Source organism: Erythrobacter sp. A6_0 (genome assembly GCF_017744235.1).
Classification (GTDB): Bacteria; Pseudomonadota; Alphaproteobacteria; order Sphingomonadales; family Sphingomonadaceae; genus Qipengyuania.
In genome coordinates, this window is the sequence record NZ_JAGHQR010000002.1 from 1 (window position 1) to 55,740 (window position 55,740).

55 protein-coding genes and 2 tRNA genes (1 of these 57 only partly in view) are annotated in these 55,740 nt (G+C 64.6%); 37 read left to right on the plus strand and 20 right to left on the minus strand.

Features of this window, described 5'->3' with window-relative positions:
- The coding region (locus tag J7347_RS05675; protein ID WP_245173880.1) for an ABC transporter C-terminal domain-containing protein at nt 1-260 on the plus strand (260 nt) is incomplete at its 5' end.
- Complete coding sequence (locus tag J7347_RS05680; protein ID WP_209161280.1) at nt 257-844, plus strand: uracil-DNA glycosylase family protein; 588 nt, start codon at nt 257-259, stop codon at nt 842-844. The genes J7347_RS05675 and J7347_RS05680, both read left to right, overlap by 4 nt.
- 9 nt (nt 845-853) lie before the next feature.
- On the opposite strand, the gene J7347_RS05685 is transcribed toward J7347_RS05680, so the two are convergent.
- Nucleotides 854-1,327: a DUF6456 domain-containing protein gene (locus J7347_RS05685; RefSeq protein WP_209161281.1), complete on the minus strand. Its 474-nt coding sequence runs from the start codon at nt 1,325-1,327 to the stop codon at nt 854-856.
- Nucleotides 1,328-1,421: 94 nt separating this feature from the next.
- Between J7347_RS05685 and J7347_RS05690 the strand changes: the two genes are divergently transcribed.
- Nucleotides 1,422-1,994 carry a helix-turn-helix transcriptional regulator gene (locus J7347_RS05690; RefSeq protein WP_067680998.1) on the plus strand — a complete coding sequence of 191 codons (573 nt, stop codon included), beginning with the start codon at nt 1,422-1,424 and terminating at the stop codon, nt 1,992-1,994.
- Between the two features lie 2 nt (nt 1,995-1,996).
- On the plus strand, nt 1,997-3,190 hold the full coding sequence (locus J7347_RS05695; RefSeq protein ID WP_209161282.1) for a glycosyltransferase: 1,194 nt from the start codon (nt 1,997-1,999) through the stop codon (nt 3,188-3,190).
- A 21-nt stretch (nt 3,191-3,211) separates the two neighbouring features.
- Here the strand turns inward: J7347_RS05695 and secF are convergent, their stop codons facing one another.
- The 3 genes from secF to yajC are packed head-to-tail and all read right to left on the minus strand — an operon-like array spanning nt 3,212 to nt 6,144.
- Nucleotides 3,212-4,192 carry a protein translocase subunit SecF gene (gene secF, locus J7347_RS05700; RefSeq protein ID WP_209161283.1) on the minus strand — a complete coding sequence of 327 codons (981 nt, stop codon included), beginning with the start codon at nt 4,190-4,192 and terminating at the stop codon, nt 3,212-3,214.
- Nucleotides 4,193-4,205: 13 nt separating this feature from the next.
- Nucleotides 4,206-5,804, minus strand: coding sequence for a protein translocase subunit SecD (secD, locus tag J7347_RS05705; protein WP_209161284.1), 1,599 nt, complete (start codon nt 5,802-5,804; stop codon nt 4,206-4,208).
- A gap of 16 nt (nt 5,805-5,820) precedes the next feature.
- Complete coding sequence (gene yajC, locus J7347_RS05710; protein ID WP_197465559.1) at nt 5,821-6,144, minus strand: preprotein translocase subunit YajC; 324 nt, start codon at nt 6,142-6,144, stop codon at nt 5,821-5,823.
- Between the two features lie 219 nt (nt 6,145-6,363).
- Between yajC and J7347_RS05715 the strand changes: the two genes are divergently transcribed.
- The 9 genes from J7347_RS05715 (at nt 6,364) to gloB (ending at nt 14,907) form a co-directional block, all read left to right on the plus strand.
- Nucleotides 6,364-6,440: transfer RNA gene (locus J7347_RS05715), tRNA-Pro, on the plus strand.
- A 169-nt stretch (nt 6,441-6,609) separates the two neighbouring features.
- Nucleotides 6,610-8,463 (plus strand): diguanylate cyclase, encoded by a 1,854-nt coding sequence (locus tag J7347_RS05720; RefSeq protein ID WP_209161285.1) that lies wholly within the window; start codon nt 6,610-6,612, stop codon nt 8,461-8,463.
- 80 nt (nt 8,464-8,543) lie between these two features.
- Nucleotides 8,544-8,957, plus strand: coding sequence for a holin family protein (locus J7347_RS05725; RefSeq protein WP_067681688.1), 414 nt, complete (start codon nt 8,544-8,546; stop codon nt 8,955-8,957).
- A gap of 44 nt (nt 8,958-9,001) precedes the next feature.
- The gene (locus tag J7347_RS05730; RefSeq protein WP_067681691.1) at nt 9,002-9,436 is read left to right on the plus strand and encodes a type II 3-dehydroquinate dehydratase; all 435 of its coding nucleotides are present in this window, start codon (nt 9,002-9,004) and stop codon (nt 9,434-9,436) included.
- A gap of 94 nt (nt 9,437-9,530) precedes the next feature.
- The gene (accB, locus tag J7347_RS05735; protein WP_067681694.1) at nt 9,531-10,028 is read left to right on the plus strand and encodes an acetyl-CoA carboxylase biotin carboxyl carrier protein; all 498 of its coding nucleotides are present in this window, start codon (nt 9,531-9,533) and stop codon (nt 10,026-10,028) included.
- 9 nt (nt 10,029-10,037) lie between these two features.
- Nucleotides 10,038-11,387: an acetyl-CoA carboxylase biotin carboxylase subunit gene (accC, locus tag J7347_RS05740; RefSeq protein ID WP_209161286.1), complete on the plus strand. Its 1,350-nt coding sequence runs from the start codon at nt 10,038-10,040 to the stop codon at nt 11,385-11,387.
- Nucleotides 11,363-12,073, plus strand: a complete 711-nt coding sequence (locus J7347_RS05745; RefSeq protein ID WP_067681704.1) for a phytanoyl-CoA dioxygenase family protein — start codon at nt 11,363-11,365, stop codon at nt 12,071-12,073. Before accC ends, J7347_RS05745 begins: the two co-directional genes overlap by 25 nt.
- Before the next feature lie 278 nt (nt 12,074-12,351).
- A complete protein-coding gene (gene rpsA, locus J7347_RS05750) occupies nt 12,352-14,058 on the plus strand; it encodes a 30S ribosomal protein S1 (protein ID WP_209161287.1) in 1,707 nt (568 codons plus the stop codon).
- A gap of 93 nt (nt 14,059-14,151) precedes the next feature.
- The gene (gloB, locus tag J7347_RS05755; RefSeq protein ID WP_209161288.1) at nt 14,152-14,907 is read left to right on the plus strand and encodes a hydroxyacylglutathione hydrolase; all 756 of its coding nucleotides are present in this window, start codon (nt 14,152-14,154) and stop codon (nt 14,905-14,907) included.
- Between the two features lie 96 nt (nt 14,908-15,003).
- Here gloB and J7347_RS05760 read toward each other — a convergent pair whose 3' ends face one another.
- The 8 genes from J7347_RS05760 to J7347_RS05795 all read right to left on the minus strand — a co-directional run bounded on the left by J7347_RS05760 (nt 15,004) and on the right by J7347_RS05795 (nt 21,679).
- Nucleotides 15,004-15,573: a hypothetical protein gene (locus tag J7347_RS05760; protein WP_067681709.1), complete on the minus strand. Its 570-nt coding sequence runs from the start codon at nt 15,571-15,573 to the stop codon at nt 15,004-15,006.
- Nucleotides 15,566-16,060, minus strand: coding sequence for an ATPase (locus tag J7347_RS05765; RefSeq protein WP_209161289.1), 495 nt, complete (start codon nt 16,058-16,060; stop codon nt 15,566-15,568). Before J7347_RS05765 ends, J7347_RS05760 begins: the two co-directional genes overlap by 8 nt.
- A 111-nt stretch (nt 16,061-16,171) precedes the next feature.
- Complete coding sequence (locus J7347_RS05770) at nt 16,172-16,396, minus strand: F0F1 ATP synthase subunit C (protein WP_067681716.1); 225 nt, start codon at nt 16,394-16,396, stop codon at nt 16,172-16,174.
- Between the two features lie 32 nt (nt 16,397-16,428).
- Complete coding sequence (locus tag J7347_RS05775; RefSeq protein WP_209161290.1) at nt 16,429-17,214, minus strand: F0F1 ATP synthase subunit A; 786 nt, start codon at nt 17,212-17,214, stop codon at nt 16,429-16,431.
- Between the two features lie 54 nt (nt 17,215-17,268).
- Nucleotides 17,269-17,589, minus strand: a complete 321-nt coding sequence (locus tag J7347_RS05780) for an AtpZ/AtpI family protein (protein ID WP_067681723.1) — start codon at nt 17,587-17,589, stop codon at nt 17,269-17,271.
- Between the two features lie 181 nt (nt 17,590-17,770).
- Nucleotides 17,771-18,187 (minus strand): YdbL family protein, encoded by a 417-nt coding sequence (locus J7347_RS05785; RefSeq protein ID WP_067681727.1) that lies wholly within the window; start codon nt 18,185-18,187, stop codon nt 17,771-17,773.
- A gap of 10 nt (nt 18,188-18,197) precedes the next feature.
- Entirely contained in the window at nt 18,198-18,380 is a 183-nt protein-coding gene (locus J7347_RS05790; protein WP_348521578.1) for a YnbE family lipoprotein, read from the minus strand.
- Between the two features lie 62 nt (nt 18,381-18,442).
- Nucleotides 18,443-21,679, minus strand: a complete 3,237-nt coding sequence (locus J7347_RS05795) for a YdbH domain-containing protein (RefSeq protein ID WP_245173881.1) — start codon at nt 21,677-21,679, stop codon at nt 18,443-18,445.
- Nucleotides 21,680-21,774: 95 nt separating this feature from the next.
- Here J7347_RS05795 and radC point away from each other — a divergent pair, with 95 nt between their 5' ends.
- Complete coding sequence (gene radC, locus J7347_RS05800; RefSeq protein ID WP_067681730.1) at nt 21,775-22,467, plus strand: DNA repair protein RadC; 693 nt, start codon at nt 21,775-21,777, stop codon at nt 22,465-22,467.
- 12 nt (nt 22,468-22,479) lie between these two features.
- On the opposite strand, the gene J7347_RS05805 is transcribed toward radC, so the two are convergent.
- On the minus strand, nt 22,480-25,284 hold the full coding sequence (locus J7347_RS05805; protein WP_209161292.1) for a DUF3857 domain-containing protein: 2,805 nt from the start codon (nt 25,282-25,284) through the stop codon (nt 22,480-22,482).
- A 234-nt stretch (nt 25,285-25,518) separates the two neighbouring features.
- Here J7347_RS05805 and purB point away from each other — a divergent pair, with 234 nt between their 5' ends.
- Genes purB through J7347_RS05825 form a run of 4 tightly spaced genes read left to right on the plus strand, consistent with a single transcriptional unit; the run spans nt 25,519 to nt 28,671 of the window.
- Complete coding sequence (gene purB, locus J7347_RS05810; protein WP_067681736.1) at nt 25,519-26,880, plus strand: adenylosuccinate lyase; 1,362 nt, start codon at nt 25,519-25,521, stop codon at nt 26,878-26,880.
- 50 nt (nt 26,881-26,930) lie between these two features.
- Nucleotides 26,931-27,332 carry a hypothetical protein gene (locus J7347_RS05815; RefSeq protein ID WP_209161293.1) on the plus strand — a complete coding sequence of 134 codons (402 nt, stop codon included), beginning with the start codon at nt 26,931-26,933 and terminating at the stop codon, nt 27,330-27,332.
- A complete protein-coding gene (pyrF, locus tag J7347_RS05820) occupies nt 27,329-28,006 on the plus strand; it encodes an orotidine-5'-phosphate decarboxylase (RefSeq protein ID WP_209161294.1) in 678 nt (225 codons plus the stop codon). Before J7347_RS05815 ends, pyrF begins: the two co-directional genes overlap by 4 nt.
- A 35-nt stretch (nt 28,007-28,041) precedes the next feature.
- Entirely contained in the window at nt 28,042-28,671 is a 630-nt protein-coding gene (locus J7347_RS05825) for a phosphoribosylanthranilate isomerase (RefSeq protein WP_209161295.1), read from the plus strand.
- Between the two features lie 53 nt (nt 28,672-28,724).
- On the opposite strand, the gene J7347_RS05830 is transcribed toward J7347_RS05825, so the two are convergent.
- The gene (locus tag J7347_RS05830; RefSeq protein ID WP_245173882.1) at nt 28,725-29,189 is read right to left on the minus strand and encodes a porin family protein; all 465 of its coding nucleotides are present in this window, start codon (nt 29,187-29,189) and stop codon (nt 28,725-28,727) included.
- 207 nt (nt 29,190-29,396) lie between these two features.
- Between J7347_RS05830 and trpB the strand changes: the two genes are divergently transcribed.
- The 5 genes from trpB to J7347_RS05855 all read left to right on the plus strand — a co-directional run bounded on the left by trpB (nt 29,397) and on the right by J7347_RS05855 (nt 33,870).
- Nucleotides 29,397-30,590 (plus strand): tryptophan synthase subunit beta, encoded by a 1,194-nt coding sequence (gene trpB / locus J7347_RS05835; protein WP_209161707.1) that lies wholly within the window; start codon nt 29,397-29,399, stop codon nt 30,588-30,590.
- An 86-nt stretch (nt 30,591-30,676) separates the two neighbouring features.
- Complete coding sequence (locus J7347_RS05840; protein WP_209161296.1) at nt 30,677-30,853, plus strand: hypothetical protein; 177 nt, start codon at nt 30,677-30,679, stop codon at nt 30,851-30,853.
- Nucleotides 30,850-31,629, plus strand: a complete 780-nt coding sequence (gene trpA / locus J7347_RS05845) for a tryptophan synthase subunit alpha (RefSeq protein ID WP_209161297.1) — start codon at nt 30,850-30,852, stop codon at nt 31,627-31,629. The genes J7347_RS05840 and trpA overlap by 4 nt, the downstream gene beginning before the upstream one ends.
- Before the next feature lie 77 nt (nt 31,630-31,706).
- Nucleotides 31,707-32,555, plus strand: a complete 849-nt coding sequence (accD, locus tag J7347_RS05850; protein ID WP_209161298.1) for an acetyl-CoA carboxylase, carboxyltransferase subunit beta — start codon at nt 31,707-31,709, stop codon at nt 32,553-32,555.
- Between the two features lie 25 nt (nt 32,556-32,580).
- Nucleotides 32,581-33,870: a folylpolyglutamate synthase/dihydrofolate synthase family protein gene (locus tag J7347_RS05855; RefSeq protein ID WP_209161299.1), complete on the plus strand. Its 1,290-nt coding sequence runs from the start codon at nt 32,581-32,583 to the stop codon at nt 33,868-33,870.
- Nucleotides 33,871-33,886: 16 nt separating this feature from the next.
- On the opposite strand, the gene J7347_RS05860 is transcribed toward J7347_RS05855, so the two are convergent.
- Nucleotides 33,887-35,683 carry an MFS transporter gene (locus tag J7347_RS05860; RefSeq protein WP_209161300.1) on the minus strand — a complete coding sequence of 599 codons (1,797 nt, stop codon included), beginning with the start codon at nt 35,681-35,683 and terminating at the stop codon, nt 33,887-33,889.
- Nucleotides 35,684-35,758: 75 nt separating this feature from the next.
- Between J7347_RS05860 and J7347_RS13415 the strand changes: the two genes are divergently transcribed.
- The 3 genes from J7347_RS13415 to rsmD are packed head-to-tail and all read left to right on the plus strand — an operon-like array spanning nt 35,759 to nt 37,198.
- Nucleotides 35,759-35,887, plus strand: a complete 129-nt coding sequence (locus J7347_RS13415) for a hypothetical protein (RefSeq protein ID WP_280635680.1) — start codon at nt 35,759-35,761, stop codon at nt 35,885-35,887.
- Nucleotides 35,888-35,897: 10 nt separating this feature from the next.
- The gene (locus tag J7347_RS05865) at nt 35,898-36,653 is read left to right on the plus strand and encodes a pseudouridine synthase (protein WP_245173883.1); all 756 of its coding nucleotides are present in this window, start codon (nt 35,898-35,900) and stop codon (nt 36,651-36,653) included.
- A complete protein-coding gene (rsmD, locus tag J7347_RS05870) occupies nt 36,653-37,198 on the plus strand; it encodes a 16S rRNA (guanine(966)-N(2))-methyltransferase RsmD (RefSeq protein ID WP_209161302.1) in 546 nt (181 codons plus the stop codon). The genes J7347_RS05865 and rsmD overlap by 1 nt, the downstream gene beginning before the upstream one ends.
- 102 nt (nt 37,199-37,300) lie before the next feature.
- On the opposite strand, the gene J7347_RS05875 is transcribed toward rsmD, so the two are convergent.
- Entirely contained in the window at nt 37,301-37,822 is a 522-nt protein-coding gene (locus J7347_RS05875; protein ID WP_245173884.1) for a hypothetical protein, read from the minus strand.
- 146 nt (nt 37,823-37,968) lie between these two features.
- On the opposite strand from J7347_RS05875, the gene J7347_RS05880 reads away from it, so the two are divergent.
- Nucleotides 37,969-40,269 carry a UvrD-helicase domain-containing protein gene (locus tag J7347_RS05880; RefSeq protein ID WP_209161303.1) on the plus strand — a complete coding sequence of 767 codons (2,301 nt, stop codon included), beginning with the start codon at nt 37,969-37,971 and terminating at the stop codon, nt 40,267-40,269.
- Nucleotides 40,270-40,316: 47 nt separating this feature from the next.
- On the opposite strand, the gene J7347_RS05885 is transcribed toward J7347_RS05880, so the two are convergent.
- Together J7347_RS05885 and J7347_RS05890 are read right to left on the minus strand one after the other, a co-directional pair.
- Nucleotides 40,317-41,762 carry a DEAD/DEAH box helicase gene (locus J7347_RS05885; protein ID WP_209161304.1) on the minus strand — a complete coding sequence of 482 codons (1,446 nt, stop codon included), beginning with the start codon at nt 41,760-41,762 and terminating at the stop codon, nt 40,317-40,319.
- Between the two features lie 127 nt (nt 41,763-41,889).
- A complete protein-coding gene (locus J7347_RS05890; RefSeq protein ID WP_067681776.1) occupies nt 41,890-42,498 on the minus strand; it encodes a hypothetical protein in 609 nt (202 codons plus the stop codon).
- A 185-nt stretch (nt 42,499-42,683) separates the two neighbouring features.
- On the opposite strand from J7347_RS05890, the gene J7347_RS05895 reads away from it, so the two are divergent.
- Together J7347_RS05895 and J7347_RS05900 are read left to right on the plus strand one after the other, a co-directional pair.
- On the plus strand, nt 42,684-44,123 hold the full coding sequence (locus J7347_RS05895; RefSeq protein ID WP_245173885.1) for an FAD-binding oxidoreductase: 1,440 nt from the start codon (nt 42,684-42,686) through the stop codon (nt 44,121-44,123).
- Between the two features lie 85 nt (nt 44,124-44,208).
- The gene (locus tag J7347_RS05900; RefSeq protein ID WP_209161306.1) at nt 44,209-45,000 is read left to right on the plus strand and encodes a SapC family protein; all 792 of its coding nucleotides are present in this window, start codon (nt 44,209-44,211) and stop codon (nt 44,998-45,000) included.
- 231 nt (nt 45,001-45,231) lie between these two features.
- Here the strand turns inward: J7347_RS05900 and J7347_RS05905 are convergent, their stop codons facing one another.
- The gene (locus J7347_RS05905; protein WP_209161307.1) at nt 45,232-46,179 is read right to left on the minus strand and encodes an N-formylglutamate amidohydrolase; all 948 of its coding nucleotides are present in this window, start codon (nt 46,177-46,179) and stop codon (nt 45,232-45,234) included.
- Nucleotides 46,180-46,336: 157 nt separating this feature from the next.
- On the opposite strand from J7347_RS05905, the gene J7347_RS05910 reads away from it, so the two are divergent.
- The 8 genes from J7347_RS05910 (at nt 46,337) to J7347_RS05945 (ending at nt 53,447) form a co-directional block, all read left to right on the plus strand.
- Nucleotides 46,337-46,726, plus strand: a complete 390-nt coding sequence (locus J7347_RS05910) for a response regulator (protein ID WP_067681799.1) — start codon at nt 46,337-46,339, stop codon at nt 46,724-46,726.
- A 100-nt stretch (nt 46,727-46,826) separates the two neighbouring features.
- Nucleotides 46,827-46,901 (plus strand) — tRNA-Val (locus J7347_RS05915).
- Between the two features lie 104 nt (nt 46,902-47,005).
- Nucleotides 47,006-47,698, plus strand: a complete 693-nt coding sequence (locus J7347_RS05920) for an NAD(P)H-binding protein (RefSeq protein ID WP_209161308.1) — start codon at nt 47,006-47,008, stop codon at nt 47,696-47,698.
- A gap of 100 nt (nt 47,699-47,798) precedes the next feature.
- Nucleotides 47,799-49,019 carry an NADP-dependent isocitrate dehydrogenase gene (locus tag J7347_RS05925; protein WP_209161309.1) on the plus strand — a complete coding sequence of 407 codons (1,221 nt, stop codon included), beginning with the start codon at nt 47,799-47,801 and terminating at the stop codon, nt 49,017-49,019.
- Between the two features lie 227 nt (nt 49,020-49,246).
- Nucleotides 49,247-50,827, plus strand: coding sequence for a bifunctional GNAT family N-acetyltransferase/carbon-nitrogen hydrolase family protein (locus J7347_RS05930; protein WP_233999336.1), 1,581 nt, complete (start codon nt 49,247-49,249; stop codon nt 50,825-50,827).
- A gap of 94 nt (nt 50,828-50,921) precedes the next feature.
- The gene (locus J7347_RS05935) at nt 50,922-52,682 is read left to right on the plus strand and encodes a cation:proton antiporter (protein ID WP_067681814.1); all 1,761 of its coding nucleotides are present in this window, start codon (nt 50,922-50,924) and stop codon (nt 52,680-52,682) included.
- A 10-nt stretch (nt 52,683-52,692) separates the two neighbouring features.
- Nucleotides 52,693-53,220, plus strand: a complete 528-nt coding sequence (locus tag J7347_RS05940) for a hypothetical protein (RefSeq protein WP_209161310.1) — start codon at nt 52,693-52,695, stop codon at nt 53,218-53,220.
- Nucleotides 53,221-53,264: 44 nt separating this feature from the next.
- Nucleotides 53,265-53,447 carry a hypothetical protein gene (locus J7347_RS05945; RefSeq protein ID WP_209161311.1) on the plus strand — a complete coding sequence of 61 codons (183 nt, stop codon included), beginning with the start codon at nt 53,265-53,267 and terminating at the stop codon, nt 53,445-53,447.
- Nucleotides 53,448-53,507: 60 nt separating this feature from the next.
- Here the strand turns inward: J7347_RS05945 and alaS are convergent, their stop codons facing one another.
- Nucleotides 53,508-55,740 carry the 3' portion of an alanine--tRNA ligase gene (alaS, locus tag J7347_RS05950; RefSeq protein ID WP_209161312.1) on the minus strand. 428 nt of this gene lie beyond the right edge of the window, so only the last 2,233 of its 2,661 coding nucleotides appear in the window; its start codon lies beyond the right edge, outside the window; its stop codon occupies nt 53,508-53,510.

Sequence of the window (55,740 nt, forward strand, 5' to 3'; positions counted from 1 at the left end):
CGCCCGCCCCCGCCCCGCCCCCGCCGAAATCGACCAAGCTCTCCTACAAGGACCAGCGCGACTACGAGCTTCTTCCCGCCCGGATCGAGGAGCTGGAAGCCGCAATCGCGAAGGGGGAGACTATCCTCGCCGATCCGGAGCTCTACACCGCCGATCCACAGAAATTCGCCACCATCTCGCAAGGCATCGAAAACGCCCGCGCCGAAAAGGACGCGGCGGAGGAGCGTTGGCTGGAACTGGCGGAGCTGGTCGAAGGGTGAGCGAGGCGGACGCTGCGGATCTCGCCGCGCGGATCGCAGCCTGCCGTGTGTGCGCCGCGCATCTTCCGCACGGCGTGCGTCCGGTCGCCAGCTTCTCGCCCACGGCGCGGCTGCTGATCATCGGGCAGGCGCCGGGATCGAAAGTGCATCTCAGCGGCATTCCGTGGGATGACAAAAGCGGAGACCGGTTGCGCGGATGGACCGGGCTGGACCGCGAGACGATGTACGATGCCAGCCAGGTCGCGCTCGTGCCGATGGGTTTCTGCTATCCCGGCAAGGCGAGCGGCGGCGACAAACCGCCGCGCCGGGAATGCGCGCCCCTGTGGCATGAGGAAGTGCTGGCCACACTGCCTGAAGATCGCCTGACGCTGCTCGTCGGAACCTATGCGCAGGCCTATTACCTGCCGGACACCCGCAGGCTTTCGATGACCGAGAGAGTGCGGCGTTTCACCGAGTTCTCGCCGCGCGTCCTGCCGCTCCCCCACCCGGCGTGGCGATCGGCGATCTGGATGCGCCAGAACCCCTGGTTCGAAGCGGAAATCCTGCCGATCCTGCGAGCGAAAATCGCAGCGACGCTGGACTAGACCGGCTTCTCACAAGCGATAGAACCCGGCCACCCTGTCGAGCGCGATACCAAGCACCAGCTTGCCCGACCGCGCAGGCCATTTGAGCGTCTTTTCCGCATGGGGCAGGCTTTCGCAGGCACACACCACGCGCCACAGCACGTCCGAAAGCCCCCGCCCCGCCTCGCGCATCGCACCGTCGAACCGCTCCTTCGCCGCGATCTGGCGCTCGCTCGGCGTCAGCCCCGCACCGCCCGGGCCGCCATCCACGCGCACCGGATCCCAGCGCATCGTGATGGACGGCGCGAGCTGCGCGCGTTCGTAATCCATGCGCAGCCGCTCGCCCGCGTCGAACTGGCGGTCGTCGAGATGGCCGCGCGCATGGAGCCAGCCGAGCGGCGATTCGGCGAGATTGACCGTTACCGAGCGTTTGCGCTTCGCTGCGCCCGATCCGCGCCGGGGCCCTTCTTCCGTCAATTCCCGTTCGACCAATTCGCGCTTCATCACATTCTCCCGATTCGCTGCCGCGGGATCTCTTGCAAAATGGTGAGCCGTGTAGGAAAGAGAAAACCGATCTGGTTATTTTGAGGAGCTCCGGATGATCAATCGCATCCGTGACATTCGCAAGCAGAAGGGCATGACTCTGGCCGACCTGGCCGAAGCGTGCGACCCACCGACCACGCCGCAGACGGTCGGGCGGCTGGAAACGGGCATGCGCAACCTATCCATCAAATGGATGGATCGGATCGGAAAGGCGCTGGGCGTGGAGCCCGAACTGCTCGTGCGTTCGGAAAGCGCTGGGCACCCGCAGATGATCGCCATGCTGGCCGCCAGTGGCGCTGAAGCGCTTTCGTCCCCGCGCGACGCGATCCTCGCCACCGACCTGTCGGGCGACGGGGCACTGGTCGTGATGGCGGTCGAATACCCCCATGGCGAATACCGGCCCGGCGACCAGCTCTGGCTCCGCCAGCTCGCGCCCGAAGACGCATCCCGCGCCATCAATCGCGACGTGCTGGTTCCGCGCAAGGGCGGCCGTTTCGCATTCGGTCGGCTGATCGATCGGCAGGGCGATCTGGTGGGTGTGCTGCCCCCCGGTCATGGCCAGAAGCAGGACGTGGTGAAAGACCCGGCCTGGATCGCGGTCGCCGAAATGCTGGTGCGAAAGCTCTGACGATGCCGCGCGTCCTGTCGCTCTCGACACTCTTCCCGAATGCAGCGAATCCGCGCTTCGGGACGTTCGTGGCCCGCTCGCTGGAAGCCTTGCAGCGCGAGACCGATTGGGACGTAACCGTCGTAAATCCCATCGGCCTGCCGCCGCTTCCCAACGCGCTTCTGCCTGGCCGCTATCGAGTTCTGGCGGCTGCGGCGACCGGCGGGATCGAGAACGGAATTTCGGTCCACCGTCCGCGTTTCACTCTCCTCCCCAAGATCGGCGGGCGGCTGAACCCCGGCGCGATCGCGCGCGCGGCGCTGCCTCTGATCCGCCATCTGCACGCCAAGACACCATTCGACCTCGTGGATGCGCAATTCTTCTATCCGGACGGTTCCGCCGCCGTCCGCATCGCCCGCGCGCTCGATCTCCCGCTGTCGATCAAGGCACGCGGCGCGGACATCCATTACTGGGGATCGAGATCCTACGCCCGCGACGCGATGCTCGCCGCCGGGAGCGATGCAAAGGGATTGCTATCGGTCTGCGAGGCGCTTGCAGACGATATGACAGCGCTCGGTCTGCCGCGAGACAAGATCGCGATCCATTACACGGGGCTCGATCGCGACCGCTTCCGCCCCTTCGATCACACCCGCCTGCGCTCGCGAGTGGGCACGGAGTTCGATATCGCATTACCGGATGATGCCCCCCTGCTGGTGACCGTCGGTGCTTTGATCCCCCGCAAGGGGCAAAGGCTGGTCATCGAAGCGCTGACATCGCTTCCCGATGCGCGTGTGCTGCTGGTCGGCAAGGGTGAGGACGAAGCGGATTTGCGCGCGTTGGCGCAGACCTTGGGACTGGCCGATCGCACTCACTTCCTCGGCTCGATCGATCACGATCTCCTGCCGTTGGTCCTGTCCGCCGCCGATGCGATGGTGCTGCCCTCGTCCAGCGAAGGACTGGCCAATGCCTGGGTGGAGGCGCTGGCCTGCGGCACGCCGCTCGTCATCACGGATGCGGGCGGCGCGCGCGAGGTCGTGGATGGTCCGGATGCAGGACTGATCGTGGCGCGCGAGCCGCAAGCCATCGCGGAAGGGATCAAGCTCCTGCTCGCCCATCCGCGATCGCCGCACACCGTCGCCGCAAAGGCCGAGCGGTTCGACTGGCGTGTGAATGGACGCGCGCTCGGCGAATATTACGAGCGGCTCATCCGCGCGTAATATTCAGCCGATGCGCTGAAATCAGCGACCCTCGCGGGCGAGGCGCGCCTGGCGGTCCTCTTCGCTTTCTTCCGGCACGAAGCTGTTCGACGTGACGCCCATCCACACCAGCAGCGGCGCCGCCATGTAGATCGAGCTGTAGGTGCCGACGAAGATGCCCAGCGTGATCGCCGCGACGAGGCCGAACAGGCTTTCCGGGCCGAACAGCAGCAGCGGCACCAGAGCGACCAGCAGCGTGAGCGAGGTCATGACCGTACGGGCCAGTGTCTCGTTCACCGAAAGGTCGAGCAATTCGGGCAGCGGCATCTTGCGGTATTTCTTCAGGTTTTCGCGGATACGGTCGTAAACGACGATCGTGTCGTTCAGCGAATAACCGATGATCGCAAGAATGGCCGCGATGATCTGGAGGCTGAATTCGAGCTGGAACAGCGCGAACATACCCAGCGTCAACGACACGTCGTGGAACAGCGCGAACAGGCCGCCCACGCCGAACTGCCATTCGAAGCGGATCCAGATGTAGAGCGCCACGGCCAGCATGGCGGCGATCAGCGCCCAGACCGCATCGTCGCGAAATTCGCCGGAAACCTTGCCGCTGACCGAATCCACGCCGTCGATGCGGACATTGGGATGGTCCTGTTCGAGCGCGGTGGTGATTTCCTGCGACACGCGATCGGCGAATTCCTTGTCGCCCTCCGCCTCGGGCGGAAGCTTAACGCGGATCGAAATCTGGTTCGGCGCGCCGAAGCGTTGGATGACCGGATTCTCGACATCCTCGAGCGATCCGACCGTGTCGCGGATTTCGGCCACGGGCGCTTCTTCCTCGCCAACGAAGGTCGCGCGGATTTCCTGCCCACCGGCAAAGTCGACGCCGTAATTGAGGCCGTTGACGGCTACCATCGCCCAGCTCGCCGCGATCAGCACCAGGCTGACCACGAAGAACGGAATGCGCCATTTGAGAAAGGCGATATTAGTATCGTCGGGGACGAGCTTCAGAAGTTTCATGGGTCTCGCCTCCTCAAAGATTCAAGTCGCTGGGGCGCGCCTTGCGCAGCCATCCGGCGACCCACATGCGGGTCAGCGTCACCGCGGTGAAGACGCTGGTGAACAGGCCGATCACGAGCACCACGGCGAAACCGCGGATCGGGCCCGAACCGAACAGGAACAGCAACACACCTGCGATGAAATTGGTGACGTTCGCATCGTAGATCGCGCGGCTCGCCTCCTTGTACCCGGTCTCCACCGCGGCAACCACGCGTCGCCCGCGCTTTCGCTCTTCGCGAATGCGTTCGTTGATCAGCACGTTGGCGTCCACCGCCGCACCGATCGTGAGGACGAAACCGGCGATGCCCGGCAGCGTCAGCGTCGTGTTGAGCGCCGCCATGATGCCGAGGATCATCAGCACGTTGATGACCAGAGCCGCCGTCGCGTAGATTCCGAAGCGGCCATAGGTGACGATCATCAGCACGATCACCGCGACCGAACCGATCGTCATCGCGAGCAGGCCCGAACGGATCGAATCGGCGCCGAGGTCGGGGCCGACCGTGCGCTCCTCGATCACAGCCAGATCGACCGGCAGCGCGCCGGAGCGCAGCGAGATCGCGAGATTATTGGCCGTCTCGGTGGTAAAGCCGCCTGAAATCGAAGCGCTGCCGCCAAGGATCGGCTCGTTGATATTGGGTGCGGAGAGCACCTTGCCATCGAGAATGATCGCGAAGGGCTTGTTGACGTTTTCGCGCGTCAGATTGGCGAAGCGCGCGCCGCCCTGCTGGTCGAAGGTGATCGAGACGACCGGCTCGTTGGTCTGCGGATCGAAAGTCTGCTGCGCGCCGACGAGATTGTCGCCGCGAATGCCGCCCAACCGCCTGACGGCAAGCGACGTGCCCGCCTGCGCAGTGGTGTCGGCGAAGGGAACGATCTCGCTGCCCGGAGGCGCAACGCCCGCCGCGACATCGCTCGGCAGCGCGGTCTGATCCACCAGCTTGAATTCCAGCCGCGCCGTCTGGCCGAGCAATTCCTTGAGCGCGTCGGGATCCTGAAGCCCCGGCACCTGCACGACGATGCGGGTATCGCCCTGGCGAATGATCGTCGGCTCGCGCGTGCCCAGCGAATCGATGCGCTTGCGCACGACTTCGGTGGCGCTGTCCATCGAGTCGGTCACGGCCTGTTCCAGGCCCCGTTCGGTCGGCACGAGGACGAAACGCGTCTCGTCCACCATCGACAGATCCCACTCGCGGACCAGTCCGTTGCCGTTCACGAGCGGGAGGAGGATTTCGCGCGCGCGATCGACCTCGCCCATATCCTCGACCATGAAGGTCAGTCGCCCGTCGGCAGTCGAGACGTCACCGATGCGGATGCGCGGTTCGGCTTGACGCAGAGCGGTGCGGACCGCTTCTTCGAGATTTTCGAGCCGCTGCGCCGCGACCTGGCTCGGTTCGGCTTCCAGCAGGATATGGCTGCCGCCGGCAAGGTCCAGGCCGAGATTGACGGTCGGATCGGGCAGCGCCTCGGGCCATTTCGCGCTGGTCATGGAGACCAGCGAGGGCAAAGCGGCGAGAATGGCGACGGCCGTGATCAGCCACAGCCAGGTCTTTTTCCAGGTCGGAAAATCGAGCATTTTCAGGCGCGCCCGCTCAGTCGTTCGCGGGGGCGGCGGCGGTGGGCGAAATCACATCGCCGATCGTGCTCTTGACAGCGCGGACCTTCACGCCCTTGCTGATTTCGAGCTCGGCATAGTTTTCGTCGATCTTGGTAACCTTGCCGACCAGTCCGCCTGCGGTCACGACCTCGTCCCCACGCTTGAGGCCGGCGATCTTCTGCTGATGCGCCTTCTGCTGCTTCATCTGCGGACGGATGATCAGGAACCAGAAGATCAGGATCATGCCGACGATCGGCAGCCAGCTGATCCAGGCGGGCGGCGGCGCGGCGCCGGTGGCTGCGCCTAACATGTAAAGCATCGGTATACTGCCTGTAATGATACGATCCGTGGGGCCGCACTTGGGGTGGCGCGTGCCGGAATCAAGACATCCCGACGCCGCGCCCCGGCGGCAATGCGGCGGCGCGTAGCAGTATTGGGCAGGCTTGCAAAGCCGGAGCGAGCGCATCTGCAAGCGAACCGTGGATCGGCGCTTGCCTTCGCGCAAACCCCCACCTATAGGGCCGCCCTCCACTGGTTTCGGGACGTAGCGCAGCCTGGTAGCGCATCACACTGGGGGTGTGGGGGTCGCAGGTTCGAATCCTGTCGTCCCGACCAGTGGAAATTCTCTCCATTCGACGGCTCAGCGACCGGGAAGCACCGCGACTTCGGGATGCAGGTTAATTCCGTTCCGCGCACGCTCTCGCCTGGTCTCACGGGCCTTTGCTTGGTTAAAATTCTAGAAGGGTCACCTTTATTTAAGTCTGCGTCTTTAATCGCAGGGCCCATGTTCCGCGCCCGAAGAGCCAGCCCAGCCCCCGTATGGCTGATCCCTGTCGTGTTCGCAGGCCTCTATGCGGTTTTCGCCGCGTTCTCGCTGGCGACGACGCAGACCGAGCATGGTATCGCCCTCATCTGGCCGTCCAGCGGCGTTTTGTTCGCAGGCCTGTTGCTGTCGACGAGGCAGTCACGCCTGCTGCTGCTGGCGTTGATCGCGCCTGTGAGCATGGCCGTCAATATGGCCTTCGGAGCCACTTTCGCCATAGCTGCGGGATTGACGCTCGCGAATGTCTTGGAAGGTGCCATCGCGGTGGCGATGGCCTGCGGGCTGGATGGCAGATGCGGCCGCTTCGATGATCCGCGATGGATCGCCCGCTTCGTTATCGCTTCGGTATGTGCGTCCGCGGCGAGCGCACTCATCGCTTCGGTCGCGACAGGCGCGATCGACAGCCCGACCTTTCTCTATTCCTGGTTCAAGACCGTGTTTCTGGGCATGCTGATCGTTGCCCCGGTCATAGTGACCGGCGTCCACACCGTGTCGGATCGGACTAGGATTGCGTTCGACAGGCGAAAGATCCTGGCTGCAGGCCTGTTCGCGACCGTCTCCATCGTGGCGACTTTCGGACAAACCGACTATCCGCTTCTGTTCCTGCCGGTCGTGGCGATCGTCTTCGTGACCTTCATTGCCGGTGTGGCCGGAGCGCTCGTCATGATCTGCGCGATCACGATCGCGGCGACAATATCCCTGATCGTCGGAACCAGCCCGATCACCTTCGTGTCCGATCCACTCCAGAAGATCTACTTCACGCAATTCTATCTGCTGACGATCTTCGCATCGTCCCTGCCGCCGGCGGCCCTGCTCGCCAGATCCCGCGCGCAGATGGCGGAGATCGAACTGCGCAAGGCTCAGCACGACGCCGCGCAGGCCTTTGCCCATGTCGGCCATTGGCGATATTGCCTCAGGACCAATACGAGCCAATGGTCCGACGGCATGTTCGCCATTTACGGCCTCGATCCGAAAGTGGACCGCGCGCGTAATCTGGAGCACGGATCCATCGTCGAAGAGCTCGAAGGGCATGTCCGCGAGACCTTGAAAAAGGCTGTTCTGGACCGGCAGCCGTTCACTCTGGCCGCTCGCATTCTGAACGCGCAAGGCGAGAGCCGGTACATCGAATCCGCCGGGGACGTGGAAATCGAAAACGGGAAAGTCGTCGCGATCTTCGGCGTTCTCAAGGATGTGACGAACCATGTCACCGCGCTGCGGCAGCTCGCCGTCGAGAAGGAACGGGCCGAGGCACTGGCGCAGAAATCCCAACGGCTTTCCGAAACCGATCAGCTCACGGGGATCGCGAACCGGCGCAAATTGCTCGACACGCTGGGCCGCGAGATCGCGAGGTCCGAGCGGGAACACACCGATCTGTCGATCCTGATGATCGATGTCGATCATTTCAAATCGATCAACGACCGGTTCGGCCATGCGGTGGGTGACGAGGTGCTCAAGCGGCTGGCCAATCTGGGATCGACGACGCTCAGGAAAGGCGATCTTTTCGGCCGTTTGGGCGGCGAGGAGTTTCTCGCGATCCTCCCCTCCGCATCGGCCGAAACGGCGGCTCATATCGGCGAAAGACTGCGCCGGGAGTGCGAGGAACTGGATTGGCCCAAGATCGCGAAGCTCGATGGCGTCACCATCAGCCTCGGCGTTGCGATGTGCCAGTTCGGATACGATGAAACCAGCCTTCTCCATGCGGCCGATACGGCGCTTTACGAATCGAAGCGCTCGGGCCGCAATCGACTGACCATCGCCGATCGGGACGGTTCGATCGAAAAGGCGGCGAAACTGATCTCGGCTTCCCGGCGCTAAAGCTGATATCGACAGATTCCGCTGTCCTACACTAACCGATTTGGTTAGCCAGTGCGCTTTCTCGAACCGGAGTAAGCGCCATGCCCCTCGTCGAATCGCTGATCGGCCCCCTCGCCTCGCTGATCGACAAGCTCATTCCCGACAAGGAGGCGCGCGCCAGGGCGAAGCTCGAATTGCTCGCACTGGAAGGGACGCAGGAATTGCGCGTGATCGAGACGCGCCTTTCCGCCATCCTCGCCGAAGCGCAATCGCACGATCCGTGGACCAGCCGCGCGCGACCATCCTTTCTCTATGTCATTTACATCCTCATCCTGTGGGCGCTCCCCATGGGTGTGATCGCGGCCCTGTCGCCCGATACCGCACGGAATATCGCGGCGGGGATGAACGCCTATCTCGGCGGCCTGCCCGAACCGCTCTACGCGCTCTTCGGCACCGGCTATCTCGGTTACACCGCCGCGCGCCAGTGGGGAAAGGTCAGGGGCGTGGATCGCTGACGCCGCGCTTCCCGAAAGAACGACGCTGCGATAGGAACCGCCGCATGACTGCCACCGTCTTCATTCTCAACGGCCCCAATCTCAACCTTCTCGGCACGCGCGAGCCGGAAATCTACGGTTCGGACACCCTCGAAGATATCCGCACCATGGCACAGGCGCGCGCCGCCGAACTCGGCCTCGCAGTGGATTTCCGCCAGACCAACCACGAAGGCGTGCTGGTGGACTGGCTGCACGAGGCGCACGCGGCGGGCGCGAAGGCGGTCCTTCTGAATGCGGCGGCCTACACGCACACTTCCGTTGCTCTGCTCGATGCCATCAAAGCGATCAGCGTTCCGGTGATCGAAGTGCATCTGTCGGACCCCTCCACGCGCGAGGCGTTTCGCCACCATTCCTATGTCGAACCCGGCGCGGTGGATGTGGTCAAGGGATTGGGCGCCAAGGGCTATCTCGTCGCTCTGGACAAGGCCGCCGCGCTCTGAGGATCCCCATTCGTGGCGTTACGCGCAGCCCCGCCCCCTTGCCTTGCGGCGATCGGGGTAGCATAGGCGCCCGATCCACAGAACAAGGGTTCCCATGGCCGAACGCAAAGGCACCGCCGGTTCCAAATCCGGCATGAACGTCGATATCGATCTGGTTCGCGAGCTGGCAGAACTGCTCGCCGAGACCGGTCTGACCGAAATCGAAGTCGAGGACAACGACCGCAAGGTGCGTGTCGCGCGCGGCGGATACGCGCCCGCCGCCGCCCCGGTGGCGGCCGCTCCGGCTCCCGCACCGCAGGCCGCGCCCGCCCCGGCCGCCGCTCCGGCCCCCGCCGTCGAACCGGCGCTGCCCGACACGGCCGGCGCGCTCAAATCGCCGATGGTAGGCACCGCCTATCTCGCGCCCGAGCCCGGCGCGCCCGACTTCGTCAAGGTCGGCGACAGTGTGAAGGAAGGCGATACGCTGGTGATCGTCGAGGCGATGAAGGTGATGAACCCGATCGCCGCCGACAAGTCGGGAACGGTCAAGGCGATCCTGATCGAGAACGCCCAGCCGGTCGAATTCGACCAGCCGCTCGTCGTCATCGGGTAAGGCGCTGGCGTGACTATCAAACGCATCCTGATCGCTAATCGCGGCGAAATCGCGCTCCGCATCCATCGCGCCGCGCACGAAATGGGGATCGAGACGGTGGCGGTCCACTCCACCGCCGATGCCGACGCCATGCATGTGCGCCTGGCCGATCACGCGGTCTGCATCGGCCCGCCGAGCGCGACGGACAGCTATCTCAATATCGCGAACATCATCTCGGCGGCTGAAATCAGCCAGGCCGATGCGATCCATCCCGGCTACGGATTCCTCTCCGAAAACGCCAAATTCGCCGAAATCGTCGAAGCGCACGAAATCAAATGGATCGGCCCCAAGCCCGAACATATCCGCACCATGGGCGACAAGGTGGAGGCCAAGCGCACCGCAGGCGCCCTCGGTCTGCCGCTAGTGCCGGGATCGGACGGCGCGGTGTCCGATTATGACGAGGCGAAAAAGATCGCCGCCAAGATCGGATACCCCGTCATCATCAAGGCGGCGAGCGGCGGCGGCGGGCGCGGGATGAAGGTCTGCGCCGAGGAAGACCAGCTCGAAACCCTGATGAAGCAGGCGGGCAGCGAGGCGAAGGCCGCCTTCGGCGACGCGACCGTCTATATCGAGAAATATCTCGGCAATCCGCGCCACATCGAATTCCAGGTCTTCGGCGATGGCAATGGCGCCGCGATCCATTTGGGCGAGCGCGATTGTTCGCTCCAGCGCCGCCACCAGAAAGTGCTCGAGGAAGCGCCCTCCCCCGTTCTCTCGACCGAAGAGCGCGACCGGATGGGCGAAATCTGCGCGCAAGCCATGCGCGATATGGCCTATCGCGGCGCGGGCACGATCGAATTCCTGTGGGAAAACGGCGAGTTCTACTTCATCGAGATGAACACGCGCCTGCAGGTCGAACATCCGGTCACCGAAATGATCACCGGCATCGATCTGGTGCGCGAACAGATCCGTATCGCCGACGGCAAAGCGCTTTCCTGCACGCAGGACGAAATCCGCTTTTCGGGCCATGCCATCGAATGCCGCATCAACGCCGAAGACCCGTTCACTTTCGCGCCCAGCCCCGGCAAGATCGACTATTATCACGCGGCGGGCGGAATGCATGTGCGCGTCGATAGCGGCCTCTATGCGGGCTATCGCGTGCCGCCCTATTACGACAGCATGATCGCGAAGCTGATCGTCTATGGGCGGTCACGCGAGAAATGCATGATGCGCCTGCGCCGCGCGCTGGAGGAAATGGTGATCGAAGGGGTCAAGACCTCGATCCCGCTCCACCAGGAACTGATCCAGCAGCCCGACGTGCAGAGCGGCGACTATTCGATCAAGTGGCTCGAGGAATGGCTGCAAGAGCGGGAAGGCTGAGCAAGCTCGAGCTCGACCGTGATGGAGCGGCGCTCCATCACGGCGCGGCAGCTGGCTTTCTCGACACGCTCGCTTGCGCTTTCGCGCAGGGCCCATCGCCCGGACGGCGGATCAAATGCCTTACGGGGCTGGAAAGCGTTCTTGGTCGCTCCGGTCCGATAGGCAAGATCGCGTCGCGTCTTCTCGGGCCGACAAGCCGCCCCGTTCGCGTGATCGCTTTCGACAAGACCGACGGTGCGAACTGGTCCCTCGGCTGGCATCAGGATCGCACGATTTGTGTGGAACGGCGTGTCGATCTGACCGGCTTCGGCCCCTGGACGGTGAAGCAGGGCATGCCCCATGTTGAGCCGCCGTTCGATCTCCTCGCCCGGATGCTGACCGTGCGCATCCATATCGATGCCGTCGATGCCGAGAACGCGCCCTTGCGGATTGCGCTCGGAAGCCATGCCATCGGTTTGATTGCGGAAAGCGATATCCTGGCCCACGTGAAGCGGTCCGAAATACACGACTGTCTGGCCGATGCGGGCGACGTCTGGGTCTACCGCACGCCCATCCTCCACGCTTCCGACAGAGCCGCGAACGGAAGACGGAGGCGGGTTCTGCAGGTGGATTATTCGGGCGACGATCTGCCTGATGGGTTGAGTTGGTTCTACGACCAAGGCGAGGCTGAGGGTGGCCCGTCGTAGACGACATCACCGCCGACGCGTTCTTCTCCTAGGTGGAACAGATTCGCGTCGGCTGTCGCTCCCCCTCGCAAAAGCTTGCTTTCTTCGCCGTTTTCGCTTAGGCGCGCGCCCGTTCTCGTACTCCTTTGGATTCTCGCAGGACCTTCGCCCGGCATTCGGCCTGGCGGAGAATACGGCCCTCTTGCTCCGTATGGCCCGCAATGGTGCGCGGCTGGCGGGAAAGACCCCGGGAAAACCGGTGGCCGGTAGCAAAACGAACGATAGGAATATCCTACCCTATGGCAACTGCAGCCAATCCCACCCGTGACGATTTCGCCGCCATGCTCGACGAGCAGCTCGGCGCTGCCGATGAAGGCGGCTTCGAAGGCCGCGTCGTCAAGGGCACCGTCACCGCCATCGAAAATGGCATGGCGCTCATCGATGTCGGCCTCAAGAGCGAAGGCCGCGTCGATCTCAAGGAATTCATGCGCGGTGAAGACGCGCACGGCCTGACCGTCGGCAGCGAAGTCGAAGTCTTCGTCGACCGGGTCGAAAACGCCGACGGCGAAGCCATGCTGTCGCGCGACCGCGCCCGCCGCGAAGCCGCGTGGGACAAGCTGGAAAGCGAATTCGGCGAAGGCAAGCGCGTCGAAGGCCGCATCTTCGGCCGCGTCAAGGGCGGCTTCACCGTCGATCTCGACGGCGCCGTGGCCTTCCTGCCCGGATCGCAGGTCGACATCCGCCCCGTGCGCGACGTCACCCCGCTGATGGACATGGCCCAGCCCTTCCAGATCCTCAAGATGGACCGCCGCCGCGGTAACATCGTGGTCTCGCGCCGCGCCGTACTGGAAGAAACCCGCGCCGAACAGCGCAGCGAACTGATCAACGACCTGACCGAAGGCCAGGTGATCGACGGCGTCGTCAAGAACATCACCGATTACGGCGCATTCGTCGACCTCGGCGGTATCGACGGCCTGCTGCACGTCACCGACATGAGCTACAAGCGGGTCAACCACCCCAGCGAAATGATCGAGATCGGCCAGACCGTGACCGTCCAGATCATCCGCATCAACGAAGATACCCAGCGCATCAGCCTCGGCATGAAGCAGCTCGAAAGCGATCCGTGGGATGGCGTTGCGGCGAAGTATCCGGTCGGCATGAAGCTGACGGGCACCGTCACCAACATCACCGAATACGGCGCGTTCGTGGAAATCGAGCCGGGCATCGAAGGCCTGGTGCACGTGTCCGAAATGAGCTGGACCAAGAAGAACGTCCATCCGGGCAAGATCGTCTCGACCTCGCAGGAAGTCGAAGTGATGGTGCTGGAAGTGGACAGCGAAAAGCGCCGCATCTCGCTCGGCCTCAAGCAGGCTCAGCGCAATCCGTGGGAAGAATTCGCCGAAGCGCATCCCGTCGGCTCCAAGGTCGAAGGCGAAGTCAAGAACGCCACCGAATTCGGCCTGTTCGTCGGTCTTCCGGGCGACGTCGACGGCATGGTCCACATGTCCGACATCGCATGGGGCATTTCGGGCGAAGACGCGCTGGCGCTGCACCGCAAGGGTGAGCAGGTCGAAGCGGTCGTGCTCGATGTCGACATCGACAAGGAGCGCATCAGCCTCGGCATGAAGCAGCTCGAAAAGGGTGCTCCGTCGGCAGACGGCACCGATTCGGGTGCGCTGCGCAAGGGCCAGGTGGTCACCGTGACCGTGCTCGAAGTCCGCGATGGCGGCCTCGAAGTGCAGGTCGGCGACGACGGCGCGACCGGCTTCATCAAGCGTTCGGATCTCGGCCGCGACCGTGACGAGCAGCGTTCGGACCGTTTCCAGACGGGTGCCAAGGTCGATGCGATGGTCACCGGCTTCGATCGTTCGAAGAAGCCCACCTTCTCGATCAAGGCGCACCAGATCGCCGAAGAGAAGGAAGCGGTTGCGCAGTTCGGCTCGGCCGACAGCGGCGCCTCGCTGGGCGACATCCTCGGCGAAGCGCTGAAGAAGAAGGAAGACTAAGCGCTTCCATCTTCGGATGAACTAAGAAAGGCCCGCCTGCAGATCGCGCAGGCGGGCCTTTTCTTGTCCGGCGCGGCTCCCTAGGTTGGTGCCATGCTCCAGATCCACCAATTCCTCTGCCTGTCCGACAATTACGGATTTCTCCTCCACGATCCCGACAGCGGTGAAACGGTCGCGATCGATACGCCCGATGGCGATAGGTATCTCGAAGAGGCTGATGCCAAGGGATGGACGATCACGCAGATCTGGAACACCCACTGGCATCCCGACCATGCCGGCGGAAACGAGACGGTGGCGAAGGCGACCGGCGCCAAGATCGTCGCGCCCGCCGAGGTCGCGAAGCTGAGCGCGATCGACACGGAAATTAAGCACGGCGACACCGTCTCCATCGGATCGCACGAAGCGCGCGTGATCGACGTTTCCGGCCACACCAACGGCCACATCGCCTATCATCTGCCGCAGGACGATATCGCCTTCGTCGGCGACAGCGTGTTCGCCCTTGGCTGCGGGCGGATGTTCGAAGGCGAGGCCGGACAGTTCTGGCAGAGCCTCCAGCGGATTAAGGCGCTACCGCCCAAAACGACTCTCTATTGCGCGCACGAATATACGGCAGCCAACGCTAAATTCGCGCTTCACGCCGATCCCGACAATGCCGCACTGCAAGACTATGCCGCCGAGATCGCCGACAAACGCGAGCGGGGCGAACCGACCGTGCCGATGGGCCTGGCGCGGGAGCTGGAGACGAATCCTTTCCTACGCGCCGACGATGCCGACATGCAGGCTCGCTGGGGCGGCAACAGTGCCGCCGAGACCTTCGCCGCGCTGCGCAAGGCGAAGGACAACTTCTAGGGTCATAGCGGGCGACTTCCGCCTTTATACCCAAACGAAAAAGGGCGACCCGTGGGCCGCCCTCTTCCTTCAATTTCGAAGCGTATTCGCGTCGCGTCAGATCCCGGCGATCAGCTGGTCCGCCAGGGAGCGATCCGCTTCCGCATCGTGCTTTTCCGCGATCAGCTTCCGGCTGGCTGCCGTGGCCGCGATGGCGGCGCGGTTGCGCACGTCGGCGATCGCCTCACGCTCCGCAGCGGCGATCTTGTCTTCGGCCATGCGCTGGCGGCGTTCCACCATTGCCTGCCCATCGGCTTCCGCCTTGGCGACGATCGTGTCCGCTTCGTTCCGCGCCGTTTCGAGCATGGTTTCCGCGTCTTTTTCCGCAGACGCGATCCGCTTGGCGTACTCGTCGCGCAGCGTTTCCGCCTCGTGGCGAAGCGCCTTGGCCTCGTCGAGCTGTTCCTTGATCGCGGCGATGCGGCCATCGAGCCCGCCGGCGATAGTCTTGTGAACCTTGGCGCCGAAGAAGGCGATCAGGAACAGGATCAGCATTGCGATCGAGACCCACTGGAAAGGCGCAAGGCCCAGCAGTTCGGGTTCGACATGCGTCGGAGCGCCGCCATGACCTTCTTCGATGAAGGCTTCGGCGGATTCGGTGGCGAAGACCTGCGGTGCGTTAGCCATGGATCATGGCCTCCTTGACCGCCTTGTTCGCGGTGGGCTTGGTCACCTTGATCCCGGCGAGGCGCTGGACGATGTCCTGCGCCGCTTCGGCGGCGACGGTTTCAATCTCGCCCATCGCTTCTTCGCGCGAAGCGGCGATGCGCTGTTCGGCTTCCGAGAGACGCGCGTCCAGGCGAGCCTGCGCCTCGGCGAGCTTTTTCTCGTTGGCGAGAGCGGCATCGCTCTTCGCCTTGGCGATCAGCGCCTGGGCGGCGGCACGATTCTCGTTTTCGCGAGCCCGCCAGGCCTCTTCCCGCTCGTCGGCAGCGTCGCGCGCGGCCTGCGCCGCGGCGAGATCGTCACCGATCTGCTTGTCGCGCAGGGCGACGGTTTCCATCACGCGCGGCACCATCAGCCGCCCGATGAAGAAGAAGGTGATGCCGAAGAACACCAGCAGCCAGAAGATCTGGCTCGACCAGGTTTCGGCAAGTTGGGCTATCTGAGGCATTCACGCAACTCGCTGATAGAAGGCCGTTGGGGCAACTGCGAAAAATTCGAGCGGCGGGCCCTGGGGGAGCGGGATGACACCCGCCCTCCCCGAGGGCTCGACGCGTCCGCCTTACTGGAAGATCAGCAGGGCGGCGATGACGAAGGACAGCAGGCCCAGAAGCTCGGCACCGGCGAAACCGATGAAGAGACGGCCCTGCTGGCTGTCGGCGGCGCCGGGATTGCGCAGCGCACCTTCGAGGAACTTGGCGAACACGTTACCCACACCGATAGCGGCGAGGCCGCAACCGATCGCGGCGAGACCCGCACCCATGAGCTTGGCGGCTTCAGCTTCCATGATGTAAACTCCTTGACGTATGAAACAGGTGGTTAGTGAAGGTTTTCGGCGTCGTTGATGTAAAGCGACGTCAGAAGGGCGAAGACGTAGGCCTGGATACCGGCCACCAGCAGTTCGAGCGCGCAGATCGCGATCATCAGAACCATGCTGGGGATGCCGATGGCGACCCCGTAGAGCGGGCCGGCATTGCCACCCGAAATCACGAAGCTGGACAGCACTTCCAGAAGGACGTGCCCCGCCATCATCGCCACGAAGAGACGCAGCGCGAGGCTGAAGGGGCGGACCATGAAGCTGATCAGCTCGATCGGGGCGATGATCGGCACCATCGGCCACGGCGTGCCGTGGGGCACGAACAGGCTGAAGAAGTGGAAGCCGTGCTTGAAGAAGCCCACCAGCAACACGATCGAGAACGAGATCACGGCGAGAATGCCGGTCACGGTGAAGTGGCTGGTGAAGGTGAAGGGATGCAGACCGACGACGCCGAGCGGAAGCAGGCCGAGCAGGTTCGCGAACAGGATGAACATGAACAGGCTGAAGACGTAAGGCACGTATTTGCGCCCCGCCTTGCCGATATTGGCTTCCAGCATGTCGTCGATGAAGCCGGTGAAGCTTTCGACCATCATCTGCCAGCGGCCCGGCACCACTTGGCGGCGCATGCCGCCCGCGACGAAGATTCCGAGCACCACGACGGTGATCAGCATCCACAACGCGCTGTTGGTGAAGGCGATGTTGAAGCCTGCCAGCTCCCAGTTCTCCGTGCCGGCAAGCGGCTCGATCGTGAACTGGTGCATCGGGTCGACCTTGGCCGATTGTGCCACGTCTCTGTGTATCCCTAGTCCTGCGGTCTCGACGCCTGCCCCCGCGAAGCGAGATCAGACTTCCGGCGGCCGGTTCGCCGATCGGAAGATATTCCTGAAGGCCACGATTATTCCGAGGAACAATCCGACCAACAGACCCCATGGCGCAGTGCCCGCCAGCCAGTCCACCAGCCAACCGAGCACCAGGCCTCCGAGAACACCGCCGAGCAAATCGGCCAGGACGCGGTTGCCGCTGCGATAGCTCGCATCGGCCCCCTTCACCTGTGGCTTGTTGCGTTTGTCTTCACGCTCGCGTGCGACCTTGAGCCGCTCCTCGAGCGCGTCGATCCGCGCATCTTCGCCAATGGGTTCCCGTGCGGGTTTCTCGTCGCTCATGCCAGCCTCCATAACGGATCGCGCGGCACAGGCAATGAGGTGCCCGCCGAGGGCGCCGCCCCCTTAGGCGGGGGGTATCTGCGAGTCAACACGAAGGGGGAGGGAAATGGGAGCACCAAGCGGCTCGCGCCCGGTACAGTTAAGCACGGGACTGCATAAAATGCGGTCCCGTACGTGTCGGTTACGGACAGCGCGCGTCGCGCTGGGGCGCGCCGGAGCCGCGCGTCGCCCAGCTGCCGTCGGGCGCCTGGTATTTCTCGCCCGGAGATGTCTTGAGGATCGCCTGGCATCCGGCGGCAAAGGCGTATTCTTCCAGCGTGGCGCGGGCCGCCTGCGCTTTTTCCGAATAGACCGCGCGGCGCTTGATATTGATGTCGTTGACGATGCGCCGCAGCGCGGGCGTTTCCGCGCCGACGATGCCGATATAGCCGTCCATCTTCTCACCCACTTCGCCCGAGGCGCGGGCGGAGGCATAGGCCGGATCGCGCTGCGCGAAAGCGGGTGCCGCGATGCCGCCGAGCGCGGTGGCACCGGCGACGAGGGCGAAGGCGGCGTTACGGGCGAAGGTACGTGCGGATTGGTTCGGTCGAATGGTCATGGTGCTGATCCTAGAAGATATCGGCATTCTCGTCGATCGTGTTGCCCGCATCCTCCGCCAGGCGATAGATCACCTCCTGCCGGATATTGACGTTCAATTCGATCACGATCGGTTCCTCGGGCGCATTCACTGTTATGCAGCCGGGCAGTGCAGCCAGCGCCGCCAGTGCCCCGAGCACCAGAGGTGACGGCACTCCTTTGGTCCGAAGATATGGTCGGCTCATAGCGCTCCCTCGCTTTCTTGATCCTGAATGTCTCATGGTCGGGTTCCGGGGCCTTGGGGCACGATATCGTCCTCCTCAATGGGTTCCGCCGCCTCCTCGCCCGTCACTTCGCGGCGCAGCAAACGCGTCCCGTCGCTGGACAGCAGGCCCAGCTCGCGCGGATCGCGCACCGCTGCGGGGTCGTAGAGCGATTTGAGGGACGTAATCAGCTGATAGAACGGCGCGCGGATGTTGACGCGGAACTGAAGCGGCAGCGCCGCCAGCCTGCGGGTGATGAAATTGGACGAGGCGCCCTGCCCCTGGCTGACTCCATCGAAACGCACGCGCGTCACGATCTCGCCGGTCAGCGGCCCATCCATCGCCAGACGCATCTGCCGGAAATCGAGGCTGCGCAGCGCGTCGAAGGCGAAATTGGCGATGGGAGACAGGTCTTCATAAGTCAGCTCACCGACATAGGAGATATTGCCCCCCGGCGCGCGCGACAGCAGCAGCCCGTCCTCGATCCGGCCATTGCCTTGCGCATCGAAAACGATGGGAACGGTCCCATCGAACGTGCCGGTGGCACCGAGATTGCCGATATCCATCTGGTCGATGAAGGCGCCCGCATCCAGTCCGACGATCTCAAAGACGTAGCGCCGCTCCTCTTCCACGCCGAAATTCAGATCGACCTCGCGCAGGATTAGCTCGCCGCCCATGAACGGCCAGCGCCCCCCTTCGACCGACAGGAATTGCCAATCGCGCAGCGCGAATTCGACTTCGCCGTCGAGCACCTCGATCCCCGGATTGATCGAAGCGACGCGCAGTTTCTGGCCCGGTGCGGTGGTGAGGTTGAGGAGATCGGTGAAGCGGATCGTTCCGCTCGCCCCGCGCACCGGGCCGAAGGCGGCGGCGAGATCGAGATCGTCGGTGGTCAATTCGCCGGAACTGGTCACTCCGTTCGCGCCCCAGTCCAGCCGACCCGTCCCGCTGACAATTCCGCTAACATTTGCAACCACGCCCAAGGCCAGACGCGACAGATCGTCGGGCTGGAGCAGAGGATCGAATTGCAGGTCCGCGATGGCGAGATCGGCATGGCCGCGCCCGGTCGACAGATCGTGGCGGATATCGGCCCCGGTCACGGTCCGATCGCTCGCCGGATTGCGCAGATCGGCATAGGCGGTGATCAAATTATCTTCGAGCGCCAGCGTCGCGTCGCGCGCCACCAACGGCTCGAACCGGTCGGGATCGGCCCGGTCGGTCAGAATGAAGCTGCCTTCGGCGAGTTCGAGCCGCCCGTCGCGATAGCGCCAGTTTCCTGTCGCCTCGCCGATATCGAGCGGCACGGCGTCGAGCGTCACGTCGGCGTCGGAAAACGTGCCCGCGATATCCTCGCCGAACCGCGCGTCGAGCCCGCTGACTAAGAAGCGTGCCGCCGTGCCGACGGGGCCGAGCGATACGTCCAGTTCGCGCGCGGTCATCACACCGGGATAGGCGAAGCCGACCGGTCCGCTGACGAGCCGGATCGGCGTGCTGCCTAACCTGCCCGCAAGGTCCAGCGAAGGCGCGCCCGCAACGATCCTGAGGCCGTCCGGGCCGTTGCGAACGATGGCGCTTCCCGGCGGCGGGCACAGGGTCAGGCGGCGGCGTTCGAGCGTCAGATTGGCAAGCGTCAGGCTGTCGAAGCCCACATCGGTGCATCCCGGCCACAGCGCGAGCGCCCCGCCGGGCATCCAGCGCCCCTCGATGGGCAGGCGCAGATTGCGCGTCGATCCCCCCGGCAGCGGCCCGCTCGCAATCGCTTCGCCGGTAAAGCGCAAGACGCCGCTATCGGCTTGCGCCAGCGTCAGGCGTGGGATTTCTAGCGTCGAGCCGCCCGCTTCGTAGCGGCGCATGGCGAGCCGGAATTCGGTGTCGCCAGTCGCGCGCCGCTCCATCCTGCCGTTGACGAACGGAAGCCCGGCCCCGCCCATGGCGATATTGCCCGCCAGTAGCGGCGGAGCACCGTCGCGAAATTGTGCCTCCACGCGCGACAGCGACATAAGCCGCGTGCCCGATCCGCCCCGCAACGCGCCGCGCGGCATCACCAGCGTCGCGCCGGTCGGACCATAGCGCGCGGACAGGTCGGCGGCAAAGGCGCTGCCACGCGATTCGCGGCGCAGGATATCGGCGACACGCTTGGCGATCGGGGCGACCAGCGTGCCTGCACCGCTCCGCCCCAGCTCGGCGATCGCCGCATCGGATCGCGCGCCGAGCCGCAGGCCATTGCTTTCCACATCGCCGCGCCAATCCAGGCGATCGAGGCTCCGATCGGTGCGTAGCGCACCGTCCAGCGTGACCAGAGCCGCCGTCGCATAGGGTGAAGCGGCACCGCGCAGCGCCAGCGTGTGCTCCACGGCAAGCACGTCGCCGCGCAGGCTTGCTCTCACGCGCCCACCGATCCCGTTGGCAGCATAAGCGCCAGCGCTAGCCCGTCCGAGCCGCAGGCCCGCCGTGCCCGAGACATTCGCAAGCGCCGCATCACTGTGCGCTTCGACCTGCGCCGATCCGGCGGCGAGCAACACGTCGCCGCAATCGAGCGACCGGAAGCGCAGCGGCCCTTCGAACGAAGGCGCGCCATCCTTCGTCGCAAGAGCGCCATACAAAGTCGCGCCCGCAATCGCGCAGCCATCGGCCTCGATCTCGGGAGCACTGGCGGCGATCGTGCCGGAAAATCCGTCATCGATCCGCCCCTCACCATCGAGCTTGAGCCCGATCGCGCCGTATCGCGTCTCGATCAGCCCGCGCCCGTCGCGGATTGCAATGTCGATTTCGGGCAGGCCGGGCGGCGCATCGCTCTCGCGATAAATCACTTCGTCGAGACTGCCGAAGCTGACTCGCCCGCCGCGCAACACGCCGTAGAGCCGCGGACGGGTGAGGATTACGCGGCCGATTTCCGGCGTGCCCAGACGCTGCTCCAGGCGGACCACCACGCGCTCCGCCGTGAAGTCGGGCGCGCGCGGATCGCCCACGACCAGATCGGTCAGCACCGCGGCCTCGGGCCCGATGCTTTCGATCTCGTACGTCGCCGGAAGATCCAACGCGGCAAGCTGGTCTTCGATGACATTGCCCGCGATTCGCTCCCGCGCGAGCCACAGGGCAAGAATCGTTACCGTCAGGAGGACGAAAACCGCGAAAGGCACCATCCAGCGCTTCTTGCGCCATCTCGACCGGGTGCGACCGGTCGGCATGCCATCATCGGCAGAAACGGTGTCGGCCGGCTCGGCCTCGGCGTGGCTCTCGACCCCGGTCATAGATTGCGTCCCTTGCGCGAACGCCTCGCTAAAGGCAATGCGGCTTAACCGGCGATGACGCGGCCGGATGACGTCGGGGAAACGGGGAGGACAGCTTGCCGCAGGATGCGACCTCTCATTCCGGCACCGGTCACCGCGCCCGTTTGCGCGAACGCCTGCTGAAGGGCGGCGCCGAAGCGCTGGCCGATTACGAGCTGCTCGAATTTCTCCTTTTCGCCGGGATGCGACAGGGCGACACCAAACCGATCGCCAAGCGGCTGATCGCGCAGTTCGGATCGCTCAGCGCCGTCCTGAACGCCGATCCGGCTGCGCTAATGCAGGTCAAGGGCATGGGCGAAGCGAATGCGGCGTCCCTGCGCAGCGTGGCGCTGGCGGCGCGCAGGATGGCGCGTGGGGCGGTCGAGAACCGACCCGTTCTCGGAAGCTGGCAGGCGCTGATGGACTACCTCGCCATCGACATGGGGCAATTGGCGCATGAGCGCGTGCGCGTGCTCTATCTCAACACGCAGAACCGCCTGATCCTCGACCATCTCGCCAGCGAAGGCTCGATCGACGAGGCCGCGATCCATCCACGCGAGGTGATGCGCAAGGCCTTCGACATCGGGGCCACCGCGCTGATCCTGGTCCACAACCACCCCAGCGGCGATCCGCAACCCAGCCGCGCCGACATCGCCATCACCAACCAGATCGCCGAGGCCGGGCGCCATGTCGGCGTGACTGTCCACGACCATGTGATCGTGGGCGGCGGCGGGCGGCACGTCTCGCTGAGGGCGAAGGGCCTGATCTAGCCTACCCGGGCGCTATCTGGGGGCAAGCCCCCATTGCGCATATTCCGCCTCCACACCCGGACGCATCGCGACCGCTTCGGCGATCGATTTGCAGCCTTCCGCCCGATTGCCTTGCGCAATAAGGATGAGGCCGCGCAAATAGCGCGTCTCAGGCAATTCGCGGTGTTCGCGCAGGGCCGCATCGGCATCGTTGAGAGCCGCAGCGTAATCGCCCATGCGATAATGAGCGAGCGCGCGACTATCGAGCGAGCCGGGACTGTAGCTCGAACGCTGCACCGCCTCTTCGCAATGCGCCATCATCGCATCGTCCACCGCGTCGCGTGTGCCCGCCAGCCAGCACATCGCGTTGAGCGTGCCGCCATCGCCGGGTCGGGCCGCCAGCGTCTCCTCCAGCAGGGCGAGACCTTCCTCGGTCCGCCCGGCCCAGCCGAGCGCTTCGGCCATGACCTGATCGGCCCGATGCCGTTCTTCGACATAGTCGGCATATTCTTCGGCCAGCATCAGCGCTTCGTCCGCACGGCCGAGGCGCCCAAGCCACTGGACCCGCTGCGGATAGCTCCAGCCGGTGGGCGAGAGATCTTCCGCCGTCTCGATATCCGCCAGCGCGGCTTCCAGATCGCCCATCATTCCGTAGAGTTCCGCACGGGCCAAATAGGTGTTCTCATCCGCCTCGATGGCGAGCGCCGCATCGTAATCCGCCAGCGCGCCCTTGTAATCCAGCGTCCCCAGGCGGAACGAAGCGCGATTGAGATAGGCCGAAGGATCGTCCGCATCCGCCTCCTCGATCAGATCGGCGTAGATCTTTTCCATCGCCGCCAGACGGCTGCGATCCTTGCCGTATTCCCACGCGCGCATCGCGCTTTCGGGAGCGATCAGCAGCGGCAGGGCGCGCTCGTGCCGCGCCGCTTCGCGCCGGGCGGTCGCGATCTCCTCGGCAGGGATTTCGGGGCGGGTGCTGCGATTGGTCTGCGCGATGGTCAGTTTCCCGTCGTCCAACCGCGTGGTCGACGTCAGCTGGACGCCCGCGATGACGGTATCGATCGGATCGCCATTGCGCAGCGTGAAGGCATCCGCCTCTTCCGGCAGCAGCACTTCGACCTGCGAGCGGTAATAGAGCGGGTAATTGATCCGCATCGGAATGTCCCGCCACGCCGCGCGCGACCGGTTGGAATCGATCGAGAAATCCGCCGCGGCCTGCGCGGGCGCGGACAGGCGATAGACGCCGCGATCCTGGGTCCACGGCGTGGTGATCAGACCCTTCGCCCTGTAGGTGGCGACCCCCGTCTCCTCGTCGAATTCGACCGAATAATCGCTCATCCGGACTTCGCCGAGGACACCCGAAATTACGCTGGCGACGACGTCGCGGCGCGTATCGTCATCGGCGATCTGGTCGAGACTTTCCACGCCCACCGCCGCCGCGCCGGTGTTCGTTACCGTGATATCGAACAGGGCCGGCACTGCCACGCCCGCCCGGCTGTCCAGGACCAGGCGAACGTCCCCGTCAGGCACGCTCTGCCCGCGCTCGTCGAGAGCGACGAGATCGGTGCCGCCTTCGCGCAGGGGCAGCCCGAAATAGAAGGCGGGTACCTCGTCCATATTGGCGAGCCTGGTCCCGCGCGAAGTCCCGTCGAGCCAGTAATCCGTCCCGTCGATGGTCGCGCGCACGATCACGTGATCGAAGCTGGCGGGAGCGGGCAGCATTTCGGGTACTGCATCGCCAGCCTGGGTTCGCACGAGCACGCTCTCGGCCTCGATCCCCAGCTCTGTCAGCATCGCGGCGAGCAGGAGGGACTTGGCCTTGCAGTCTCCGAAGCGCAGCTTCCACGTATCGGCGGGCGATTGGGGCAGGTAATTCCCGCCATCCATCCCGTTCATCAGATAGCTGACCCGGTCCTGCACGAATTGAGTCGCCAGCGCGGCGCGCAGCTTGCGGTCGGAACCGGCCGTTTCGGCGATCGCCGCGACTTCTTTGGCGAGATCGCTGCCCGGAGCTATCGTGCCTTCGGTCGCGAAATAGGGTGCCATGACGCGCGATACCTGGGCGTAATCGCTGAAGCTGGTGGCCGCGATCATCGGCGGGATCAGATATCGCAGCGGCGCGTCCTGCGGCATTTCGGGCTGTTCGGGCAGCGGCAGATCGACTTCGAGGATTGTGTAGCCGTTCGCGGTCCTCACGGTCGGCTCCTCGGCCTCGCCGCGGATTTTCCACTTGATGTCGGCATCTTCGGGCCACGAGATTTCCATCCCGAAATCGCCGAACGGAATCGGCTCGGCGATGAGGCCGTCGATGAACTGCATCTCCCTGCCCAGAGCCTGATCGCTGACCGTCGTCGAGACTGCCATGCGTAGCACGTCGCCGACCTGCGCGCCGGAAAGCGGCATGGTCGCCGTCAGCCGCCCGTCGAGCACGCGCTTCTCCAGCTCCTGCTCGCGCCGCAGGACTTCGAAGCGATTGCCATCGGCCAACAGGTCGATGACCTTACCGTCGCGGATAAGCTGGACGCTGTGGAAGATGAGATCGCCCTTGTCGGGCATCCACACATGCGCCAGCTGATTCATCTGGGTCAGCATTTCCGGCGTGCCCAACCGGAGGGCCGCGTCCGAATAGGACCAGACCCGTCCATCCTCCAGCCGAACCCGCTTTTCCGCGCGAACCAGCGGCGATTCGACCGCCAGATCCTCTTGCGTCAGCGGTTCGAAGCCGACCCAATCGGGCGCCGGTTGATAAAGCGGTTCCTCCCCGGCCGAGGCCGGAACGGCGAACGCCGCGCAGGCGATCGCGATGGATGACACGGCGGCGACCCGAAAACTATGCATGAAATTCCCCCTGGAACGGCCAAACGGGGCCGCTTCCTGATACCGATCCTGCCTTGGGTTTACGTCGGACACAAGGGCACTTGGTTCCGCTTTGGACGAGACTTGGCTTGGCACCGGGAAATCCGCGCAATCGCCGGGGTATCCGGTCGGGGCCGGTCATGGCCTTGCCTTTATCCATGCCGCCCCCTAGCCGCTGCCGCGAAATCCCTCGCCCAGTCTGATCCGGAGTCTCCGATGGTCCCCCGTTATGCCCGCCCTGCCATGACCGCCCTGTGGGAGCCGGAGGCGAAATACCGCATCTGGTTCGAGATCGAGGCACATGCGACCAGCAAGCTCGCCGATCTGGGCGTGGTGCCGCAAAGCGCGGCGGAGGCGCTGTGGGACTGGTGGAAGACCGAGCCCGCGATCGACGTCGCGGCGATCGACGCCATCGAGGCGGTGACCAAGCACGACGTGATCGCCTTCCTCACCTGGGTGGCCGAACAGGTGGGCGATGAAGCGCGCTTCATGCATCAGGGCATGACCAGTTCCGACGTGCTCGACACGACGCTGAACGTCCAGCTCGCGCGGGCGACCGACATTCTCCTCGAAGACATGGACGGCCTGCTCGACGCGCTGAAGACCCGCGCCGAGGAACACAAATACACCCCCACCATCGGTCGCAGCCACGGCATCCATGCCGAACCGGTCACTTTCGGCCTGAAACTCGCGCAGGCCTATGCCGAGTTCGAGCGCTGCCGCGCCCGCTTGTGGGATGCGCGCGCCGAAATCGCGACTTGCGCCATTTCGGGCGCGGTCGGCACGTTCGCGAATGTGGACCCTCAGGTCGAGGCCTATGTCGCCGAACAGCTCGGCCTCGTTCCCGAGCCGGTCAGCACCCAGGTGATCCCGCGCGATCGCCACGCCATGTATTTCGCCACGCTGGCGGTAATCGCGGGCTCGATCGAGCGGCTGGCGGTCGAAATCCGCCATCTGCAGCGCACCGAAGTGCTGGAAGCGGAGGAATATTTCTCGCCCGGCCAGAAAGGGTCGAGCGCGATGCCGCACAAGCGCAATCCGATCCTGACCGAGAACCTGACCGGCCAGGCCCGCATGATCCGCGCCTATGCTCTCCCGGCGCTCGAAAACGTGGCCCTGTGGCACGAGCGCGATATCTCGCATTCCAGCGTCGAGCGTTTCATCGGGCCGGACGCGACGATCACGCTCGACTTCGCGCTGGCACGACTGACCGGCGTGGTCGAAAAGCTGCTGGTCTATCCCGAACGCATGCAGGCCAATATGGACCGCATGGGCGGCCTGGTGCACTCGCAGCGAGTCCTGCTGGCGCTCACCCAGGCGGGCGTCAGCCGCGAAGATGCGTATCGGCTGGTCCAGCGCAACGCCATGAAGGTGTGGGAATCGGACGGGCGGATGCAATTGCTCGATCTGCTGAAGCAGGACGAGGAAGTGACCGCCGCGCTCTCGCCCGAACAGCTCGAGGAAAAATTCGACCTCGGCTACCACTTCAAGCATGTCGATACGATCTTTCAGCGGGTATTCGACGCGGAAGCCGCTACCGATGGCGGGGAACTGGACGAAGCGCCGGGCGCTGCGTAGGCTCGGCTGCGTAGGCTCGATACCGATCTTTCGGGAAGGATAGACAGACCATGCAAATCGTCCGCACGATCGTCTGGGTGGTGATCCTCGCCGCGCTGCTGATCTTCACCGCCTTCAACTGGAATCCGGTCGAAGTGCAGATCTGGACGAATATCGTGCTGGAAACAAAGATTCCGGCGCTGGTGATCGTCGCCTTCCTGCTCGGCCTCGTGCCGATGTGGCTGATCCATCGCGGGACCAAATGGCGGCTGAAGCGGCGGATCGCTGGTCTGGAATCGGCTGCGCGCGCCAATGCCACCGCCGCGGCGGCCACGCCTGTCGTGACAGAGCCGGTCGCGCCGACCCGTCCCGGCGATGGTGTCGAAACCGAAGCGACCACCACTGACACCGATGACGAGCCTGCCATCGCAGTCGAATCGGACACTGCCCCGACCCGGCCGGACAACCCATGAGCAATCCCGTCTATCTCGCGCTCGATCTGCCGCAACTGGACGCGGCGCGCGACCTGGCGATGAAGGTCCGCGCGCATGTCGGCGGATTGAAGCTGGGGCTCGAATTCTTCTGCGCTCACGGGCATCACGGCGTGCTCGACATCGCGCATGCGGCGAAGCTGCCGATTTTTCTCGATCTAAAGCTGCACGATATTCCCAATACCGTTGCAAGCGCGATGCAGGCGATCAACACGCTCGAACCGGCCATCGTCACCGTCCACGCCAGCGGCGGACGCGCGATGATGGAGGATGCCAAGGCCGCTGCGGGCGAACACACGCGCGTCGTCGCAGTGACGATGCTCACCAGCCTGGACGAGCGCGATCTGGAACGCACCGGCATCGCGGTCTCGCCCCACGATCACGTGCTGCGCCTCGCCGAGCTGGCGCAGGATGCCGGATTGGACGGGATCGTGTGTTCGGGCCAGGAAGTCGGCGCAGTCCACAAACAATGGAAGGACGGCTTCCTCGTCGTTCCGGGTCTGCGACCGGCGGGCGCATCGGCGGGCGATCAGAAGCGCACCGTCACGCCCCGCTCGGCTCGTGACGCGGGGGCGAGCGTGCTCGTCATCGGTCGCCCGATCAGCCGCGCCGAAGACCCGCTCGCCGCAGCCCGCGCCATCGAAGCGACGCTCTGATACGAATTTCCGGCATGACAAGCCCAGGATCTAGAATGACCGATATAAAGATTTGCGGGCTCTCCACGCCCGAGACATTGGACGCCGCCGTCGATGCGGGCGCGACCCATGTGGGCTTCGTCCATTTCGAGAAGAGCCCGCGCCATGTCACTCTGGAACAGGCGTCGAAGCTGCGCCGCCGCGTGCCCGAATCGGTCAAGCTGGTGCTCGTCACCGTGGCGATGCAGCCCGAACCGCTCGCCCGCGCCTACGAGGCGATCCGGCCCGACGTGATCCAATTCCACGGATCCGAGACGCCCGAATGGATCAAGCTGGTGCGCGACACGATCAAGGTCGAATCCTGGCGCTCGATCGGCTTGCGCTCTGCGGAAACCCTCGAAAACGCGAAGAAGTACGAAGGCGCGGCGGATCGCCTCCTCTTCGATGCGCCCGCAAAAGCGCTGCCCGGCGGAAACGGCGTCAGCTTCCAGTGGGATCTGCTCGACGGGTGGGAGCCGTTCATGCCCTGGGCGCTGGCAGGCGGATTGACACCGGACAATGTCGGCGAAGCGATCGCGCGCACCGGCGCGCCGCTGGTCGATGCTTCCAGCGGGCTGGAGACCGAACCGGGCGTCAAGGATATCGGCCGCATCAAGGCATTCTGCGAGGCGGTGCGCGCCGCCTGATTCGTCGGGTTTCTACGCCACGCCTCGCCCGAACAGCCGGTCCGACCGGCTCCCTAGAAGAACGTGCCGATCCCAAGGGTGATCGCGTCGACTTCGTGGTAATCGCCGAATACGTGGCGATATTCCAAAGCGACATAGGCCTTGCCCGTGCCGATATGATGTTCGTACCCGCCGCCCTGGTGCGGCGCTTCCTCGTAATGGGTGAAGGTGTAACCTGCGTTGGCGAAAACCTTGCCGCGTTTGCTCACCGGCGTTCCCAACCGGCCCGTGAGCGCCCATTCCCAATGGGTGTCGTCGGCGAGCATTTTCTCAACCGAGACTTCGGCGCCTGCGAAACTGCCCTTACCGAGATCGAAATCGTAACCCGCCGCAGCGCCGATGACAGGATCTGTATGACCGTGCGACCAAGCCACACCGCCGCGCAGTTCCACGCGCGGCCCGCCGGTCGATTCGCCCGCAATCGCCGGCGCGGCGCATACCGAGAGTGCCAGAGCCGATCCCATTTTCATGAAACGCATATTTTTTCCCTGTTCCAAGAGGGCCGAAGCCCGATCCCCGAAGCGGAGAGCTACAATCGATACGTAAAATACGCGTTAGCGACGGCGCTGCTTTGGATGGCACCCGCAGGTGAAGCCAGTGGACATGGATCGGACCCTCTGCCAATCGCTGTGGCGATGACCGAACAAACCACGAAGCCTGACGAGACCGCCACTCTCGCCAACAGCATGCGTCACATGCCCGACGAACGCGGCCATTTCGGCGATTACGGCGGGCGCTACGTCGCCGAGACGCTGATGCCGCTGGTGCTCGATCTGGAGCGCGAATATCGCGCCGCGCAGGCCGATCCCGCCTTCCAGGCGCAATTCGACGACCTGCTCGAACATTATGTCGGCCGCCCCAGCCCGCTCTATTTCGCCGAGCGGCTGACCGAAGCGGTCGGCGGCGCGCAGATCTGGTTCAAGCGCGACGAGCTGAATCACACCGGCGCGCACAAGATCAACAATTGTATCGGGCAGATCCTGCTCGCGATCCGCATGGGCAAGACGCGCATCATCGCGGAAACCGGCGCGGGCCAGCACGGTGTCGCCACCGCCACAGTGTGCGCGCGGTTCGGCCTGCCCTGCACGGTGTTCATGGGCGCGGAGGACGTGCGCCGCCAGTCGCCCAATGTGTTCCGCATGAAATTGCTGGGTGCCGAAGTCCGCCCGGTGACGAGCGGGCGCGGCACGCTGAAGGATGCGATGAACGAAGCGCTGCGCGATTGGGTCGCGAATGTCGACGACACCTTCTACATCATCGGCACCGCCGCCGGACCGCATCCCTACCCGGAGCTGGTGCGCGATTTCCAGAGCGTGATCGGCAAGGAAGCGCGCCAACAGATGCAGGACCGCACCGGCCGCCTGCCCGACCTGCTGGTCGCCGCGATCGGCGGCGGATCGAACGCACTCGGCCTGTTCCACCCTTTCCTCGACGATGCGGACGTGAAGATGCTCGGTGTCGAGGCGGCGGGGCGTGGGCTCGACGGCAACGAACACGCGGCGTCCCTGCTCGGCGGATTTCCGGGCGTGCTGCACGGCAACCGCACCTATCTGTTGCAGGACGAGGACGGCCAGATCACCGAAGGCCACTCGATCAGCGCGGGGCTCGATTATCCAGGGATCGGCCCAGAACACGCCTGGCTGAAGGATTCGGGCCGCGTCGAATACACTGCCGTAACGGACGAAGAAGCGCTGGAGGCATTCCAGCTGCTCTGCCGGACCGAGGGCATTATCCCTGCGCTGGAGCCGAGCCACGCCATCGCGGCAGTCGCGAAGCGGGCGAAGGAAATGCCGAAGGACGCGGTGATCCTCGCCAATCTATGCGGGCGCGGGGACAAGGACATCTTCACCGTGGCCGAACGGTTGGGAGTGGAAATGTGAGAGCGATAGGCTGGACCGGCTTAGCGCTTATCGCGGTCGGAATACTTCTACGAGAAATCTACTACGGGCGAGCCGTCGCCGTATGGATGGGTGACGCCTACCAACAAGGTATCGCCGCGCAAGGTAACGGTGCACCGATGAATTATTTCCATCAGGACTGGCGGATTCCGCAAGAACTATCGACATTCGGATGGCTCGCCCTAGCTGTTTCAGGTTTAGGACTGTTCATGGTTGGCTTTGCGCAGGTGAAAGCACGGAAATGACCCGCCTCTCCTCAGCCTTCGCCAAGCCCCACCCCGCCCTCGTCTGCTTCCTTACCGCAGGCGATGGCGACACTGCCGCCAATCTGGACGCGCTCGTCGCGGGCGGCGCGGACGTGATCGAGCTCGGCATGCCCTTCACCGATCCGATGGCCGACGGCCCCGCGATTCAAAAGGCGAATATCCGCTCGCTCGGCGCTGGCACGACCACGGCTGACGTGCTCGGCATCGCCGCGATGTTCCGCGCGCGCCATCCCGACGTACCGCTGGTCCTGATGGGCTATGCCAATCCGATGGTCCGTCGCGGACCGGAATGGTTCGCCGAAGCCGCGTCCGAAGTGGGCATCGACGGCGTAATCTGCGTCGACATTCCACCCGAAGAGGACGACGCGCTTGGCCCGGCCCTTCGCCGCGAAGGGATCGCCCCCATCCGCCTCGCCACGCCGACCACCGACGACAGGCGCCTGCCGCAGGTCGTCGCGGGGAGCGAGGGCTTCCTCTATTACGTCGCGGTGGCGGGCATCACCGGGATGCAGCAGGCGGCGATCGAATCGATCGAGACGAATGTCGCGCGCATCAAGCAGGCGACCGACATTCCCGTGGCCGTGGGATTCGGTGTGAGGACGCCCGAGCAAGCCGCTGACATCGCACGCGTTGCCGATGGTGTGGTCGTCGGATCGGCGCTGGTCGATCTGGTGGCGGAACACGGTGCGGATGCGCCCGAGCATCTGCGCGCCCTGACCGCGTCTTTGGCCGAGGCGGTGCATTCGGCGCGCTGATCCCACTCGCGCGCGCCTGAGCACGCATGCGCGTGGGGGGCTGTCATGCGCCTGAAATACGCTTATAGGTCCGGCCCATGAACTGGTTCAATCGCGTCCGAAACTCGCTGACTTTCCTGCCCAAGAAGGAGACCGACAAGGATCTCTGGGTCAAATGCCCCGGATGCCAGCAAATGGTGTTCGCGCAGGAATACGAGGACAATCTCTATGTCTGCCCGCGCTGCGACCATCACGGGCGCATCGGCGCGGACGAGCGGCTGCGCCAGATACTCGATCCGGGCTACGGCGTCCTCTCGCAGCCCGACGTGCGCGAAGATCCGCTGAAGTTCCGCGACACGAAGAAATACACCGACCGCCTGAAACAGGCGCGCGCGAAGAATCCGCACAAGGACGCCTTCACCGTCGGATCGGGCGAGATCGACGGGACGCCCGCCGTGGTCGGCGTGCAGGATTTCGGCTTCATGGGCGGATCGATGGGCATGGCGGTGGGCACTGCCTTCTGCAAGGGCGCCGAGCGTGCGATCGAACGCAATTGCGCCTATGTCGTGGTGACCGCAGCGGGCGGCGCGCGCATGCAGGAAGGCATCCTCAGCCTGATGCAGATGCCCAAGGCGACCGTGATGACGCGCCGCCTGAAAGAGGCAGGTCTGCCCTATATCGTGGTGCTGAGCGATCCGACCACGGGCGGCGTCACGGCCAGCTATGCCATGTTGGGTGACATTCACATCGCGGAACCCGGCGCCCTGATCGGCTTTGCGGGCCAGCGCGTGATTCAGGACACGATCCGCGAACAATTGCCCGAAGGCTTCCAGCGCGCGGAATATCTCCACAAGCATGGCATGGTCGACATGGTCGTCCACCGCAGCGAGTTGAAGGACACGCTGGCGACGGTGCTGGACTACCTCTCGCCCAAGAAGGCGGCCTGACGGTTTCGATCGCTCCGGGGAGGCAATGATGGATTTCGCCACCTCCGCCGATCCCGCCGTCCAGCGCCAGCTCGATCGGCTGGCAGCGCTCAGCGTACCGCAGGGTCGTTTGGGGCTCGGCACGATCCGCGCGCTGCTCGATCGGCTGGGCAATCCGCATCTGCGCCTGCCGCCGGTCTTCCATGTCGCGGGCACGAACGGGAAAGGGTCCACCTGCGCCTTCCTGCGCGCGATGCTGGAAGCGGACGGCAAGAGAGTTCACGCCACCACCAGCCCGCACCTGGTGCGCTATAACGAACGTATCCGCGTGGCGGGCAGGCTGATCGAGGATGCACGGCTGGCGGAATTGCTGGCCGAAGTGCTGGATGCGGGCGAGGAGCTGGCTCCAAGCTTCTTCGAAGTCACCATCGCCGCCGCCTTCGTGGAATTTGCGCGCGTGCCCGCCGATGTCTGCGTGATCGAAGTGGGTCTCGGCGGACGTTTCGACGCGACCAATGTAATCGAGGACCCGGCGATCTGCGGCATCGCGGCGCTGGGTATCGATCACGAGCGCTTCCTGCTCGCGCCAGAGGACAGCACGCCGAGCGAACCGCTTGCCCGTATCGCGTTCGAGAAGGCGGGGATCGTCAAACCGGGCCGCCCGGTCGTCGCCCTGTCCTATCCCGAAGGCGCGTTTCTGGAAGTCGAGCGGGCGGCTATGGCGGCGGGTGCGCCGCTGGCCGTGAAGGGCCGCGACTGGGATGCCAGCGCCGAGCTGGCGGGCCTCCATTACCGTGACCGGCATGGCGAACTGGCCCTGCCCGCTCCCACCCTGCCCGGCCCGCATCAGATCGAGAACGCTGCGCTCGCGATCGCCATGCTGCGGCATCAGGACGTGGTCTCTGTCTCGCGCGAGGCGGTGGCCGAGGGTATCCGCGCCGCGCGCTGGCCCGCGAGGCTCCAGCGGCTCGCGCCGGGTCCGCTGACGGGCAATCGCGAAGTCTGGCTCGATGGCGGCCACAATCCCAGCGCGGGCGCGATGCTAGGAGCGCATTTTAAGGGCCAGCGACTGCACCTGATCGTCGGGATGCTTGAGGCGAAGGACCCGAAGGCGCTGACTGATCCGCTTGGCGATAATCTCGCCAGTCTTACCGTGGTTCCGGTGCCCGGCCACGATCACCACGCGCCCGAAGCGTTCGGCCCGGATGCGAAATCCGCGCCCGATGTCCCCGCCGCCCTCGCCGCGCTGCCGGAGGACGGCCTGCCGGTGCTGATTGCGGGCTCGCTTTATCTGGCGGGCACGGTCCTCCAGCTCGCTGGCGAACTGCCCGACTAGCCAGTCAGGCCGTCGTTCAAGCGGTTTGGGGCGTCTCCGCCGGCTCCGTCGCCAACTCGCTCGTATCCGGCGCCACCACGCCCGCATCCTTGCCCAAACGGACCACGCGCACCCATTCCGCGATGCAGAGAATGACGGCGATCACGCCGATCAGCGCGGTCAAAAAAAAGACGTAGGTATAGCCGCGCACTTCGATCATCTCGCCCAGCGCGCCGCGCCCCAGCGTGCCGATCAGCAGCGTCAGCGAAGCGAGCAGCGCGAACTGCACGGCGGCGTATTTCTTGGCCACGATGCTCGACAGCCAGGCGATATAGGCCGCACCCGCGATCCCGATGGCGAAGTTCTCCCAGAAAATCGTGAAGGAGAGCCGCGCCAGCCCTTCGGAAGGCGGGGCGGAGGTGAAGAACAGGAAGGACAGGCCGTTCGCCACCAAATTGACCAGCCAAGTAAAGCCGATCGCGTCGCTCGCCGCCTGCATCAGCGCCCCGCCTTCGGCCAGATCGGCGTAGAGCAGGTTCGTCGCGGCCGCGACGATCGCGCCCAGCGTCAGCATGAACATCCGGCCCAGCAGAGTGATCAGCCACCCGCCCAGCGCCAGCCCGATCAGAATGGCAAAGATGCCGAGGATTTTGGAAGCGAAGGCCACATCCTCGCCCGTATAGCCCAGCTCGCCCAGATAGAACGGGTAGGCGAACACGCCCCAGACCGAATCGGTGATCCGGTAAGTCAGCACCAGCGCCAGCACCAGCACCAGCGACCAGCCCATCCGGCTGACGAATTCGACCAGCGGCAGGACCAGCGCGCGATAGAGATGATCGGTGAACGTGACTGTCGGCGGCTCGATCGCGGCGCCCGCTTCGTGCGCGGCGATCACGTTCTTTCCGTCGCGCTTCTGCTTGACGACCCAGGCGGCGATGAAGGCGGGCAGCACGATGGTCGCCAGCACGATCAACGGCCCGTAAGTGGTCGTGAACAGCGTGACGTCGGGCCGCAGCTCTGGCGTCGAGGTCATGCTGCGGACCATGAAGACGACCACGGTCACGATCGCCCAGCCCCACAGGATACCCACCGCCAGAAGAGCGCGGTTGCGGATTTTCGGCGTGACTTCGCCTACTTCGTAGAGTTCCGCCACTTCGGCGTCGCTGGCGGCGGCGGTCGCCACCTTATCGTCCGAAACGCGGGCATCGGGCGCGAACAGCCCGGCAATCCCGATCGCCAGCATGACGAAGCCGAACATGACATAGACCCACGGCCAGCCGTTCTTTTCCGCCAAGATGAGCCCGATCGCACCGCCGACGAGGCTGGCGAGACGGAAACCCATCTGCGTGATGGTGGACAGGATATCGAGCGTCGCGACCTCGTCCGCCACGTCGATACGCCAGGCGTTGATGCCGATATCCTGCGTCGCGCTGGCGAAGGCGCCGATCGCGGCGAGCAGGCTGAACCAGCCGAGCGAGGTCGCGGGATTGAGCGTGCTCATCACCACCAGTGCGATGCCGACAATCAACTGCATCGGCGCGATCCATTGCTTGCGCTTACCAAGCTTGCGCACGCCCGGAATATCGACCCTGTCGAGCAGCGGCGACCACAGGAACTGAAACGCATAGGCAAGCCCGACGAGGCTGAAGACGCCCATCGTTTCGAGATCGACATCCGCCTCGGACAGCCAGGCATAGAGCGTGCCGAGGAACAGCGCGGGCGGCAGGCCCTGCGCAAAGCCGAACAGCAGCATGAAGACGGTCTTGCGATTGCTCAGCGCCAGGCCGAGCACCTTCCAGGCGCTTCGCTTCGTCTGTCCTGCCACTGGCGCCATTCCGGGTACGTCCTTCCAATTTCGTAAGAATTTCGAGCGACCCTAGCAGCGTCGCAAGCGAAGGGAACCTGAACGATGGCGCTTACCGACTTTATCGCGAGTGGACGCTGCATCGAAACCGGTCTCGCGCCAAAAGGCGGCTTTGCAGATGGCGATCAGGCGAGCGTGCGCGACGAGATGGACAGCGCGGGCGCGCGGACCTAAAGCCGCGGCCATGCCTGCCCTGCCCGAAACCGGAGACCGGATCGCAAAATTGCTCGCCCGCGCGGGTGTCGCCAGTCGGCGCGAGGTCGAACGGATGATCGCCGATGGACGCGTGGCGCTGGATGGCAAGGTGCTGGATACGCCGGCGATCAAGCTGGAAAGCCTCAAGGGCGTGACGGTGGACGGCAAGCCCGTCGCCGCGCCCGAAGCGTCGCGCCTGTTCGCCTTCCACAAGCCTTCCGGCCTTATCACCGCCGAGCGCGATCCCGCAGGGCGGCCGACGATCTATACCGCGCTGCGCAACGCGCTGCCGAAGAACACGCCGCGTCTGATGCCGGTCGGGCGACTGGATTTTTCCACCGAAGGCCTGTTGCTGCTGACCAATGACGGGGAATTGAAGCGCGCGATGGAGTTACCCGCATCCGGCGTGCCGCGCACCTATCGCGCGCGCGCTTTCGGAGAGATATCGCAGACGCAGCTCGACGATCTGATGGAAGGCATCACGATCGACGGGGTGCGCTATGGCAGTATCGAAGCCGATCTCGAACGGGGCAGCGGTCGCAATCGCTGGATCGAGATGACGCTGACCGAAGGCAAAAATCGCGAAGTACGCCGCGTGCTCGAGCATCTCGGCCTGAAGGTGAACCGCCTGCTGCGCACCGCCTACGGCCCGTTCGAACTCGCCGACCTGCCGCGCGGCCAGGCGGTGGAAATTCGCCAGTCGGATGTCGAGCGCTTTCGCAAATCGCTGAAGCGGGGGCGCTGATGCGTATCGTCGCGGGCGAATGGCGCGGGCGCAAACTGACCGCGCCCAAGGGCGAAGCGACGAGGCCGACCGCCGATCGGACGCGCGAAACGCTGTTCAGCATGCTCGCCAGCCGATTGGGATCGTTCGAGAATCTCGCGGTCGCGGATCTGTTCGCCGGATCGGGCGCGCTGGGCCTCGAAGCGCTGTCGCGCGGCGCGGGCCATTGCCTGTTCGTGGAGAATGACGGCGCAGCACTCGATACGATTCGCGCCAATATCGCGGCCCTGAAAGCGCGCGATCGGGCGACGGTGCAAGCGGGTTCGGTGATGAGCCTTGGCCCGGCCAAGCAGCCGCACGATCTGATCCTGCTCGATCCGCCCTATGGGACCGGAGCGGGCCAGGTGGCGCTCGACCGGATGATCAGGCTGGGCTGGATCGGCGAAGCGACCTGGATCGCGCTGGAAACCGCGAAGGACGAGGATGTCGCGGTCAAGCTGCTCGCCGTCGATGCCGAACGCAAGGTCGGCAAGGCGAAGCTCACTCTCCTGCGCCTCGCGTCCTAGATCGGAATTTCACGCACGAAAAAGGGCGGAGCCGCCATGGCAGCTCCGCCCCCTTCCAAGCTCCGCGATCGCGCGATGCGCGGCTCGCGGGTGGCAGCTAATTTATCGCGCGCCGCGATTGATGCAATTGTCCTGCTGCATCGGTTCGCAGATCGGAAGCTGTGCGGTCGGCGGCGGGGGGCCCTGGTCGCCCGGCGTGGGCTGGACGCGGGCATTGCTGACGAAGCGGATATTGGTGCTACGCGCGCTCGCGGTGTTCGACATGTTCGCCGAACCGGTTGCCGACGCATTGTTCATGTTACCGGCCATCTGCGATGCGATGGCGGTCCAGGCCTGCGTGCGCTGGGCCGGAGTCATGCCGACAATGCGTACGCGCTGTTCGTTGTTGAGCATCCACCAACCCTGCTTCTGCTGATCGGTGAGCGTCCAGTAATAGGTCTTCGCATTGGCGGGCCATGCGTCATACGTCGCGCGGCGATCGGCGGGCCAGCCATCATACATCGCCTTCTGGGCGGCGGTCATTTGCATGGACGCGGTCGCGGTGGTGTTGGCCGACTGCGCGGTCACGGGAGCGGCGGCGATGGCGAGGCCAAGAGCGGCGCCTGCGGCAAGAAGAGTCTTCATAAGTCGTATCCTTTCGTGGATCGTGTCTATGGCCCTCTTAACGGGCAAACCCCGCTGGAGGTTCCGACGCGTGCCCGACGCTGCGGCTCGGCTCGTCGCAGCGCTTGCACGGCGGCCCGCCGTTCCCTACCTGTTCGCCTGACCTCATGACCGATCTCACTGTCCCCACGTCTCGCGACGATCTGCCTGCCTATGCCCAGAGGCTGAATCCGCCCCAGCGCGAGGCGGTGACCACCACCGAAGGGCCGGTGCTGATGCTGGCGGGCGCAGGCACGGGCAAGACCGCGGCGCTGACCGCGCGGCTCGCGCATCTCATCGCCATGCGCCTCGCCTGGCCGAGCGAGATCCTTTGCGTCACCTTCACCAACAAGGCCGCGCGCGAAATGCGCGAACGGGTGGCGCGCCACATGGGCCAGGCGGTGGAAGGGATGCCCTGGCTCGGCACCTTCCATTCGATCGGCGCCAAGATGCTGCGCCGCCATGCCGAACTGGTCGGGCTGCAATCCAACTACACCATCATCGATACCGACGATCAGCTGCGCTTGCTGAAACAGCTGATCCGCGAAAACGATCTCGACGAGAAGCGCTGGCCCGCCCGCCAGCTCGCCGGTCTGCTCGACCGGTGGAAGAACCGCGGCCTCAATCCCGGCGATCTGGATGCGGTGGAGAACGAAAGCTACGCCAACGGGCTCGGCGAGCAATTCTATCGCCTGTATCAGGAGCGGCTGAAAAGCCTCAACGCCTGCGATTTCGGCGATCTGCTGCTGCACATGCTGAACATCTTTCGCCAGCATCGCGACGTGCTGGAACAGTATCAGCGGCGCTTCAAATATATACTGGTGGACGAATATCAGGACACCAATCAGGTCCAGTATCTGTGGCTTCGCCTGCTGGCGCAGGAGCGCAAGAATATCTGCGTGGTGGGGGATGACGACCAGTCGATCTATTCCTGGCGCGGGGCGGAAGTCGCCAATATCCTCAAGTTCGAAAAGGATTTTCCCGGCGCCAAGGTCGTCAAGCTGGAGCAGAATTATCGCTCCACGCCCCAGATCCTCGCGACCGCGTCCGGCCTGATCGACGCCAACAGCCAGCGCCTCGGCAAAACGCTGTGGACCGAGCTTCCGGCGGGCGACAAGGTGCGCGTGATCGGCGTGTGGGACGCCCCCGAAGAAGCGCGCCGGGTGGGCGAGGATATCGAGCGGCTGGAGCGCGAAGGTGCTCCGCTGGACGAGATCGCAATTCTGGTCCGCGCACAATACCAGACCCGCGAGTTCGAGGACCGCTTCATCCAGATCGGTCTCAATTACCGCATCGTGGGCGGTTTCCGTTTTTACGAACGCGCCGAGATCCGCGATGCGCTCGCCTATCTGCGCGTGATCGCCCAGCCTGCCGACGATCTCGCTTTCGAACGCATCTACAACCAACCCAAGCGCGGCCTCGGCGCCAAGACGCTGGAAGCGATGCGCCGCCATGCGCGCCGCACCGGCCTTCCGCTCGCCGCCGCCAGCCTCGACCTCGTCGACAGCGACGAACTGCCGGCCCGCGCGCGCAACATGCTGACTGGGTTGCTGAAGCAGTTCGTCCACTGGCGCGAAGCGGCGGAGCGGGAGACGCCCGCTAATCTCATGCGCCTCGTCCTGTCCGAAAGCGGCTATGACGACATGCTCGCCAAGGAACGCAGCGCCGAAAGCGCAGGGCGGGCGGAAAACCTTTCCGAGCTCGCCCGCGCAATGGAGGAATACGACACGCTCGGCGATTTTCTAGAGCATGTCGGCCTCGTCATGGACAATGACGCGCAAGGCGATGACGAGAAGGTCACTATCATGACCATGCATGCCGCCAAAGGGCTGGAGTTCAACAACGTCTTCCTGCCCGGCTGGGAAGAAGGCGTGTTTCCTTCGCAGCGCGCGCTCGACGAAGGCGGGCTCGCCTCGCTGGAGGAGGAACGCCGCCTCGCTTATGTCGCGATCACGCGGGCACGGCGCAAATGCACGATCCTGCACGCTGCCAATCGCCGTATCTTCGGCCAGTGGACCAGTTCCATCCCGAGCCGCTTCATCGAGGAATTGCCGGACGAACACATCGAGCAGGAAACCACGATGAGCGGCGGCGCATCCCTATGGCGCGCGAACTGGAGCGAGAGCGAGGATCCCTTCGCCCACGTCTCGCGCGACCGGCCCGACCGCAGCACCGCGCGCGGCCCCGGCTGGCAGCGGGCGCTCGCCACCGGATACGAGACCAAGCAGGCGCGCATCGGCGAAAACAAGCGTTCCGCCGCAAGCTTCGCCGCCAAGGCCCGGACCGACGTCGCGATCGGTGCACGCGTCTTCCACGAGAAATTCGGGTATGGCGAAGTGACCGACCAGGAAGGCAACAAGCTCGAAATCGCGTTCGAGAAAGCCGGGACCAAGCGCGTGATCGACAGTTTCGTCAAGCTGGCGGACTAGCCACCGGCTCTGGCATTACCGCAACGCTCCCGGCGGGAGCGAAGCGATCAACCCAGAGCAGACACGTCGAGGAAGGTCGGGCGCGGCCCGTTCCATTCGCCTGCGGGCACGGTTTCGTCGCGCTGATCGTCGCGGCGCTTGTCCCGATGCTCTTCACGCGGAGCGGCAGCGCGCTCCTCGTTCCGATCGGAGTCCCGCTCGTCGTTCTTTTCGGTGCGAGACCGGCCACGGCGCGGCTTGTCCTTAGGCGACGGTTCCTGAGCGCTGTCGTCGCGCTCTTCGTTCTTGCGGCGGCTCTTGCGCGCGGGCTTTTCGTCGCGCGGCTCGTCGGTCTTTTCCGCCTTGTCCTGCGAAGGATCGCGCAGTTCGACGCGCACGTCCTCCTGCCCGAACACCTTGATCGGATTTCCGGTCAGCTTCTCGACATTGTCGATCGCCTCGGCATCTTCCGGGGTCACGAAAGTGAACGCGCGTCCCTTGGCGCCCGCGCGGCCGGTACGACCGATGCGGTGCACGTAATCGTCGGGATGCCAGGGCGTATCGTAATTGAAGACGTGGCTGACGCCCTTCACGTCGAGCCCGCGCGCGGCGACGTCGCTGGCGACGAGGATATTGACCTCGCCCTTCTTGAAGCGATCCAGTTCCTGCAAACGGCTGGACTGGTCCATGTCGCCATGGATTTCTCCGCTGCGGAAACCGTCGCGCTGCAGGCTCTTGTTCAGGTCGCGAACCGTGGTCTTGCGGTTGGCGAAGACGATAGCGGTTTCGACAAGATCGTGGGACAGCAACCAGCGCAGCGTATCGGCCTTGCCCCGCGCCTTGGTCATCACCTTGAAGGCGGTGATGTCCTTATTGGTGCTGGCCGCGCGGCTGACTTCGATCCGCTTGGGATCGGTGAGGAATTTCTTCGCCAGCTTCTGAATCGGCGGCGGCATGGTGGCGCTGAACAGCAGCGTCTGGCGCGCATCGGGAAGCTTGGAACAGATGAATTCGATATCCGGAATGAACCCCATGTCGAGCATGCGATCCGCTTCGTCGATCACGAGCAGTTCGCACCCGTTCAGCAGGATCTTGCCCCGCTCGAACAGGTCCATCAACCGGCCCGGCGTGGCGATCAGCACATCGACGCCTTCATTCAGCGCCTTGACCTGATCGCCCATCTGCACGCCGCCGATCAGCAGCGCGAGCTTCAGATCATGGTTCTTGCCGTATTTCTCGAAATTTTCAGCCACCTGGGCGGCCAGTTCGCGGGTCGGCGCCAGGATCAGGCTGCGCGGCATCAGCGCGCGGCGGCGTCCGGCGGCCATGATATCGATCATCGGAAGCACGAAACTGGCGGTCTTGCCGGTACCGGTCTGCGCGATGCCGATGATGTCCTTCATCATCAGGACCGGCGGGATCGCCTCGGCCTGGATCGCGGTCGGCTCGGTATAACCGGCGGCTTCGACCGCATCGAGGAGTTTTTCGGAAAGGCCGAGATCGGCAAAGGTCATGCAGGTCCGCTTCGGGTCAGGAGTGTGGAGTCCGGGGAAAGGGTCGAGAAACGAGGTGCGCGGGAAAGGTCCGCACGCGGCGCGGCCCTTGGCGCAAAATCGCCGTCAAGTCAAGAAATCGCAGCGGTTACTCGCCGCCGGAGACCGCCACCAGCTGCGACATATCGGACAGGGAACATTTCGCCCCCGTACGCGACAGCAGCCGATCGCGATCGACGCAGAGCCGCCCGTCCTCGTTGGGCTCGAAATAAAAGCCCGAATAATAGTCGCGCGCCGAACAGGACCGTTCGAGCTGCGCGCTGATCAGCCGCCGATCGCGCAGATAGAGCAGCAGACGATTTCCGGTGCTGGCCCTGACACCCGCGATGGCGGAAACGGGCAGGCAATCGTCCATCGGGCGCGTCACGAACCGAACCGGCGCGCGCGTCTGGGCAGCAGCGGGCGCGAAGCTCTGCGGGGGTACGGCGCGCGGCGAAATCCGCACGATCACCCGGCGTTCGATCCGCACCTGATTGGCAGTCTGTGGGCGGAAATCGGGCGCGAAGCGAACCCACCAGGGCGCAGCGCTCTGCGACATGTCGTTCCGGCGCCGCGCCGCCTCTTCCGTCAGGCGCGCAGGCGCATCTTGTTGCGTGTGGACCTGGCTGTTCACCACGACGCCATCGGCCACAGGCTTATCGACTGCGGAGGTCGCCAACAAAAGCAAAGGGGACAGGAAGATGGCTAGGCTGGCCATGGGCAGAAGCTGAAAGTCCCTCCAATCGCCGCGCGAGCGCGAATGTGCGCGGGCGGTCTCGTCGCAGGTCGCCCTGCCCCTGAATGCTTGAACGCGCGCTTAATTGCACCCCTGCGCCCCAACGCGGTGGCGCTGGAGCGAAGAGGTGTGGCATATCGACCACCATGAATCATCCCGCCCACCCAATGTCTTCGTTCATCGAACAGGTCCGCACACTGCTCGGCCCGCGCGGCTTCACTGTCGATCCCGAACTGGTCGAACCGTGGCTGACCGACTGGCGCGGCCGCTTTACCGGCAAGGCGCTCGGCCTCGCCTCGCCCGCCTCGACCGAGGAAGTCGCCGCATTGGTGAGACTGTGCCAAGAACACCGCGTGCCGATCGTGCCGCAGGGCGGGAATAGCGGCATGTCGGGCGGTGCCACACCCGATGACAGCGGCACCGCCCTGCTTCTCAGCCTGCGGCGAATCGACGCGATCCGCTCGCTCGACACCAAGGCGCGGGAGATCGTGTGCGATGCGGGCGTAGTGCTTCAGACCCTCCACGACGCCGTCGAGATGGAGCGCTTGCGCTTCCCGCTGACATTGGGCGGCAAGGGATCGGCTACCGTGGGCGGCCTCGTCTCGACCAATGCGGGCGGGACACAGGTGCTGCGCCACGGATCGATGCGTGCGCAGGTTCTGGGATTGGAGGCGGTCATGGCCGATGGCAGCGTGCTCGACACGCTCACGCCGCTCAAGAAAGACAATCGCGGTTTCGACCTCAAACAGCTCCTGATCGGTTCGGAAGGGACGTTGGGAATCGTTACCGCCGCGACCCTGCGCCTGCTTCCCGAAATCGGGGGTCGGCGCGTGTTGTGGGCGGGGCTTGGCTCGATCCGTCAGGCGCGCGAGCTGCTGCTTCATTGCGAGGCCCATGCAGGCGATTTGCTGGAAGGTTTCGAAGTCGTTCCACGCCATTCGCTTGCCGCCGTGCTCGATTACCTGCCCGATGCGCGCAGCCCCTTGCGCGGCGAACATGAATGGCACGCGCTGATCGAGCTTGTGGTGCAGGAGGGCGCGGACGACAGGCTCGATCTTGTGGCCCAGACTCTGCTCGAAAGCGCGCTGGAACAAGATCTGCTCCAAGATGCGACCATCGCTGCGAACGAGCATCAGGCCGAACAATTCTGGCTGCTGCGCGAATCGATCGCGCCCGCCGAACGCGCGATCGGCCCGGCGGCGCAGCACGACATTTCCGTGCCCGTGGCGCGCATGGCGGATTTCGTCACCGAGGCGGTGCCCGCGGTCGAAGCGCGTTTCCCCGATCACGACGCGATCGCTTTCGGACATCTCGGAGACGGCAACGTCCACTTCCACGTCCTCGCCCCGCGCGGCAGCGACCGGGCGGAATGGGAAGCCTCCCAGGCGAAGGAGGTCAGTTCCTTCGTCTACGACCTCGTCACCCAATACGGCGGATCGATCAGCGCCGAACATGGGATCGGTCAGGTGAAGGTGGACGAATTGCAGCGGCTCGGCGATCCGGTGGCGCTGGCGACGATGCGTGCGGTCAAGCAGGCGCTCGATCCTCGCGGCATCCTCAATCCGGGCAAATTGCTCCCGCTTGCCTCCGCGCCGGACTCTCCGTAAAGCGCGCGCTTCACGCGTGCCGGGGGGCGGGTCCAACCGAACCAATGCGCGCAACGCCACATTCAGACCGATCCGGAGATCACCCATGGCCAGCGCGCCGCAGCCCACCCTGCCCCTGTTCTACAACGACCTGATGCCGCTCAACAGCCGCGATCACGGCAAGTTCCGCACCAAGCAGATCGACGATGCCGGGTTCCTGAAGAACCAGCACGCCGTGCCCCTGACGGTCGACGAATTCGTCCAGGCGCAGCGCAATTTCCCGATCGTGTTCAGTTCAGGCGAACAGCCGCTTCCGCTCTGCCTGATGGGCCTCAACGAAGGCGTGAACACCTATGTCGACGATCAGGGCAAGGTGAACGAGCCGGTCTACATCCCCGCCTATATCCGCCGCTATCCCTTCATGCTGGCCAAGCTGCGCCCCGATGCGGACGAGCTGTCGCTGTGCTTCGACCCTACCCAGGACAAGGTTATCGGCGAATTCGAGGAAGGCGAACGCCTGTTCGACGACGAAGGCAAGGTGACCCAGGCGACCCAGCAGATCCTCGATTTCTGCGAACAGTTCGAAGCCGCCGGCCAGCGCACCAAGGCGTTCATGGAAGAGCTGAAGAATGCCGACCTGCTGATGGACGGCGAAATGTCGATCTCGCGTCAGGAAGCGCCCGACACGCCCTACACCTATCGCGGCTTCCAGATGGTCAATCAGGAAAAGCTGCGCGAAATCGATGCCGAGACGGCGAAGAAGTGGTCCGATAACGGCCTTATGATGCTGATCCACGCGCATATCTTCTCGCTCGACATGATGCGCGCGATCTTCTCGCGCCAGGTCGAGCAGGGCACCGCGCCGGACGCGTTCGCGGGCCAGCAGACTGCCAACTGACAGGCGGGCAACGCCCTTTCGAGACCTGCGATGAACGGTGGCGGGCATGCGCCCACCGCCGATCCGGGTCTTGAACGGGGCGCGTCCCCACCCATTTAGCGAGTACCGGAAGCCGCTTCCCTCATGGCGCTTCCGGCCGATGCGCGAAAGCGCATCTCCTCCCTGAACCTTGGCCACTCCGTGCTTCATGCACGGGGTGGTTTTTTGTTGGGGTGACGGCGCGCGAAACTCCTATTCCGCGGCGTGGCGGAAAATGTCGCCCGAACTCGTATTCGCGACCTGCGCCGCCAGCGCGCGCACCATCTGGCCGAGCAGGCGCGCCACGCCCATGAATCGCGGCCCGGCCTCTCGCATCTGTGCATCCAGATAGGTCGATCGGCAGATCTCGAGCTGCATCGCATGAATGCCTCTGCGCGGCGCGCCATGCCGGTCGAGCACATAGCCGCCCGAATAGGGCCGATTATGCGCCACCCGCCGTTCCGCCGCGCACAGGAACGTCAGCGCCGCCGCCGCCAGACCGTCGCCGCAGGACGATCCGAACCGGTCTCCGACTACGAATTCGGCCGCAGGCTCGCCCGGCCCGTCGGATTTGAGAGGCGGCATGGAATGCAGATCGATCAGCAGCACCGCGCCCCATTCGTCACGCACTCGTTCGAGAAGCAGGCCGAGCGCGGCGTGATAGGGTTTGTGGATCGAATCGATCCGCTCGTCGAGCTCCGCACGCTCAAGCGTGCCCTTCCAGATCTCGCCCATTCCGGGGAGCCGGCGCGGGACCAGCCCCAGCCCGGTGCGCGCGCGGCGATTGACCGCGCCGGTCGGATGGTTGGGTACGGTCCGCCCCCGGATCATCGACCAGTCGATATCGTCGGGCGAGCGATTGAGATCGATCATCGCGCGTGGGGCCTGCGCCATGATCAGCGGCGCGCCGGTCGCCTGCGCCACTTCCTGCGCCATGATGTCGATCAGCCGGTCTTCAAGCTTGAGCTTCGCGCGATCCGGCTCGCGCATGCTTTGCACGACCGCATCAGGGTAGCTGCGCCCTCCATGCGGCGCGCCGATGACTATGGGAACGGTCGCCGTTTCGCCGACCATCAGGCCGAACGCCGCATCATCGCTGCCGGGTATCCGCCCACCGCTCTGCAAAGGCGCGGTCGGACGCGGAAGGGATGGAGCTGGCATAGCCTAGGGATTTGGGCCGTCAGCGCTCTCCTGTCAAAGCGTTCGCATTGCGGACCCGGGATCGCCAGCGCATCGGCGGACGAAATAAGCGACCAGCGACCCGCCGCGCGCGATCAAGTGGCAAGATTTCTTAAGAGCTTGCTGGTATCACGCGCCCATGACCGAACCTCATCAGACCCGCATCCTTCTCGCGGAAGACGACGATGCCATGCGCACCTATCTGGAGCGTGCGCTGGAGAAAGCCGGCTACGCGGTCGATTCCGTCGATCGCGGCACGGCGGCCCTGCCTTTGCTCGAAACGAACCGCTACGACCTGCTCCTGTCGGACATCGTGATGCCCGAAATGGACGGAATCGAACTGGCGCAGCGCTGCAACGAGATCAGCGCCGATACGAAGGTGATGTTCATCACCGGCTTCGCCGCCGTCACCCTCAAGGCCAGCCGCGATCAGCCGCAGGCGCGCGTCCTGTCCAAGCCCTTCCACCTCAAGGATCTCGTCCTCGAAGTGGAGCGCGTTCTGGAAGACCGGATTTCCGCGTCGCTCTAGGCGATTGCGGGCAAGACAAATTGTGTCTTGCATGGGGCCGGGCCGCTCGCTAGATGGCCCGCCTGCGCAGCCTTCAGGGCTGGCGCGTAAGCGATGGTGCGGGCGTATAGCTCAGTGGTAGAGCACTATGTTGACATCGTAGGGGTCCCAAGTTCAATCCTTGGTACGCCCACCATCGTATGATTTAGGCGCATGACGCAGGAGCCCGCCCTTTGGCGGGCTTTTTCGTATCCGCACGCAGCACCGGGATCGTCGGCCTTTCCGGCGAGTTGACCGGATATGACGAAACTCTGCCTTTTCGGAGCGACCGGCGGCGTCGGCTCGCTGGTCGTCGACCAAGCCCTTGCGCGCGGGATCGCAGTGCGCGGCGCCGAACGCGAATGGCCCGACGATGCGATCAGCGACGAACGGCTGGAGCGCGTCACCGCCGATCTGCTCGAAGGCGATCTCGTATCGGTGATACAAGGCTGCGATGCCGTGATTTCCACCGTGGGTCCGGGCCGCGACCTGTCGACGCTCGCCGATCCGCCGCCGCTCTATTCGCGCGGCACACAGCGGATCGTCGAGGCCATGCGCGACACCGGCGTAAAACGCCTCGTAGTGATCAGCGCGGCCTTTGCCGATCGATCGGCGAGCGTTCCCGAATGGTTTCGCGCCGCTTCAGTGCCGCTCGCCAATCTGTTCGGGGACATGCGCAAAATGGAGCGCGTGCTGAGCGGTTCGGTCGATATCGACTGGACGGCGGCCCGCCCCGGCTGGCTGCTCGACGAACCGCTCAGCGGCGATCTCCAGGTGGCGGAGAACGATCTTCCCCCCGACAGCCTGCGCACACGCCGCGCCGATCTCGCGCAATTTCTGATCGATTGCGCGATGGGTGACGACTGGATCCACAACACCCCCTTCATCGCGCGCCCCGAAGCGAATTCGCTCGAGAGGCCCACTGCCCTCCTCGACGAATTCCTGCCGCACTAACGATTGCCGCTACGTCCGTGCGGCGCCCCGGTTGCGCACTGGCGCGGCTCTGCTAAAGCCCGCGCAAACCTTTTTCCGACATTCAAGAGACAGGGCCATCATGCAGAAAATTCAGGTCAAGAACCCGGTCGTCGAACTCGACGGCGACGAAATGACGAAGATCATCTGGGAGTGGATTCGCGAGCGGCTCATCCTCCCCTATCTCGATATCGACCTGAAATATTACGACCTGTCGATCGAAAGCCGCGATGCGACCGACGATCAGATCACCGTCGATGCCGCCAATGCGATCAAGGAATACGGCGTCGGCGTGAAATGCGCGACGATCACGCCCGACGAAGCCCGCGTCGAGGAATTCGACCTCAAGAAGATGTGGGTCAGCCCCAACGGCACCATCCGCAACATCCTTGGCGGCGTGGTCTTCCGCGAGCCGATCGTGATCGACAACGTGCCGCGCCTGGTTCCCGGCTGGACCGACCCCATCGTGGTCGGCCGCCACGCCTTCGGCGACCAATACCGCGCCAAGGACACGCTGATCCCCGGCGCGGGCAAGCTGCGCCTCGTCTTCGAAGGCGAGGATGGCGAGAAAATCGATCTCGACGTGTTCGAGTTCCAGCAGTCGGGCGTCGCCATGGCGATGTACAATCTCGACGAATCGATCCGCGATTTCGCGCGCGCCAGCTTCAATTACGGCCTCGATCGCGGATGGCCGGTGTATCTTTCGACCAAGAACACCATCCTCAAGAAGTACGATGGCCGCTTCAAGGACCTGTTCCAGGAAGTGTTCGACGCCGAATTCGCCGACAAGTTCAAGGCAGCGAACATCACTTACGAACACCGCCTGATCGACGACATGGTCGCCGCGGCGCTCAAGTGGAGCGGCAAGTTCGTCTGGGCCTGCAAGAACTATGACGGCGATGTGCAGTCGGACGTCGTAGCGCAGGGCTTCGGCTCGCTCGGCCTGATGACCAGCGTGCTGCTCTCGCCCGACGGCAAGACCGTGGAAGCCGAAGCCGCCCACGGCACCGTCACCCGCCACTATCGCCAGCACCAGGAAGGCAAGGCGACTTCGACCAATCCGATCGCCAGCATCTTCGCCTGGACGCGCGGCCTGATCTATCGCGGCAAGTTCGACGATACGCCCGATGTGGTGAAGTTCGCCGAGACGCTGGAGCGGGTCTGCATCCAGACGGTCGAAAACGGCCAAATGACCAAGGATCTCGCTTTGCTGATCGGTCCGGGCCAGAGCTGGCTCACCACCGAGCAGTTCTTCGAAGCTATCGTCACCAATCTCGAAAAAGAGATGACGAAAGCGGCTTGATCCGACTGTCCCTCCATCAGGAGGGACCGACTTACGAGGCCGGGCGTCACAACGTCCGGCCTGACTAGACGGTGCGGAGCGGCGGGGGGCGCTCCGCCCATTCACTCCCCTGAACGGGCGAAGGCTCCATGGCGAACAAACCCACCGCGAAAACTCCCACCAAGCGCAAGGCTGCGAAAAAGGACGAGGAGCGCGTCGGCAAGGCCCGCCTCGTCGTGCGCCGGGCGATGATCAAGGATATCCGCGGGATCGCCGCGCTGATCCGCCGCGTCTACACCGAGCTTCCGCCCTACAAGCAGAGCGAAATCCGCGGCCAGATCAACAATTTCCAGGAAGGCTGCTTCGTCGCCCTGCTCGATGACGAAGTGGTGGGCTATTGCGCCTCGATGCAATTGCCCGAGCCGGTGGCCTTCGCGCCGCACGATTGGGACGAGATCACCGGCAACGGATATGGCAGCCGTCACGATCCGACGGGGGACTGGCTATACGGGTACGAGATGTGCGTCGATCCCAAGGTGCGCGGGGTGCGCATCGGGCGCCGCCTTTACGAAGAGCGCCGCTCTCTGGCGGAAGAAAAAGACCTGACCGGCATCGTCTTCGGTGGGCGGATGCCGGGTTACGACCGCGCGCGCCGCCGCAAGACCGACAAGGTGGAAAGCCCCGAAGATTATCTCGAACGTCTGGTCGCCGGAAAGCTGCACGATCCGGTCTTGCGCTTCCAGCTCGCCAACGGGTTCGAACCGCGCGAAGTGATGCGCAAATATCTGCCCGAGGACAAGGCCTCGCGCGGGAACGCAGTGATGATGGTGTGGCGCAATCCCTATGTGGAGCGCGACCAGCCGGTGAAGAAGCGCCTGCCGCGCGGTGTCGAAGCGGTGCGGGTGGCGACCTGCCAGTTGCAGGCCCGCGCGGTCGCCGATTACGACGAATTCCTGCGCGCCATCCAGTATTTCGTCGGCGTCGCTTCGGACTACGAATCGGACTTCATCGTCTTCCCGGAACTGTTCACGCTTCAGCTGTTGAGCTTCGAGCCGGAAGAACTTTCGCCCGTCGCGGCGATCGAGCGTCTGTCCGAATACACGCCCCGCATCCGCGCCGACCTGTCCGAAATGGCGATGCGCTACAACATCAACATCATCGGCGGATCGCACCCGACCCGGATGGACGATGGCGACATTCACAACGTCGCCTATGTCTGCCTGCGCGACGGATCGGTGCATGAACAGGAAAAGATCCACCCCACGCCCAACGAGCGCTATTGGTGGAACATTCGCGGCGGCGACACGATCGACGTGATCCAGACCGATTGCGGCCCGATCGGCGTGCAGATCTGCTATGACAGCGAATTTCCCGAACTGAGCCGCAAGCTGGCCGACGAAGGCGCGCGGATCATCTTCGTGCCCTTCTGCACCGACAGCCGCCAGGGCTATCTGCGCGTGCGCTATTGCGGGCAGGCGCGGGCGATCGAAAACCAGTGCTTTGTGGTCCTGTCCGGCAATGTCGGCAACCTGCCCAACGTCGCCAATATGGACATCCAGTACGCGCAGAGCTGCATCCTGACGCCCTGCGACTTCCCCTTCGCGCGCGACGGGATCGCGGCGGAAGCCAGCGAGAATGTCGAGACGCTGACCATCAGCGACATCAATCTCGCCGATCTCAGCTGGGCGCGCGCCGAAGGCACTGTGCGCAATCTGGCGGATCGCCGGTTCGATCTCTACCGCATCGAGTGGGACGAGGACGGCACGCATCCGGGCAAGACCCGCCCGCGCGCCGAACCGCTCGGGCCGCAGACCGTCGGCGGGGGCTGAATCTCCCCGCCTCGCGCACCTTCGCGGGTCGCGCTTGAAAAATCTCGCAACCGCAGCACTGGCGCATTCGCGCCCTGCACTCTAGGATTGTCCCATGGCCGGCGAGATCGAAGCGACCCCGATGATATCCGACGCGCTGGTGATCCTCGGCGCGGCGGGGATCGTCATCCCGGTCTTCACCCGCTTCCGCATCACGCCCGTCATCGGTTTCATCCTGATCGGCATCGCGGTCGGCCCGTTCGGGCTGGGGCAGCTCGTGTACGAGCGACCGTGGCTCAGCCATATAACGATAACCGATCCCGAAGCGCTCGAACCTTTCGCGGAGTTCGGGATCATCTTGCTGCTGTTCACCATCGGGCTGGAACTCAGTTTCAAACGCCTGTGGCAGATGCGAAGACTGGTCTTCGGCCTCGGCGCGCTGGAACTGCTCGTCACCGGCGTGGTCCTCGCGATCTTCCTCGCCATGATCGGGCAATATTGGACCGGGGCGCTGGCGCTCGGCTTCGCGCTCGCCTTCTCCTCGACTGCGATCGTCCTGCCGATATCGGGCACGCATTCGCCCGTCGGACGCTCGGCGCTGTCGATGCTCCTGTTCGAGGATATCATGATCGTCCCGATCATTTTCATCCTCGGCGCCATGGCGCCCACCGCGCAGGCCGAAGGGTGGGAGGGATTGGTCGACACGCTGGTGATCGGCGGAGTGGTGATCGCGGTGCTGCTGATCGCAGGGCGGATCGCCCTGCCCCGCCTGTTCGCCCAGGCCGCGCGCACCAAGAGCCCGGAACTGTTCCTCGCCGCCAGCCTGCTCGTGGTGATCGGGGCCAGCCTTGCCACGGCGCTCGCGGGTCTTTCGCCCATCGTCGGCGCTCTGATTGCCGGCCTGCTGATCGCGGAAACCGAATATCACGGCGAGGTCGAATCGATCATCGAGCCGTTCAAGGGCCTCGCGCTGGGCATCTTCCTGATCACCGTGGGGATGAGCATCGATCTCGCCACGATCTGGGAAAATCTGGCCTCGATCGCCACAGCCGTGGTGGGCGTTCTGGTGTTCAAGGCGCTCGTCACCGGCATTCTCCTGCGCCTGATGGGGGCGCGCCGGTCCACCGCGGCGGAGACGGGTATCCTCATGGCGAGCCCTTCGGAAACCACCCTGATCGTTCTCGCTGCGGCCAGTTCCGCGCTGCTGATCCAGCCAGGCACGGCGCAATTCTGGCAGATCGTGACCGCGATCGGCCTGACGATCACGCCGGTGCTCGCTCTGGTAGGGCGCGCCATCGCCCGGCGGGTCGAACCCATGCCCGAATTGCCGCCCGAGGATGAAGGCGAGCCGCGCGTCATCATCATCGGCGCGGGCCGCGTGGGGCGCCTGATCGCGCGCATGCTGGAAACGCACGACAAACCCTATGTCGCGATCGATTCGAACGCCGATCTGATCGCCAGCGCCAAGCGACGCGGCTTCCGCGCGGCCTTCGGCGATGCGTCGCGCAGCGATGCGCTCGACAAATTGGGCATCGAAAGCGCGCTCGCCGTGGTCCTCACCATGGACGAGCCGGTGCTCGCCGCGCGGCTCGTATCGAAACTGCGCAAGGCCTATCCGCAATTGCTGATCGTCGCGCGCGCTCGCGATACCGGGCACGCAGCCGAACTCTATCGCTCGGGCGCCAGCCATGCCGTGCCCGAAACGCTCGAAAGCTCGCTACAATTGAGCGAGGCCGTCCTCGTCGATATCGGCGTGCCGATGGGTCCGGTGATCGCCTCCATCCACGAACAGCGCGACGAATACCGAGTGAAGATCGAGCAGGAAGGCGCGCTCAGCTATCGCCCCAAATTGCGCAGCAGCACGGCGAGCGACTGACGGGCAGGTGATGGGAGTGGCAGAGATGGGCCGCCCGATCGAGACCCGCGCAGATTGCGGGCGATGCGCGGCGCTGTGCTGCATCGCCTACCCTTCCGACGATATGCCCGGCTTTTCCGCATGCAAACAGGCTGGCGAACCCTGCCAAAAGCTGGCGGCGGATGGCCTATGCACGATCTATGAAGACAGGGCGGAACAGGGTTTTGCAGGCTGCATCCGGTACGAATGCTTCGGGGCAGGCCAGCACGTGGTCGAAACGCTCTTCGGCGGGACCGACTGGCGCGACGAGCCCGGCCTTCTTACGCCGATGGTCGAGACCTTTCTGGCGATGCGACCGGTCAGCGACCTGCTGTTCCTCGCTCGCCGTGCCCAAACGCTAGGCGCCGGCGAGCGAGCCGGTCCCGTCATCGCTCACCTCGAATCCATCGCGGCCAGTCGCGAAAGTCTGAAGGAGGCCGACGGACTGGCAGCCTGCGAGCGGCAGCTGAAAACCATCTATGCCAGCCTGCGGCAAGGCTCCCTTACCGAGAATATGTGAACGATCGGCGCGCTCATGCATTGGAAGGGAAAGGAGAATTTCAGATGAGCAATCCCGATCCCACCAAGCCGACTCCGAACGACGAGAAGTTCAAGCCGCAGAATGTGCAGGATCCGTTGAAGAGCAAGGCCAAGGTCGATCAGGGCCGCGGCCAGCCCGGCGATACCGGCGGCAACGATCTCGAACAGGGTAGCAGCGGCGTCACGAAGAAGACGCCCGGCGCCTGATCCGATCGCGACAGACTTAATTGAGAACCGCCCGTATCCAATCCGATGCGGGCGGTTTTCTTATGCGGAAACCAGTGCGTCGCGTACCGCCTGGATGGCGGCATCGGCCTGCGAGCCGTCCGGCCCACCACCTTGTGCCATATCAGGCCGCCCACCGCCGCCCTTACCGCCAAGAGCGGAGACGCCGAGGCGCACGAGATCGACGGCGCTGAAGCGACCGGTCAGATCGTCGGTAACCGCGACGGCGAAGGCAGCCTTGCCTTCGTTAACGGCGCATGCCGCCGCCACGCCCGATCCCATGCGGGTCTTCGCGTCGTCTAGCAGGGGCCGCAATTCCTTGGGGTCGAGCCCTTCGATGACCTGACCGGAAAAGGTCACCCCTCCAACATCCTCGTCCGCGGCCTGCGCCGGGCCGGCCCCGCCGCCCCCACCCAGCGCAAGAGCGCGCTTGGCTTCGGCCAATTCCTTTTCGAGCCGCTTGCGCTCATCGACCAGCGCCGCCACGCGCGCGGCGGCATCGTCGGGCGCGGTCTTCAGCGCGGAGGCGATCGCTTTCACCGCCTCGTCCCGCGCCAGAAGCCAGCGGCGCGCCGCATCGCCGGTCAGCGCCTCGATCCGCCGCACGCCGGAACTCACCGCGCTGTCCGACACGATGTGGAACAGGCCGATATCGCCCGTCGCCTCGACATGGGTGCCGCCGCACAATTCGACCGAGAAATTGCGGCTGCCATCGGGTTTGCGGCCCATCGAGAGCACGCGCACCTCGTCGCCGTATTTCTCGCCGAACAGCGCGAGCGCGCCTGCCGCCACGGCATCGTCCGGCGTCATGAGCCGGGTCGAAACCTGCTCGTTGGCGCGGATTTCCGCATTCACTTCGGATTCGACTTCCGCAATTTCCTCTGTGCTCAGCGGCTTGGGATGCGAGAAATCGAAGCGGAAGCGATCGTCCGCCACCAGCGAGCCCTTCTGCGTCACATGCTCTCCCAGCGTGTTGCGCAGGGCCGCGTGGACGAGGTGCGTCGCGGAGTGGTTCGCGCGGATACGGTCGCGCCGTTCGGCATCGATGGCGAGATGAACCGCATCGCCCACCTTCACCTCACCCTTTACCACCGCGCCCACATGGGCGTGCAGGCGGCCAAGCGGCTTGTTCGTCGTTTCGACGGCGAATTCGAGGCCCTCCGGCGTCCAGATGCGGCCCGCATCCCCGGTCTGCCCGCCGCTTTCGCCATAGAACGGCGTCTGGTTGGTCAGCACGATCACCTGATCGCCTGCGACCGCACGCTCGATCTCCGCGCCATCCTTCACGATCGCGACCACCGCCGCCTCGCCCGTGGTCGAACTGTAGCCGGTAAATTCGGTCGAACCCTCGCGTTCGGCGATGTCGAACCAGACCTCGTCGCTCGCCGCTTCGCCCGAACCCTTCCACGCGGCGCGCGCGGCGGCCTTCTGCTGCGCCATCGCAGTGTCGAAGCCTTCGCGATCGACACCGATGCCCCGGCTGCGCAACGCGTCTTCGGTGAGGTCGTAGGGAAACCCATAAGTGTCGTAGAGCTTGAACGCGGTCTCGCCCGGCAGCGTGCCGCCCTCGCCCAGATCGCCCGTTTCTTCGTCGAGCAGACGCAACCCCTTGTCGAGCGTGCGGCGGAATTGCGTTTCCTCGCGCTCGAGAACCTCCTGGATCAGCGCCTGTCCGCGCACGAGTTCGGGATAGGCCGCACCCATCTCGCTCACCAGTTCGGGCACGAGGCGGTGCATCAGCGGCTTGTCCGCGCCGAGCAGATGCGCGTGCCGCATCGCGCGGCGCATGATCCGGCGCAGGACGTATCCGCGCCCTTCGTTCGACGGCAGCACGCCATCCGCCAGCAGGAAGCTGGTGGAACGCAGATGGTCTGCGATCACGCGATGGCTGGCCGTGCGCTCGCCCTCGGCCCTCACGCCAGTCAGCCCCTCGCTCGCCGCGATAAGGGCCTTGAACGTATCGGTATCGTAATTGTCGTGGACGCCCTGCATCACCGCCGCGACGCGCTCGATCCCCATCCCGGTGTCGATGCTGGGCTTGGGCAGATCGCCGACGATCTCGTCTGCTTCCTGCGTGAACTGCATGAAGACGAGGTTCCAGATCTCGACGAAGCGATCGCCGTCTTCCTCCGGCGATCCGGGAGGGCCGCCCCAGATGTGATCGCCGTGATCGTAGAAGATCTCCGAACACGGTCCGCACGGCCCATCCGAACCCATCGCCCAAAAATTGTCCTTGGTCGGAATGCGGATGATCTTCTCATCCGCAAAGCCGGTG

What these genes read in the sequence shown, in the direction of transcription:
- J7347_RS05920 (WP_209161308.1), top strand. Translation starts at nt 47,006, where the DNA reads ATGACGAAACTCTGCCTTTTCGGAGCGACCGGCGGCGTCGGCTCGCTG.
- rsmD (WP_209161302.1), top strand. Translation starts at nt 36,653, where the DNA reads ATGCGTATCGTCGCGGGCGAATGGCGCGGGCGCAAACTGACCGCGCCC.
- J7347_RS05905 (WP_209161307.1), bottom strand. Translation starts at nt 46,179, where the DNA reads ATGCCAGCTCCATCCCTTCCGCGTCCGACCGCGCCTTTGCAGAGCGGT.
- J7347_RS05780 (WP_067681723.1), bottom strand. Translation starts at nt 17,589, where the DNA reads ATGAGCGACGAGAAACCCGCACGGGAACCCATTGGCGAAGATGCGCGG.
- accB (WP_067681694.1), top strand. Translation starts at nt 9,531, where the DNA reads ATGGCCGAACGCAAAGGCACCGCCGGTTCCAAATCCGGCATGAACGTC.
- J7347_RS05745 (WP_067681704.1), top strand. Translation starts at nt 11,363, where the DNA reads ATGGCTGCAAGAGCGGGAAGGCTGAGCAAGCTCGAGCTCGACCGTGAT.
- J7347_RS05840 (WP_209161296.1), top strand. Translation starts at nt 30,677, where the DNA reads ATGGGTGACGCCTACCAACAAGGTATCGCCGCGCAAGGTAACGGTGCA.
- J7347_RS05880 (WP_209161303.1), top strand. Translation starts at nt 37,969, where the DNA reads ATGACCGATCTCACTGTCCCCACGTCTCGCGACGATCTGCCTGCCTAT.
- rpsA (WP_209161287.1), top strand. Translation starts at nt 12,352, where the DNA reads ATGGCAACTGCAGCCAATCCCACCCGTGACGATTTCGCCGCCATGCTC.
- trpB (WP_209161707.1), top strand. Translation starts at nt 29,397, where the DNA reads ATGCGTCACATGCCCGACGAACGCGGCCATTTCGGCGATTACGGCGGG.
- J7347_RS05855 (WP_209161299.1), top strand. Translation starts at nt 32,581, where the DNA reads ATGATGGATTTCGCCACCTCCGCCGATCCCGCCGTCCAGCGCCAGCTC.
- yajC (WP_197465559.1), bottom strand. Translation starts at nt 6,144, where the DNA reads ATGCTTTACATGTTAGGCGCAGCCACCGGCGCCGCGCCGCCGCCCGCC.
- J7347_RS05945 (WP_209161311.1), top strand. Translation starts at nt 53,265, where the DNA reads ATGAGCAATCCCGATCCCACCAAGCCGACTCCGAACGACGAGAAGTTC.
- J7347_RS05895 (WP_245173885.1), top strand. Translation starts at nt 42,684, where the DNA reads ATGTCTTCGTTCATCGAACAGGTCCGCACACTGCTCGGCCCGCGCGGC.
- J7347_RS05795 (WP_245173881.1), bottom strand. Translation starts at nt 21,679, where the DNA reads ATGACCGGGGTCGAGAGCCACGCCGAGGCCGAGCCGGCCGACACCGTT.
- J7347_RS05730 (WP_067681691.1), top strand. Translation starts at nt 9,002, where the DNA reads ATGACTGCCACCGTCTTCATTCTCAACGGCCCCAATCTCAACCTTCTC.
- J7347_RS05860 (WP_209161300.1), bottom strand. Translation starts at nt 35,683, where the DNA reads ATGGCGCCAGTGGCAGGACAGACGAAGCGAAGCGCCTGGAAGGTGCTC.
- J7347_RS05685 (WP_209161281.1), bottom strand. Translation starts at nt 1,327, where the DNA reads ATGAAGCGCGAATTGGTCGAACGGGAATTGACGGAAGAAGGGCCCCGG.
- J7347_RS13415 (WP_280635680.1), top strand. Translation starts at nt 35,759, where the DNA reads ATGGCGCTTACCGACTTTATCGCGAGTGGACGCTGCATCGAAACCGGT.
- J7347_RS05940 (WP_209161310.1), top strand. Translation starts at nt 52,693, where the DNA reads ATGGGAGTGGCAGAGATGGGCCGCCCGATCGAGACCCGCGCAGATTGC.
- pyrF (WP_209161294.1), top strand. Translation starts at nt 27,329, where the DNA reads ATGAGCAATCCCGTCTATCTCGCGCTCGATCTGCCGCAACTGGACGCG.
- J7347_RS05900 (WP_209161306.1), top strand. Translation starts at nt 44,209, where the DNA reads ATGGCCAGCGCGCCGCAGCCCACCCTGCCCCTGTTCTACAACGACCTG.
- accD (WP_209161298.1), top strand. Translation starts at nt 31,707, where the DNA reads ATGAACTGGTTCAATCGCGTCCGAAACTCGCTGACTTTCCTGCCCAAG.
- J7347_RS05770 (WP_067681716.1), bottom strand. Translation starts at nt 16,396, where the DNA reads ATGGAAGCTGAAGCCGCCAAGCTCATGGGTGCGGGTCTCGCCGCGATC.
- J7347_RS05935 (WP_067681814.1), top strand. Translation starts at nt 50,922, where the DNA reads ATGGCCGGCGAGATCGAAGCGACCCCGATGATATCCGACGCGCTGGTG.
- J7347_RS05910 (WP_067681799.1), top strand. Translation starts at nt 46,337, where the DNA reads ATGACCGAACCTCATCAGACCCGCATCCTTCTCGCGGAAGACGACGAT.
- J7347_RS05890 (WP_067681776.1), bottom strand. Translation starts at nt 42,498, where the DNA reads ATGGCCAGCCTAGCCATCTTCCTGTCCCCTTTGCTTTTGTTGGCGACC.
- J7347_RS05785 (WP_067681727.1), bottom strand. Translation starts at nt 18,187, where the DNA reads ATGACCATTCGACCGAACCAATCCGCACGTACCTTCGCCCGTAACGCC.
- purB (WP_067681736.1), top strand. Translation starts at nt 25,519, where the DNA reads ATGGTCCCCCGTTATGCCCGCCCTGCCATGACCGCCCTGTGGGAGCCG.
- J7347_RS05875 (WP_245173884.1), bottom strand. Translation starts at nt 37,822, where the DNA reads ATGAAGACTCTTCTTGCCGCAGGCGCCGCTCTTGGCCTCGCCATCGCC.
- secF (WP_209161283.1), bottom strand. Translation starts at nt 4,192, where the DNA reads ATGAAACTTCTGAAGCTCGTCCCCGACGATACTAATATCGCCTTTCTC.
- J7347_RS05865 (WP_245173883.1), top strand. Translation starts at nt 35,898, where the DNA reads ATGCCTGCCCTGCCCGAAACCGGAGACCGGATCGCAAAATTGCTCGCC.
- J7347_RS05690 (WP_067680998.1), top strand. Translation starts at nt 1,422, where the DNA reads ATGATCAATCGCATCCGTGACATTCGCAAGCAGAAGGGCATGACTCTG.
- gloB (WP_209161288.1), top strand. Translation starts at nt 14,152, where the DNA reads ATGCTCCAGATCCACCAATTCCTCTGCCTGTCCGACAATTACGGATTT.
- J7347_RS05925 (WP_209161309.1), top strand. Translation starts at nt 47,799, where the DNA reads ATGCAGAAAATTCAGGTCAAGAACCCGGTCGTCGAACTCGACGGCGAC.
- J7347_RS05720 (WP_209161285.1), top strand. Translation starts at nt 6,610, where the DNA reads ATGTTCCGCGCCCGAAGAGCCAGCCCAGCCCCCGTATGGCTGATCCCT.
- trpA (WP_209161297.1), top strand. Translation starts at nt 30,850, where the DNA reads ATGACCCGCCTCTCCTCAGCCTTCGCCAAGCCCCACCCCGCCCTCGTC.
- J7347_RS05885 (WP_209161304.1), bottom strand. Translation starts at nt 41,762, where the DNA reads ATGACCTTTGCCGATCTCGGCCTTTCCGAAAAACTCCTCGATGCGGTC.
- J7347_RS05815 (WP_209161293.1), top strand. Translation starts at nt 26,931, where the DNA reads ATGCAAATCGTCCGCACGATCGTCTGGGTGGTGATCCTCGCCGCGCTG.
- J7347_RS05825 (WP_209161295.1), top strand. Translation starts at nt 28,042, where the DNA reads ATGACCGATATAAAGATTTGCGGGCTCTCCACGCCCGAGACATTGGAC.
- J7347_RS05830 (WP_245173882.1), bottom strand. Translation starts at nt 29,189, where the DNA reads ATGCGTTTCATGAAAATGGGATCGGCTCTGGCACTCTCGGTATGCGCC.
- J7347_RS05930 (WP_233999336.1), top strand. Translation starts at nt 49,247, where the DNA reads ATGATCAAGGATATCCGCGGGATCGCCGCGCTGATCCGCCGCGTCTAC.
- J7347_RS05695 (WP_209161282.1), top strand. Translation starts at nt 1,997, where the DNA reads ATGCCGCGCGTCCTGTCGCTCTCGACACTCTTCCCGAATGCAGCGAAT.
- J7347_RS05760 (WP_067681709.1), bottom strand. Translation starts at nt 15,573, where the DNA reads ATGGCTAACGCACCGCAGGTCTTCGCCACCGAATCCGCCGAAGCCTTC.
- secD (WP_209161284.1), bottom strand. Translation starts at nt 5,804, where the DNA reads ATGCTCGATTTTCCGACCTGGAAAAAGACCTGGCTGTGGCTGATCACG.
- J7347_RS05805 (WP_209161292.1), bottom strand. Translation starts at nt 25,284, where the DNA reads ATGCATAGTTTTCGGGTCGCCGCCGTGTCATCCATCGCGATCGCCTGC.
- J7347_RS05765 (WP_209161289.1), bottom strand. Translation starts at nt 16,060, where the DNA reads ATGCCTCAGATAGCCCAACTTGCCGAAACCTGGTCGAGCCAGATCTTC.
- J7347_RS05725 (WP_067681688.1), top strand. Translation starts at nt 8,544, where the DNA reads ATGCCCCTCGTCGAATCGCTGATCGGCCCCCTCGCCTCGCTGATCGAC.